The organism is Kribbella sp. NPDC051770, assembly GCF_040681455.1.
Classification (GTDB): domain Bacteria; phylum Actinomycetota; class Actinomycetes; order Propionibacteriales; family Kribbellaceae; genus Kribbella.
This window is the reverse complement of record NZ_JBFAYT010000012.1, coordinates 164,958-205,583: the sequence shown is the minus strand read 5'-3', so window position 1 is coordinate 205,583 and position 40,626 is coordinate 164,958. Positions and strand designations below refer to the sequence as shown.

Here is a 40,626-nt window from a genome sequence, read left to right as displayed (position 1 = left end):
CCCGGGGCGGCCGCGGTTGGAGGGCCCGGGCGGTGTACGCCGTGGGGGGGGGGCCCCGGGCCTGGCGGGGGGGGGGGGGGGGGGGCCCGCCGGGGCGCCCCCCCCACGACGTACGGCTCAAGCGGCTCCTGCGACAGTGCCTGTCGCTGGCCTCCTAAGGCGCCCTGCGCCCCGGCGCGCCCAGGCCCTCGTGGTCGACGTCACCGGCGCCCCACAGGCCGTGGTCGCGGTCGTCGTCCGGGATGACCATCAGCTCCTGGCGGCGCGGCGCGCGGACCTGCTCCTCGAGACGGCGCAGGTCGGCCGTGCAGCGGGCGACGTCGTCCATCAGGCGCAGGACGTCGAGGTGCGGGCCGAGCCGGCTGCGCAGCCCGGCCACCGCCTGGTCGAGGGCCTGCAACGCCTGCCGGGTCCGGTCGAGTTCGTCGTGAATGCTCATCGCAGCTCCCCTGAATTCGCGGTTGTCACCCCGTGCCTAGTGACAAGAATACGGGATACTGCATACAGTCGTCCCAACAAGTTTCTGCTGGGTGTCGAGGCCTGGACAACGGGTTCGGCGGTGCGATATGACTACGACTACACCATACGGTATGCAATCTACCGAACCATATGAATCCCAGGCAGTGTGGCCCCGTCCCAGCGGGCACAGCCCAGCCGGGCAGAGACCGGACCCTTCCACGAGGAGATGACTGCACAGATGGCCCAAACAGTGTCCGAATCGAACGCGGTCGCGAACCCGACCGACCCGGAGCCGAAGACCGCCACGATCTCGGGCGGGCACCTGGTGGCCAAGGCCCTCAAGGCCGAGGGGATCGACGTGATCTTCACCCTCTGCGGCGGTCACATCATCGACATCTACGACGGCTGCGTGGACGAGGGCATCGCCGTCGTCGACGTCCGGCACGAGCAGGTCGCCGCGCACGCGGCCGACGGCTACGCCCGGATGACCGGCAAGCCCGGCTGCGCCGTGGTCACCGCCGGCCCCGGTACGACGGACGCCGTCACCGGTGTCGCGAACGCGTTCCGCGCGGAGAGCCCGATGCTGCTGATCGGCGGCCAGGGCGCGCTGAACCAGCACAAGATGGGGTCCCTGCAGGACCTGCCGCACGTCGACATGATGACCCCGATCACCAAGTTCGCCGCGACGGTGCCGCACACCGCCCGGGTGGCCGACATGGTGTCGATGGCCTTCCGCGAGTGCTACAACGGCGCCCCCGGCCCGTCGTTCCTGGAGATCCCCCGCGACATCCTGGACAACTCGGTACCGGTGGAGTCGGCGACCGTCCCCGAGGCCGGTCGCTACCGCGGCTCCACGAAGTCCATCGGCGACCCGGCCGCCGTCGAGGCGCTGGCAGACCTGCTGGCCCGGGCCGAGAAGCCGGTCGTGCTGCTCGGTACCCAGGTCTGGACCTCGCGCGGCAGCGACGCGGCGATCGAGTTCGTCCGCAAGAACAACGTGCCGGCCTTCATGAACGGCTCGGCCCGCGGCACCCTGCCCCCGGGCGACCCGCACCACTTCCACCTGTCGCGCCGCTACGGCTTCAACAACGCCGACCTGATCCTGATCGTCGGGACGCCGTTCGACTTCCGGATGGGTTACGGCCGCCGGCTGCCCAAGGGCGCGACCGTGGTCCAGATCGACATGGACTACCGCACCGTCGGCAAGAACCGCGACATCGACCTCGGTCTGGTCGGCGACCCGGGCGCGATCCTGGCCGCCGTCACCCAGGCCGCGTCGGGCCGGGTGCAGAAGGCCGGTGACCGCAAGGCGTGGTTCAGCGAGCTGCGCGCCGAGGAGGACGCGGCGTACCAGAAGCGGCTGCCCAAGCAGCTGTCGGACGCGAACCCGATCCACCCGCTGCGGCTGGCCCACGAGATCAACGAGTTCCTCACCGAGGACTCGATCTACATCGGCGACGGCGGCGACATCGTCACCTTCTCCGGCGGCGTCGTCCAGCCGAAGTCGCCCGGCCACTGGATGGACCCGGGCCCGCTCGGCACCATCGGCGTCGGCATCCCGTTCGTGATGGCCGCGAAGTACGCCCGCCCGGACAAGGAGGTCGTCGCGCTGTTCGGTGACGGTGCCTTCTCGCTGACCGGCTGGGACTTCGAGACGCTGGTCCGGTTCAAGCTCCCGTTCGTCGGGGTGGTCGGCAACAACTCCTCGATGAACCAGATCCGCTACGGCCAGGAGGCCAAGTACGGCCACGACCGCGGCCGGATCGGCAACACCCTCGGCGACGTGAAGTACGACGAGTTCGCCAAGATGCTCGGCGGCTACGGCGAGGAGGTCCGTGACCCCAAGGACATCGGGCCGGCCATGCAGCGGGCCCGCGAGTCGGGGCTGCCGTCGCTGATCAACGTGTGGGTCGACCCGGACGCGTACGCGCCCGGAACCATGAACCAGACCATGTACAAGTAGCGATCCCCGGGCGGCGGTCCGTTCCCTGGCGGACCGCCGCCCCAGTACTGGAGGACCACTATGGGTAAGGCCCTTGAAGGTGTCCGCGTACTCGACATGACCCACGTGCAGTCCGGACCGTCCTGCACACAGCTTCTCGCCTGGCTCGGCGCCGACGTGGTCAAGCTCGAAGCGCCGACCGGTGACATCACCCGCCAGCAGCTGCGCGACCTGCCGGACGTCGACAGCCTCTACTTCACGATGCTGAACTGCAACAAGCGCAGCATCACCCTGAACATGAAGTCCGAGCGGGGCAAGGAGATCTTCACCGACCTGGTGAAGAACTCCGACGTCCTGGTCGAGAACTTCGCCCCCGGCGCGATCGACCGGATGGGTTTCACCTGGGACCGGCTGCAGCTGATCAACCCCGCCCTGGTCTACGCCTCGATCAAGGGCTTCGGCCCCGGCCGCTACGAGGACTTCAAGGCCTACGAGGTGGTCGCCCAGGCGATGGGCGGCGCGATGAGCACGACCGGGTACGAGGACGGCCCGCCGACCGCCACCGGAGCCCAGATCGGTGACTCCGGCACCGGGATCCACCTGGTCGCCGGCATCCTGGCCGCGCTGTACCAGCGCACCAACACCGGCAAGGGCCAGCGGGTCAGCGTGGCGATGCAGGAGGCCGTGCTGAACCTGACCCGGGTGAAGCTGCGCGACCAGCAGCGGCTGGCCCACGGCCCGCTGCGCGAGTACCCGAACGACAACTTCGGCGACGAGGTGCCGCGCTCGGGCAACGCCTCCGGCGGCGGCCAGCCCGGCTGGGCGGTCAAGACCGCGCCCGGCGGCCCGAACGACTACATCTACGTGATCGTCCAGCCGCCCGGCTGGGCCCCGATCGCGAACCTGATCGGCAAGCCGGAACTGGCCGACGACCCGGACTGGGCGACGCCCGCGGCCCGGCTCGACAAGCTCGACAAGATGTTCGCGCTGATCGAGCAGTGGACCGAGCAGCACACCAAGTTCGAGGTGATGGACAAGCTGAACGCGCTGAACGTGCCGTGCGGCCCGATCCTGTCCACCAAGGAGCTGATCGAGGACGAGACGCTGGCCGAGCTCGGCGCCGTCGTCGAGGTCAAGCACCCGACCCGCGGCAGCTTCAAGACCGTCGGCTGCCCGATCAAGCTGTCCGACTCGCCGGTCCAGGTGGAGACCTCACCCGGTCTCGGTGAGCACAACTCCGTGATCTACGGCGGACTCGGCATCGACACCGCCGAGCTGGAAGAGCTCAAGGCCGCCGGCGTCGTCTGAGAGTACGACCCCACCACCCCGCTTCTGAGGAGCTTCAGGCAATGACATATGACAAGGCAGCTGTCCAGTCCATCCTCGACCAGGCTCTGGCGGAAGGCCGCACCTCGCTGAGCGCACCCGAGGCCAAACTGGTCGCGGACGCGTACGGCATCCCGACCCCGGGAGAGGGCCTGGCCACGACTGCCGAGGGGGCCGCGGGTCTCGCGGCCGAGATCGGGTTCCCGGTCGTCCTGAAGATCGTCTCGCCCGACATCCTGCACAAGACCGAGGCGGGCGGCGTGGTGGTCGGCGTCGACAGCGCCGAGGCCGCCAAGGCGGCGTACGACAAGATCGTCGCCAACGCCAAGGCCTACGACGCCAGCGCGTCGATCACCGGTGTGCAGGTGCAGAAGATGCTGGTCACCGGCGGTGACGTGCAGGAGGTCATCGTCGGTGCGGTCACCGACCAGACCTTCGGCAAGATCGTCGCCTTCGGCCTCGGCGGTGTCCTGGTCGAGGTGCTCAAGGACGTCACCTTCCGGCTGGCGCCGACCTCGCCCGACGAGGCCCGCTCGATGATCGAGGGGATCGGCGCGCACGAGATGCTGAACGGCGTCCGCGGCTCCAAGCCGGTGGACAAGGAGGCGATCGCGCAGATCATCACCCGATTGTCCGACCTGGTCGAGGACTTCCCGCAGTTCGCCGAGGTGGACCTGAACCCGGTGCTGGCCGGGCCGGACGGGGCCACCGCGGTGGACTTCCGGATCATCGTCGACGCCGAGGCCGGCAAGCCGGTCGAGCGCTACACCCAGGAACAGATCCAGACCGCGATGACCCGGATCATGAAGCCCCGGGCCGTTGCCGTGATCGGCGCCTCGAACGAGGACGGCAAGATCGGCAACTCGGTGATGAAGAACCTGGTCAACGGTGGCTACCAGGGCGAGATCTACCCGATCAACCCCAAGGGCGGCGAGGTGCTCGGGCTGAAGGCGTTCCCGAGCATCACCGACGTCCCCGGTGACGTCGACGTCGCGGTCTTCGCGGTGCCGGCCAAGTTCGTCGGCGGCGCGCTCGAGCAGTGCGGCCAGAAGGGCGTCGCGGGCGCGATCCTGATCCCGTCCGGGTTCGCCGAGACCGGCGAGCAGGAGCTCCAGGACGAGGTCGTGGCGATCGCCAAGAAGCACAACGTGCGGATCCTCGGGCCGAACATCTACGGCTACTACTACCTGCCGGAGAACCTCTGCGCGACGTTCTGCACGCCGTACGACGTGAAGGGCAGTGTGGCGCTGTCGTCGCAGTCCGGCGGCATCGGGATGGCGATCCTCGGCTTCAGCCGGTCCAGCCGGATGGGTGTCTCGGCGATCGTCGGGGTCGGCAACAAGGCCGACATCGACGAGGACGACCTGCTCACCTTCTTCGAGTCCGACGACAACACCAACCTGATCGCCATGCACCTGGAGGACCTCAAGGACGGTCGGGCCTTCGCCGAGACCGCCGCCCGGGTCTCCAAGAAGAAGCCGGTGGTAGTGCTCAAGGCCGGCCGCACCGACATGGGCGCCCGGGCCGCGAGCTCGCACACCGGCGCGCTGGCCGGTAACGACAAGGTGTACGACGACATCCTGCGGCAGAGCGGTGTGGTCCGCGCGCCGGGCCTGAACGAGATGCTCCAGTACGCCCGGGGCATCCCGCTGCTGCCGACGCCGAAGGGCGAGAACGTCGTCATCATCACCGGGGCCGGCGGCTCGGGTGTGCTGCTGTCCGACGCCTGCGTCGACAACGGGCTGCAGCTGATGACGATGCCCGAGGACCTGGACGCGGCGTTCAAGAAGTTCATCCCGCCGTTCGGGGCCTCCGGCAACCCGGTGGACATCACCGGTGGCGAGCCGCCGTCGACGTACCGCAACACGGTCGCGCTGGGGCTCCAGGACGAGCGGATCCACGCCCTGATCCTGGGCTACTGGCACACCATCGTCACCCCGCCGATGGTCTTCGCCAAGCTGGTCGCCGAGGTCGTCGAGGAGTACCGGGCCAAGGGCATCGACAAGCCGGTCGTCGCCTCGCTGTCCGGTGACGTCGAGGTCGAGGAAGCCAGCCAGTACCTGTTCGAGCACGGTGTGGTCGCCTACCCCTACACCACCGAGACGCCGGTCCAGGTGCTCGGTGCCAAGTACCGGTGGGCCCGGAACGCGGGTCCGCTGGGTTCCTGAGGAGTCAAGTTCACACGGAGTAGAAAGCCGGTGATGCGTCTGGGCCGGGGGGCAGTGCACGGGGGAGCGTAAAGTCTCGTCAAGCTGGCGTCGATATAAGGAGTCCGCCTTGGACGTCACAAGCAAGACCTCAGAAGTACCCGAAGAGCCGGCCGCGTCATCGGCCACCGAGCGGGTCTGGCGCGCGGGCAGGCTCGAACCGATGCCGATCCGGCCGTTGCCGGAGGCACCGCCTTCCCTGCACATCCTCGGTCCGACCGTCTTCCTGGTCGCGCTGGGCGTCGGCATGGGTGAGTCCTACATGTGGCCCCGGCTCGTCCTGGTGTTCGGTCCGGACATCCGGTGGCTGTTCCTGGTGGGTGTCACCCTGCAGGCGTTCGTGCTGCTGGAGATGGCCCGGTACGCGATGGCGACCGGTGAGTCGATCTTCTTCGGCGCGGCCCGGATCTTCAAACCGATGATGTGGTTCTTCTACGTCGCGGCGATCCTGATCTACATGTGGCCCGGCCACCTGTCGGCCGGAGCGTCGGCGTTCGAGGAAGTGAGCGGCGTACCCTGGCAAGTGACAGCGTGTATAGCGCTGGTCTTCGTGGGTGTGCTGTTCAGCCTGCTGTCGGTGATCTACAACTTCCTGGAGAAGCTGCTCGGCTTCCTGATCGGCCTGCTGGTGGTCGGGACGTCGGTGATCGCGGCGATCGTCGGCCAGTGGAGCGATCTGGCCAACACCATCCAGGGCATGTTCGCCTTCGGCTACTTCCCCGACAAGGCCCTCTCGGCGGCCTGGTTCCCGATCGTGGTCGGCTCGATCGCCTTCGCCGGGCCGTCCGGTATGCAGCAGATGTGGTACACGCTGCAGCTGCGCGACTCCGGTGCCGCGATGGGGTCGCACATCCCGAAGATCCGTGGTCTGCGCGCCTCCGGTGAGGCCGAGGCGATGCCGTCGCGGGGCTTCATGTTCGACACCGAGGACCCCGAGGAGATGAAGAAGTGGAAGGGGTGGCGCAAGTGGGTCACCTTCGACGCTCTGCTGCTCTTCTGGGGCATCACGATGCTGGTCACGATCTCGTTCACCGTGCTCGCGCTGTCGGCGGCCCGGGAGAACCCGAACGTGGCGAGCCTGATCGAGGGCGGCGACCGGGAGGCCGCGCTGAAGGCGATGTCGGACGCGTTCGCGTCGGCCGGCAGCCCGTTCCTGGGCTCGCTGTTCTTCGGCTTCATCGCGCTGATCGGCCTGAACGCGACCCTGGGTCTGTTCGACTCGTTCAGCCGCGGTCAGGCGGACATGACGTACTACTTCATCCCCGGTGCCAAGCGGTTCTCGATGTCGAGGATCTACTTCGGGTTCCTGTGGGGCGTCATCGTCTTCGGCATCCTGATCCTGCTCTTCGGGCCGGCCGACGGACCCGCCGGGATCCTCGACGTGCTGGCGTTCCTGTCCACCTTCGCGATGGGTGCCTACTGCATCGTGTTGCTCCTGGTGAACAACAAGTTGCTGCCCAAACCGATCCGGCCCGGGCCGCTGCGCAACGCCATCATCGGGTTCGGTGCGGTCTTCTACCTCGGCATGCTGTTCTACAGCCTGATCCGCTTCGGCGTGGTGCTGGACTGACATGAACACCGAGACGAAGGTCCATCAACTCGTGGAGTTCACGTTCCCGGCCTCCGTGGTCGGGATCGCGGCCGGCCTGATCGCTGCGCTGCTCGGCGGCTTCGCCGGTCAGCCGTTCGGATGGGCCGTCGTCACCGGTCTCGGCCTGGGGATCCCGCTCGTCGTTCTCGGCATCGGGTACTCCGCACTGGTCGCGCTCGGCAAGGCGCCGGCCGGGGTGTTCGCCCCGGCCGCCGCCTACTGGGCGATCGGGTTCCCGCTGGCGCTGATGGCGCACGCCATCACGACCGAGTGGGTGGTCACCGGTGCGCCGGGGCTGCCCGACCAGCCGCTGCAGTTCCTGGCCTTCCGGGCACTGCTCAGCATGGGGTTCGCGATCGGTTTCCTCTGGATGCACGAACAGGTCGGCCGGCACTGGTGGCCGCGGATCATGGAGCACAACGTGTACGCCCAGCGGACGGTGGAGCAGTACGTCCACCTGGCCGAGTCCATGGAGGCCCGCAAGCAGGCCGCGGCCCGGAACCGCAAGAAGAGAAAGGCCCGTACCGCCTAGCACCACCGTCCCACCCTGTTCCCGCATCACAACGCCGCCCGCGACTGCCCTGCCAGCCGCGGGCGGCGGCGTACCCGGCCCTGCCCGCCGGGTGTGCTCGAGCACCGTGGAGGAGTGTTTGTCATGAACGTTTCGCTGTCGGCGTGGATCATCACGATCGCCGCCCTGCTGGCCCTGCTGGTGCTGGACTTCCTGATCGTGGCCAGGAAGCCGCACGAACCGTCCCTGCGCGAGGCGACCCTGTGGGTGTCCTTCTACGTCGGCATCGCGCTGCTGTTCGGTGTCGGCCTGACGATCGCCGCCGGCGGTGAGTCCGGTGGGGAGTTCTTCGCCGGGTGGCTCACCGAGTACTCGCTGTCGGTCGACAACCTGTTCGTCTTCATCATCATCATGGGCAAGTTCGCGGTGCCCCGGCAGTACCAGCAGAAGGTGCTGCTGGTCGGGGTCGCGCTGGCGCTGGTGATGCGCGGCATCTTCATCGCCGTCGGCGCGGAGGCGATCTCGCACTTCAACTGGGTCTTCTACATCTTCGGCGCGTTCCTGCTCTACACCGCGTGGAAGCTGGCGACGTCGCACGACGACGAGGACGAGTTCAAGGAGAACGTCGTCCTGACCAAGGTCCGCAAGGTGATGCCGACCACCGAGGAGTACCACCAGGCGAAGCTGACCACCCGGATCGACGGGAAGCGGTTCGCGACGCCGATGCTGATCGTGATGATCGCGATCGGGACCACCGACCTGCTGTTCGCGCTGGACTCGATCCCGGCGATCTTCGGGCTGACGCAGGAGCCGTACCTGGTCTTCACCGCCAACGCGTTCGCGTTGATGGGGCTGCGGCAGCTGTTCTTCCTGATCGGCGGGCTGCTCGACCGGCTGGTCTACCTGTCGTACGGGTTGTCGGTGGTGCTCGGGTTCATCGGCGTGAAGCTGATTCTCGAGGCGCTGCACCACAGTGGGGTGCACTGGGCGCCGGAGATCCCGATCGTGGTGTCGCTGTCGATCATCCTCGGCACGCTGGTGGTGACGGCGGTGCTGTCGCTGGTCAAGTCGTCGCGGGACGAGAAGGCGAAGGCGGCGGAGGAGAAGACAGAGGAAGAAGTTGCTGCGGTCGACTGACAGCAAGAACCCCGGTGGAGCGTTGCTCCACCGGGGTTCTGGTGTTCCTTCAGTCCGTCGTACGGCGTCTGCGGGTGGCCGGCTTCTTCTCCGGGGCGGGCTGGATCGGGGCGCCGCCGCCGGACTGGAGCTCGTGGTACGCCGTCCGGGTGTGCTCGGTGTGCTCACGCATGATCTGGGCGGCCTTGTCCTCGTCGGCCTCGCTGATCGCCTTGACCAGGCGGGCGTGCTCGCGCCAGGAGGCGGCGCCACGGACCGGGGCGACCGGCGTGTAGTACCAGCGGACCCGGCGGTCGACCTGGCCGGCGAAGTCGACCAGGAAGCGGTTGCCGGACATCTCGGTGATCATCGAGTGCAGCTCGCCGTTGGTGCGGACCGCGCCGTCGATGTCACCGGACTCCTGGAACGCCGTACCGACCTTGCAGAGCTCCTTGAGCTGCGCGACGGCCTCCTTGGTGGCGTGCCGGGCCGCGAGCCGCGCGGACTCCGACTCCAGCGCCGCGCGGGCGGCCAGCAGCTGGTCGACCTCGTCCTCGGCGGGGACGTGCACCATCGCGCCGAACCCGGGCCGCAGGTCCACCCAGCCCTCGTTGTTCAGCCGCTGCAGGGCCTCCCGGACCGGCTGGCGGGACACGCCGAGCATGCCGGCCAGCTCGACCTCGACGAGGTGCCGGCCGCGCTCCAGGGTGCCGTCGATGATCATCTCGGTGAGGGCCTCGTAGACCGACTCGCGCAGCGGGGTCGGCCGCTTCACGTGCCGTACGCCGGGGGAGTCGGCCGAGGAGTCCGGGCCCGCGCTGATTGTGGTCATGAGGTCCTTCCCGAAAAACGTAATGGCACTTGGTAGACAGTCTACCAAGTGCCAGGTCTGTTGCCGATGCTCTTCGTTGAGCAATCAGTCTTTTCTCTTCTCGGGCCGGACCTTCGTCCTGCTCCCGGTGCTCCGGATCCATGGATCGCGTCCCGCGGGGAGTCCGCCGCCGCGGTCGGTGTCCAGGTGCCGGCCAGTGCCGGTCATCCGTGTCCGGAGCACCGTGTCGGGTGTTGGTTCAGGCCGCGGTGGTCTCGCGCACAGGCTGCTTGCGCTCGTCGTCGCGCCGGGTCTCGCCGGCCCGGTGAAGCTCGACGTCGAGGTTCAGTTCCTGCTGCAGCTCCGGGGAGTCCGGAAACTGCCGGCGGGCCGCCAGAGCGCCGAACCTACGGGTGAAGATCATTTCTTCCTCTCCAGTCGTTGTGCTTAATACTGCCTACTGCATACATTCAACCAGGCGTACCAGGCGGTTATGCCCACGTCTCACGTGATCCCGGTAACAGGTCCGGTACCCACGCGGGAACCAGAGCTGTCACGGGGCGTGACGTCGGTCACGACTGGCTGGAAACGCTTCCGTTCCGTAGCGTCACGACTTCGCGGAGTAGGAGTGCGCGCCCGTTCCGGCCAGCCGGCCGCCGTCGACGATCAGGTACTCGTCGCGGATCGGCGTCTGCGCGAACCACGACTCGAGGATCTCGCGGGTGCCGGCGGCGTACCGGGTCTGCGCCGACAGCGACGAGCCGGAGATGTGCGGCGTCATCCCGTGGTGCGGCATCGTCCGCCACGGGTGGTCGGCCGGCGCCGGCTGCGGGTACCAGACGTCACCGGCGTACCCGGCGAGCTGTCCGCTCTCCAGGGCTCGCACGATCGCGTCCGGGTCGGTGATCCGGGCGCGGGCGGTGTTCACCAGGTACGCGCCGCGCTTCATGGTGGCCAGCAGCTTGTCGTCGAACAGGCCCTCGGTCTCCGGGTGCAGCGGTGCGTTGATGGTGACCACGTCGCAGTGCGGGACCATGCTCTGCGTGTCGGGGTGGAAGGTCAGGTTCAGCTCGCGCTCGACCGACTCCGGCAGGCGGTGCCGGTCGGTGTAGTGCAACTTCATGTCGAACGGCGCGAGCCGGCGCAGTACGGCCAGCCCGATCCGGCCGGCGGCGACGGTGCCGACGTGCATGCCCTCGACGTCGTACGAGCGGGAGACGCAGTCGGCGATGTTCCAGCCGCCGTCCACGACCACCTGGTACGACGGGATGTAGTTGCGGACCAGGCCCAGGATCATCATCACCACGTGCTCGGCGACGCTGATGCTGTTGGAGTAGGTGACCTCGGCAACGGTGACGCCGTGCTCGATGGCCGCGTCCAGGTCGACGTGGTCGGAACCGATGCCGGCGGTGATCGCCAGCTTCAGCTTCGGCGCCTTCGCGATCCGCTCCGCGGTCAGGTACGCAGGCCAGAACGGCTGCGAGATGACGATGTCGGTGTCCGGCAGCTCCCGGTCCAGGACCGAGTCGTCGCCCTCCTTGGAGGAGGTGACGACGAGCGTGTGGCCCTGGCTCTCCAGGAAGTGCCGCAGCCCGAGCTCCCCGGACACGCTGCCGAGCAGCGCGCCGGGCTGGAAGTCGATCGCCTTCGGGTTCGGCGCGGTCTGACCGCCGGGGTAGGACGCGATGACCGGTACGTCGTCGCGCGCGTACGCCGTCGGGTAGCCGCCGGTCGGGTCGTCGTACAGCACGCAGAGGACCTTCGCCATGGTGAGCAACTCCTTGTTCTGAAGGGGTTTTCGTCCCCTTCAGCCTGGTGGCCGGAGTGCCGCCAGGTCCAAGACTTGCTCGCTATCGGTGGATAGCGGGCGGCTATCCGGCCAGCTCCGGCGAATAGCCGGAACCCATCAGGTGAACGTCCAGCAGCTCGTCCAGGGCGGTGTGTACGCCGGCCTGCCGCGCGACGTCGAGCAGGGCCCGGGCGAGCACCGGCTCGGGGCTGCGGGCGGCGATCACCAGGCCGACGCGCGGCCCGTGCGCGGGGCTCTTCAGCGGCACCACGCGCATCCCGTCCGGTACGCCGAACATGTGCAGCCAGGCGTGCGAGATGACCGTCGACCAGTGGTTGCCGTGCAGGTGGCTGTACAGGCCCGACACGGTGTCGCTCTCGATCGCCGGCTCGGCGCTGACGCCGTCGTCGGTGAAGTAGCCGTTCATGATCCGGCGGTTGCGCATCTGCGGCGACAGCAGGCACAGCGGCTGCTCGGCGACCTGCGCCCAGGTGGCCACCGGAAGGTTGGCCAGGTCGCTGTCCTGCGGCGTGAGCAGCAGGTAGCGCTCCTCGTACAGGGGTGTCTTGCGGACGCTGCCGAGGGTGTCGTCGTCGAGGTAGGTCATCGCGACGTCGAGCTCGAAACCGGCCAGCTTCTGGGTGATGTCGCGCGACGACAGCGACTCCAGCGTCACCCGGGCCTGGTCGTGACGTTCGCAGAACGGCGTGGTCAGCAGCGACACGACCGGCATCGCGGTCGGGATCGCGCCGAGCCGCAGCGTGCCGGTCAGGCCGCCGCGCATCACCGACAGCTCGTGGCGCAGGGCGTCGCGCTCGGCGAGGATGCGCTGGGCCCAGAGCAGCACCCGTTCGCCTTCGGGGGTGAGGCCCTCGAAGCGCCGGCCGCGGCGCACGATCGGGACGTCGAGCTCCTGCTCGAGCTTGCGGATCGCGGCCGACAGCGACGGCTGGGAGACGTAGCAGGCGTCGGCGGCGCGGGCGAAGTGCCGTTCCCGGGCGAGGGCGACGAGGTACTCGAGCTGGCGGAGCAACATGGGATCAGCCTCGTTCCGGCCGGACTGAATACCGATTGCTTGTATACATAATCCAGTATTACACGCCGCGCTCTTCGGCTGGAAGGGTTCGTCACCCCAGGTCGGCGGCGTCGCATCTGTTGTGATCTGGATCACGTTTTCGGGTGTCTGTGAAGCCGTCGGTCGTTCGACGCAGAGGTAGTCGAACGAAAGGCAGGCTCATGGACAAGGTCATCTCCGCCGACGGCACCGAGATCGCGTACGACGCGGTCGGCTCGGGCCCGGGGCTCGTGCTGGTCGCCGGTGCGCTCACCGCGCGCTCGTACTACGGGCCGCGGGCCGAGGCCCTCGCTGAGTGGTTCACGGTGATCAGCTACGACCGGCGCGGCCGCGGGGACTCCGACGACCAGGCGGCGTACGCCGTGGAGCGGGAGGTTGAGGATCTGGAGGCGGTCCGGGCTGCCACGCGGGCGTCGTACGGGTACGCGGACTCGTCAGGGGTGATGGTGCTGCTGCGGGCGGCTGCTGCTGGGTCGGCGTTCGACAAGCTGGCGATCATGGAGCCGCCGTTCCGGGTGGAGGGTGCGCCGGCGCCGCCGGAGCGGTACCTGGAACGGCTGCAGGAGTACGTCGCGGCCGGTGACCCGGGTGGTGCGCTGGAGCTGTTCATGGTGGAGGCGGTCGGGCAGCCGAAGGACCAGGTCGACGGGATGAAGGCGTCGCCGTACTGGCCGGCGCTGGAAGCAATCGCGCCGACGCTGGTGTACGACGGGCTGCAGCTGGGGGACAGCACGGTGCCGGTCGAGCTGCTGGGTGTTGTGGAGCAGCCGACGCTGGCGCTGCACAGTACGGCGAGCCCGGAGTGGCTGCAGCGGGCGGTGGGCGTTGCTGCGGCTGCTATGCCGGACAGCCGGGTGGAGGCGCTGGAGGGCAGCTTCCACGAGGTGCCGCCGCAGGTGCTCGCTCCGGCGCTCGTGAAGCACTTCCTGGGCTAGCTAGCGGTCGTCGTACGCGTCGCGGGCTGCCAGGACCTCGGGGATGTGCTGCTCGGCCCAGCGGACCAGGACGCTGACCGGCTCGATCAGCGTGCGGCCGAGCGGGGTCAGCTCGTACTCGACCCGCGGCGGGATCTCGGCGTACGCCGTACGGGTGAGCATGCCGTCGCGCTCGAGGTCGCGCAGCGTCTCGGTCAGGACCTTGCCGCTGATCCCCTCGAGCACGGTGCGCAGGTCGCCGAAGCGCTGCGGGCCGTCGGCGAGCACGGTCACGACCATCGCGGTCCACTTGTTGGCGATCCGGGCCAGCGAGCTGCGGGAGGGGCAGGTTTTCGACAGCACGCTCCAGTCGCGACCGGGCGGCGGTTCGTACTTCGTGGTCATGATCCCCATTGGTTACGTTGAGGTTATTGGTCACTAATCGTAAGTATTGGAGGCGACCGCAGCAACCCAGCAGAAGGAGAGCACGATGAGCGACGCCGTGAAGGTCGTCCAGGAGTACTTCGACGCACTGGCCGCCAAGGACTTCGCGAAGGTCGGCGGCTACCTGGCCGACGGGATCGTCTGGCACCAGCCGGGCGCCAACCAGCTGTCCGGCGACAAGCGCGGCGCCGACGCGGTGAACGCGATGATCGGCGCGATGATGGAGATCAGCCAGGGCAGCTTCGAGCTGGCCCTGACCGCGCCGCCGATGGGCAACGGCGACCTGGTGGCGGCGAAGATCCACTTCAGCGCGCAGCGCAAGGGCGCCGTACTCGACCAGGACGGCGTCGACCTGCTGAAGGTCGCGGACGGACAGATCGTCGAGGCGTGGCTGTTCTCCGCGGACCAACCGGCCGAGGACACCTTCTGGGGCTGACCACCCCTCGAGCACCACTGCAAATACCAGCGCGAGCCAAGGCTCCCGTCCCCTCCTCCGATCCGGGCAGCCAAGGCTCGCGCCCCGCACCACGCCGCGCGAGTCACCCGTCTGCGAAAATCGTCCGAACTTTCCCCCGACGCAGCGCGTCCAACGGCCACCGACCCGTTCGCGCCCACCAGGGAGGTCCCCGGATGCGACCCGAGCGCTTCCGTGCTGTCGGATCGCCACCGGACCCGGGCCAGGCCGGCACCCTCGCGGAGCTGGTCGAGGCGTTGCGGGCGCTCAAGGTGTGGGCCGGCGACCCGTCGTACGAGGTGATCACGACGCGGATCAACGCGGCCTGGCAGGCCGCGGGGAAGCCGGCCGGGGAGCTGGCCCGGCGGACGACGGTCGCCGACTGCTTCCGTGAGGGACGCCGCCGGGTGAACACCGAGCTGGTCGCCGCGATCGTCCGCGCGCTGCACCCGGATCCCGGTGCGATGGCGCACTGGCGGCAGGCGCTGCGGGTGATCAGTGGTGAGGTGGAGGCCGCGGCGCAGGTCCGGGTGCAGGACGAGCTGCCGGGGCAGCTGGTCGAGTTCACCGGCCGTACGGCGGAGCTGGAGCAGCTGGCGAAGCTGCTGACCAGTCCAGGGCCGGTGGCGATCGTTGGGATGGCCGGCGTCGGCAAGAGCCAGCTGGCGACGCAGGCCGGGCACCTGCTGCGCGGGACGGTCGAGCGGGTGCTGTTCGTGAACCTGCGCGGTTTCCACGAGGGGCAACCGCCTGCTGAGCCGGGCGCTGTGCTCGACGGCTTTCTGCGGCTGCTCGGCGTACCGGGTCATAAGGTGCCGCACGGGCTCGCTGACCGAGCCGCGCTCTACCGGGAGCGGCTGCAGGACCGCAGCACACTGGTGATCCTCGACAACGCGGCTGACCCGCTGCAGGTCGAGGACCTGCTCTCCAGCAGCCCGACGCTGGTGACCAGCAGGCTCGACCTGGACTTCGAGCGGACGCTGAGAGTCGACAGCTTCAGCACGGCGGAAGCAGCGGAGTACCTGGCGGTGGCTGTGCCCGGTGTCGAGGTGGGGTCGGCAGCGGACGCAGCTGAGCGGATCGCTCGTCGCTGCGGGCACCTGCCGCTGGCGCTCGGACTGGTCGCTGGACACATGCGGACGATGACCGGCTGGACGCTGACTGATCACGCGGACCGGCTGGACGAGCGGCACGGCGAGCGGCGGCTCGACCCAGAGGTGGTGCTTGCGATCGACCTGTCGTACCAGCGGCTGCCGGAGGCGCTGCAGCGATTGCTGCGGTTGCTGGCGCTGCACCCGGGGGCGTCGTTCGACGTGAACGAGGCTGCGGCGCTGGGGGATTTGGACGCGGCTTCAGCGCAGGTAGCGCTGGGGGAGTTGCGGCGACATCACCTGGTCGAGGGGCGGTATCGCCTGCACAGCCTGGTGCTGGCGTACGCGCAGCTCCGAGCCGATGACCTGGACCCGCCGCGGCTGCGGAGGGCGGCGCTGGACCGGCTCTCGGCCGCCCTACAGGGTCTGTAGATCAGCCCTGGCCCGTACGGCGGGAGCGAACGGACTCCACAGGAACCAGGTCGGCAGAGCGCGCAGGAGCCGAGGCGGCCCGGTCAGGACGACGCTGCCCTCGGCGGTCGCCTGCGCCAGCGTGACGATGCCGGAGAAGACGCGCATCAGGGCCACCGGCTCGGTGGTGACGACGACATCGGAGCTGAAGCCGGGGTGCTCGGTGCAGACCGACGCCTCGCGCTGGTCGAGGACCAGCCAGATCCGGGTCGGGTCGTCGCCGCGGTAGTCGAACTCGATGTTCACCCGCTGACCCGGCAGCTCGTGCTCGTCGATCCGGCGCGACATCCACCAGGTCAGCGTGACCGGATCGACCTCGCGCGGCTCCGGCTCGGTGAACATCCAGCGCACGGCCCACTCGCCGATCGCCATGATCACCGTCTCCAGGTCGCGGCCGGCCGGCGTGAGCTGGTACTCGTGACCACGGGCGACCGGGACGCGGTCGAGCACGCCCTTGCGTTCCAGATGTTCGAGGCGCTGCTTGAGCAACGTCCGGGAGATCCCGGGCAGGCCGCGGTCGATGTCGTTGAACCGGCGGCTGCCGAGGACGAGCTCGCGCACGATCAGTGGCATCCACCGGTCGGCGAGCACAGCGCTGGCCAGTGCCACCGGGCAGTACTGGGCGTACTCGCGCATGCCTCATTGTGCTCTCGGTCCAGCCTTTGTACCACCGAGGTCCAGAACCTGTACTAGGAGCGGCGGACCGTTGCTGATGGGCTGGAAGCCTCATCCAGCAAGGGGGACATCATGACCGTCGCATTCGACCCGGACGTGTTCAAGCGGACCACGCGGGCCCAGTGGGAGGACGCCGCCGAGGCGTGGCACCGGTGGGGGCCGGCCATCGAGGACTGGCTCGGCGCGGCCACCACGACCATGCTGCAGGCGGCCGGCATCGGCGAGGGGGACCAGGTGCTCGACGTCGCGGCCGGCGCGGGCGGGCAGACCCTGGCCGCGGCGCGGCTCATCGGCGCTGATGGCCGAGTCCTGGCGACCGACATCTCGCCGGCGATTCTCTCGTACGCCGCTGTGGTGGCGGCCGAGGCCGGCGTACGGGTGGAGACGCTCGAGGCGGACGGCGAGGACCTGTCGGCGCTCGCTGAAGGCAGTTTCGACGCGGCGATCTCGCGGGTCGGGCTGATCTACTTCCCGGACCAGCAGGCGGCGCTGCGCGGCATCCACCGGGCGCTGCGCCCCGGCGGGCGGCTGTCCGCGATCGTCTACTCCACGCCGGACCACAACGGCTTCTTCTCGATCCCGGTCGGCATCATCCGCCGCCGGGCCGAACTCCCGTCGCCGTTGCCCGGGCAGCCCGGACCGTTCAGCCTCGGCGGGCCAGGTGCCGCCGAGCAGGCGTTCACCCAGGCAGGATTCCGCGACGTCACGGTCGCGACGGTCGACTCCCCGGTCCGGATGGCCACGGCCGCGGACTGCGTGCGCTTCGAGCGCGAGTCGTTCGGGGCGCTGCACCAGATGCTGTCCCGGCTCGACGAGACCGGACGGGACGCCGCGTGGCAGGAGATCACCGAGCAGCTCGCGCAGTTCGAGACCGCGGGTGGGTTCGTCGGCCCGTGCGAGATGCTCGTGGTCACCGGGACCCGCTGACGCCGGCCTTCGCGCGAAGGCCGGCGAGCAGGTTCAGAGTGTGTGCAGCTTGTCGAACGGGGCCATCACCCGCATGAGCTTGCCGCCACCGAGGTCGACGATCACCGCGTGGGTGCCCTCGACCGCACTGATGCGGCCCAGCCCTTCCTTGTCGTGGGACACCCGATCGCCTTCCTCGAAGGTCTTGATCGGCTTCGGTTCCCGGGGCTTGAACGGACTCGTGGGCAGGTGACGACGCGTCGTCGCGCGAGAAGGCTCCATCAGACCTTCAGTATGCGCCCAATCCCCGGCCCGCGTCTCGGGCGGGCGTGGGAACGCTGTGGTCGCGGACGGAGCCCGGCGGGGGAACGGCCGGTGCGCCCGGGTTGTCAAGGTTTTCAGCGTTGTGCGAATCGTCGGAGAACGACTCTCCCCGCTGCCTACAGTCTCCCGACCCAGACCCGAACCCGTGGGAGCAAGAGATGCGAAAACTCAGACCGGCGATCGCACTGCTGGCCGTTCTCGGTGCGTCGTTGATCGCGTTGCCGGGCAGCGTGCTGCCCGCCGGCGCGGACCGCGATCACCTCAGGTGCGGCAACCTGCTGCCGCCCACGTCCGTCGAGACCAGCTACCGCTTCAGCATTACCGAAGGCGGCAACAACCCACCGAAGTACCTCGGCGGCGTCGCGCCGGTCACCGAGCTCGTCACCCAGACCCAGACCTTCACCGAAACGACCCAGGTCACCGTCGACGGCGGGCTCTCGGCGGCGAAGTTCGTCGAGGTGTCGGGGAGCTTCAACAAGAACGTGTCGATGTCCGAGACGCGCACGTTCTCCGACACCGTCACCTCGCCGGCCAACGGCCATGTTTTCGTCGGCGGCGTGGTGGTCTGGCGGCACGCCACGATCAAGACGGTCTGGTACGGCGTACAGCCCGACCAGAGCCTCGAGCGGTGCATCGAGCAGGACACGCAGGGCATGCAGCCGTGGGCGTCGGGGATCTGCACCTACACGAACTCGGTCCGGGAGTGCCCGATCGGCAAGGGATCCGGCGGAGCTTCGGGTCCGCCCGGCGGGGGTGTGAGTCCACCGACCGGGCCGCAGCCGGTGACCTCGGTGCACGGTCTGGCCGACGGCACCGTGCTGTCGACGACCGACACCAAGCGGATCTACAAGATGGTCGGCGGCGCGCCGATCTGGCAGTCCACCTGTGACGGCGGGATCTGCCAGCCGCAACCGCGCCCGACCACCCAGGCGGTCATCAACGCCGGCCCGGCCACCCCACGCAACGCTTCCACCGCGGTGGACCAGGTCGGGTCGAAGTACATCTTCGTCGGCGGAGCCCCGATCAAGCAGGACTCCTGCGCCGCGCCGGTGAACTGCGGCAACCCGGTGAAGATCTCGACCTGGTCGATCGAGGCCCGGGACCACATGAATCGCAAACCGGCCGACATGAACCTCGTGCAGGCCCGGTCCAACGGCACCGACCTGCCGGTCTCGATGACGGTCGGCGGCGCGCTGATCCCGTTGTCGAGTCCGCAGGAGGCGATCGACGCAGGTTTCGGCACCGACTGGGCGAGCAAGGTCGTGATCATCAGCGGCCTCAGTTACCACCTGATCGGCTTCGAGCCGCGGGACGGAACGCTCGTCCAGGGCAGCAACGGCAGTACGCCGGTCGCCGCGCTGGCTGGTAACGCGGTGATTCCGTTCGCGAACCCGCAGGAGGTCGTCGACGCCGGACACGGCACCGACTGGCCGGGCAAGGTCCGCTCGATCCCGGCGCGCGCGTTCAACCTGTTCCCGAAGACCCCGGTCAGCAGCACGCTGATCCAGGGCTCCAACGGCAGCACTCCGGTCGCCACCATGGTCGGTGACGCGCGGATCAACTTCGCGAACCCGCAGGAGCTGATCGACGCCGGGTACGGCACCGACTGGGCGAGCAAGGTCAACAGCATCCCGGCCCGGGCCTTCAACGCCATCACCGCCGACGTACCGGCTGACGGGACCCTGATCCAGGGCACCAACGGCAGCAGCCCGGTCGCCGTCATGGTCGGCGGCGCGCGGGTCCCGTTCGCGAACCCGCAGGAGCTGATCGACAGCGGGTACGGCGCCAAGTGGTCCGAGCACGTCCGCGCGATCCCCGGACGTGCCTTCAACCTGATCCCGACCGTGCCGGCCGACGGTACCCTCGTCGTCGGCCGCAGTGGCGGCCAGGCGACACCGGTCTCGCAGATGGTCGGCGGCGCCCCGGTCCCGTTCTGGAGCCCGCAGGCGGTCGTCGACTCCGGGTTCGGCGCCGACTGGGACCGGCAGGTCAGGTCCATGCCGACGCGGGAGTACAACCTGCTGCCAAAGGTTCCCCGGGACGGCACGGTCGTGCTCAGTGACAACGGCATCGCCTACAAGGTCGTCGGCGGTGGCGTCGAGGTCCTGGCCGGCTGTCCCGAGTGGACCGGCTGCGCATCGGGCACGCTCGCCCGGGTACCGCAGAGCTCCATGGCCGACCTGATGGAGTACAAGCCGACGGGCCTGGCCTGGACTGATTTCACCGGCGACGGCAAGGCCGACTACTGCCGCCGCGTCGGTGAGGTCAACCAGCAGAGCAGCCGGTTGTCCTGTACGCCGTCCACCGGCACGGGGTACGGCACCAGCGTGGTGTCGAACGTCGTCGACTGGGGGTACCCCACCGGGCGCCAGTGGGTCGACTTCAACGGGGACAAGAAGGCCGACTACTGCCGGATCGGTGGCACCGACAACCGGAAGAACGCCCGCGCCTTCTGCACCCTGTCCACCGGAGACGGGTTCAGCGGACAACCTATGTCGGGGGTCATCGACGCCGGCGAGCCGGTCGGCCGGACCTGGGTCGACGTCACCGGCGACGGCAAGGCCGACTACTGCCGGGTCCGCGGCGACACCAACCACACGAACGCGTTCGTCTCCTGCGCACCCTCGACCGGGGCCGGCTTCGGCGCCGACGTCAATTCGGGCAACCTCGACTGGGGATTCCACGCCGGACGGGCGTTCACCGACTTCGACGGCGACGGCAAGGCCGACTACTGCCGGATCGTCGGGACGGCGAACCACACGGCGGCGTACGCGTCCTGCACGGTCTCGACCGGCACCGGCTTCGGTACGACGTACCGCTCCGCCCCGCTGGACTGGGGCTTCGGCGCCGATCGGGTGTGGGCCGACGTGAACGGCGACCAGAAGTCCGACTTCTGCCGCCGGGTCGGCTCGCCCACCAACAGCCACGTCTCGTGCACGTTGTCCACCGGCACCGGCTTCGGCGCGACCATCTCGGCACCGGTCGACTGGGGCAAGACCGGCACCCGCGCCTGGGTCGACGCCACCGGCGACGGCAAGGCGGACTTCTGCCGGATCGTCGGCACCGCGAACCACACCGACGCCCGGATCACCTGCACCCCGTCCACCGGCACCGGCTTCGGTGCCGCCATCAGCTCCGGCAACACCGACTGGGGCACCCCCTCCGGACGCGCCTGGGCCGACTTCAACGCCGACGGAAAGGCGGACTTCTGCCGCCGCGTCGGCTCCGACAAGCTCTACTGCACCACCTCGACCGGCCAGTCCTTCACCGGTAACCACCTGTCGGCGGCCGTCGACTGGGGGCACCTGAACTAGCCCTCCGGGCGCGCCGCTGGTCACCGGCATCGGTGGCGCGCCCGGCAGGATGTCGGGTGGACGCGGGTTCAGCGTCGGCGTAGGCGTATCCGGTCCTGGAACGTTGGGATCAAGCGGTTGGGGCCGGGGAGGTCCAGCGGCTCGGTCATGGTGATCGGGGCCATGAACCATGGCTGCTCGTCGCCGAGCAGCGGCGAGTACACCGGCACGAATCCTTGGTCGCGCAGGTGGACCACGAAGTCGGTCGAGATGTGGCCGCGGGGGTCGACAGCGGCTGTGCCCTGCCAGGGTGGTACCGCGGAGCCGCCGAGTCCGGCGAATCCGCACCGCTCCGGCACCGAGGTGCTCAGGGTGAGCCGGACGCGTGGCCAGAACATCTGGTCGTACCCGAGGTCGTGATCGGCGCGGGTGACCGCGACGTACCGCAGTGCGGCGTCCCAGGCGGCCCGCAGGACCGCTCGGCGGGCTTGCGCCACGTCTGGTGGTACGGCGCTGCCGACGTTGTAGAGGTCCGCGTGGATGATGGCGTCCCAGTCGTCGGTTCCGGTGCCGGTGGGCGTCGGCACCGAGTGGACCAGTGACCGGAAGATTTCCGGCAGGGCGAGTCCCGGCGGATGCGGTCCGGCCGGATCGAGGTCGGACGACCGGACGAGCGCTCCGGCGGGGTCCACGGTGACGTCGAGGTCACGGTAGGCATCAGCCAGTTTCGTGTGGTGTGCGGCGAGAACTTCGGACCGGGACCGGACGGCGTCGTGGCCGAGCTGCTCGGCCGCGGCCTCGTCGATGTCTCGCAGCTCGATCTCCTCGGCCCCGACGAGGTCGACGTAGTCGGAGACCTTCCGCAGATACTCGGCGGTGGCTGTGCGGGACCGGAGCCGGAAGTGGTTGCCGTCGGTGAGGACGGTGATCCGGACGCCGGGCGGGTAGGCGGCTGCCACCGCCGCGGCGAGTTCGCGGAACCGTACGAGCAGACCGAGTTCGGCGAGGTCGGGCAGGGTGCCGAGAGCCTTCAGGCGGCTGTCCGCTTGCTTGATGGGAAAGGCCGGAAGCACCATCTGGATCGGCTCACCGCGTTCGATGTACGGCAGCATGTCCCGCGCGGCGACCTCCGGTGGGTACGCCGCCCGCGTGCCGCGGCGGAACTGCTTGCGGGTCAGGATGTGGTGGACGAGCCGTAGCGCCGGGGCGTCCGGCAGCTGTCGCCGGGTGCGTTCAGCGGTCTCCGCCGCGTTGGCCAGCGCGTTGGTCACCAGGCGATCCACCAGTGCGGTGGACGCGGCCTGGTCGAGGCGGACGGCGTGCTCGGCGAGGAGGGGCCGGGCTCTCAGCTCGCCGAGCGGTAGGTGCGCGATCGATGTGGCGTGGGACAGGGCCGGTGAATGCGTCGGGTGCGGTATCCGTTCGAACGTGTGGATCGTGTCCAGGCGTTCCAGGTCGCTGCCAGGTACGTACCCCGGTGGGGTGACCGCGACGAGGTGCGCCTGTGGCAGTGCCTGCGCCAGTGCCTGGAGGTTGTCGGCGAGGTCGTCGAAGACGGCTACGACGTCAACGTCGGACACCTTGGCGGCGTGCAAGGCCTTCAGCTCGGCCACTGGCCGGGTGCGGTCGTCGGGCATCATCAGCAGCCTTGGCCGCAGCAGGCCGCCACGGGCCAGCGCCGCCTCGGTCTGCGCTCGAACCCGTTCGCGCCGGCCGGTGTTGTAGACCACCGTGCCACCACGGTTCTCCACGTCGCGAACGAACCGCACCACACCTTCGGCCAGGTCGTCCCAGGTCAGGTTCGACCAGGGCCGATGGAATGCCTGGAAGAACTGCTCTCGCAGCGTTTCGAAGTCGACCGCCGGATATGCCTGCCGTAGCCCGTTCAGGTCGAGGAACCGCGCCCAGTCGGGTGGATGGGGGTTGGGCAGCACCCTCAGCAGTTCCGGATTGGTGAACTCGGGGATGCCGTGGGGTGCCCCAGGCCGGACGCCGCAGACCTGTCGGGCCGCGTGCCGGATGCGGCGCCGTGGGTCCAGGACGACGAAATCGAGGTCCAGCATCACCGCCGGCCGCGGCAGCGTTGGATCCGACCTGCGCCGCCGGGCCTTCTTCTCGACGCTGTCGAGCACCTGCCGCAGGACATCGTCCTGTGCCGATGCGACCGAGTGGATGTGATCGGCGAGTGGGTGGTCGCCGCGGAGGAGGCCGGCCGTGGCGGGGCGCAGGAAGCGCAGCTCGGCCCGGGCGAGCCGCCACACGTCGAGGTGCGAATCGCCGGTGGCGGCCGGCGAACCTGCGACGAGATCCAGGCAGCCGGCGAGTCGGCGGGCCGCTTCGTCCACGTCTGTCGCGGTCCGGTTGGAGAACACGACGCGCCCGGTCGCGCGGCCTCGGCGGGAGACCTCCACCGCGACGCTCCGTGGGTCGGTCTCGAGGACCACGCCGTACCGATCGAGTGCCACCCGGAAGGCGGTCACCAAGGGCCGCACCACGGACTCGACCAGTCGCGGACCGGCCACACCGGCAAAGGTGTCGAGCGGCACCGTCAAGGTGCCTTCCGGATAGGACGGATGGGTCGGCCATGGCCCGTTCGGGCCGGCGACCGCCGCGTACAAGCGCAACAGGGGGTCACTCGACACCGCGGCAGGCAGTTCACCGTCAAGGTCCAGCACAGCCGCAGTAAAGACGCCCAGGGGTGTCACGCAGGTGGCAATTGCGTTGCCGTTGAATAGTGGGGCCGATGGAACCGGTGGGTGGTTACATGACGCCGGTGTACACGGGATGTGCTGTGACAGACGGCGCGAAGCTCTACTACGAGACGCACGGTGACGGCCCGGATCTGCTGTTGATCGCCGGCGCCGGTGGCACCGCGGCGAGCTTCGCCGCGATCGTCCCCGCGTTGGCCGAGGAGTTCCGGGTGATCGCCTACGACCGGCGCGGGCTGAACCGCAGCACCGGTCAGGGTTCGCGCGACGGTGGGATGGAGCAGCAGGCCGCGGATGTGTCGGCCGTGCTGGAAGCGGCCGGGGCCGACCGCCCGGTCGTCTTCGGCACCTGCGGTGGTGCCTCGATCGCGTTCGAGTACTGCGCGCGCCATCCGGATCGGGTCGAAGCGCTGCTCGCCCACGAGCCGATCACCGTGCGGGTGCTGGACGACGCAGCCGAGCAGCTCGCCTTCTTCCAGGACATGTACGAGCTCAACCGTGTCGATGGTCCGGTCGCCGCGATGCGGGCCTGGATGGAGTACATGGGCCGCGACTTCGCCCTGAAGATCCGGCCGACGTTCCTGGAACGCACGCTGGCCGACGGCGACTTCGTCTTCCGCAACGACCTGATGGCGATGGTCTCGTACCTTCCCGACTTCGATGCCCTGCGCAACCGGGTGCGGATCAGGCTCGCCCTCGGCGACGGCAGCCGGGCGGGTGGGTACAACTACGCCCGGACGGTCCCGCCGCTGGCCGAGCTGCTCGACTGCGAGGTCGTGAGCATCCCGGGGCACCACACCTCCTACATCTACCGCCCGGAGATCTTCGGTCCGGCGCTGGCCGCGCAGGCGCGGGCACTGACCACGCGGCTCTCCTCGGGCAGGTGACGATGCATCCAGACCTGGTGACCGCCGTCCGGCACAGCGTTGCGAAGTACGGCGACGAGCGCTGGCTGGCCTACGTCCGGCCGGTCGACGGCGAACTGGTCGAGGAGCGACTCTCCTTCGCCGATCTCGACGCACGGGCCCGCGCGGTCGCGGCCTGGCTGGCTGACAACTCGTCGCCGGGCCGGACCGCGCTGCTGATCTATCCGGCCGGCCTGGACTTCGTGGCTGCTTTCGTCGGCTGCCTCTACGCCGGGGTGATCGCGGTGCCCGCGCCGTTGCCGTCCGAAGATCCGCGCGGACTGGACCGGTGCCGCGCCATCGTCCGGGATGCCGAGGTGAGCCTGGTCCTCACGGATGCCGCCACGCGAGAGGTGCTGATCCGGGAGCTGGCGGCAATCGACCTGCCGCCGATCACCTGTGTGGCGACCGACACGATGACCGCTTCGGAGAGTGCGGGCTGGTCCTCTCCAGGCATCGGCCCCGACACCATCGCGTTCCTGCAGTACACCTCGGGATCGACCAGCGAGCCCAAGGGCGTCGTACTGCGGCACGCGAGCCTGGTCCACAACGAACACGCGATCTGGACGCACCTGGGCCGGCCACGCAACGGCACGATCGTCGGCTGGCTGCCGCACTACCACGACATGGGACTGATCGGCATGCTGCTCCAGCCCCTGTACGCCGGACTGAACGTCGCTTTCACCGCACCCGCCACCTTCGTCAAGCGACCGGTCAGCTGGCTGGAAATGGTCAGCCGCTATCGCGCCGACATCATCGTGGCGCCCAACTTCGGGTACGACTGGTGTCTGCGAAGGGTCACCGAGACTCAGCTGGCCGGTCTCGACCTCAGTTCGGTGCGGGTCGCGATGAACGGTGCGGAGCCGGTCCGGCCGGGCACCATCCGCCAGGTGGCCGAGCGGCTCGGTCCGCTGGGATTCCGGCCGGACGCATGGATGCCCGTCTACGGCATGGCCGAGGCGACGCTCATCGTGACCGGAGCCGACCGGGATCGCGGGGCGGTGATCCGCGCCTTCGACGCCGAGGCCCTGCGCAAGGGTTACGCCGTACCGGCCGCCGATGGGACGGAGCTGGTCGCTTGTGGCGGGGCTCTCGACGCCGACCTACGGATCGTCGATCCGCAGTCGCTGGCCGAGCTGCCCACTTCGCGGGTCGGAGAGATCTGGCTGCGCAGTGGGAGTGTGGCCTCCGGCTATTGGCAGCAGGAGTCGAATGCGGTGTTCCAGGCCCGTACCGCGACCGGCGACGGTCCGTTTCTCCGCACCGGCGACCTCGGCTTCCTGATGGACGGCCACCTGTTCTGCACCGGGCGCCTCAAGGACCTCATCATCCTCAATGGGCGCAACATCTATCCGGAGGACTTGGAGGACGTCGCCCGCGCGGACCCCGCGCTCGGCGTCGGTGCCGCGTTCGCTCGCGATGCGGACGACCGGCAGCTGGTGCTCGTCCAAGAGGTGCGCGAGCCCGCGACCGTCGCTCTGCCGGCCCTCGCCGCGCGGATCCAGGCGGCGGTCGTGCACTCGGCCGGTGTGCCGGCGCCCACCGTCGTACTGGTCGACCGGGGTTCTGTCGCGCGGACGACGAGCGGCAAGATCCGTCGGGGTCACATGCGGGACCTGTACGTCGGCGGCCTGCTCGAGCCGCTGCACACGTTGCCGGGCGCATGACCACCGCTGCGTCGTACGACCCGTTCGGCCCGGCCCGGGACCTGGACCGGTACCTGGGCGACCCGACCGATCCGGCCGTCGCGTTCTCCTACGCGAACTCGCTGGGGCTCGACGAGCGGGAGGAGTTTCCCGAGGCGAGCTGCGCGGCCCTGACCTCGTGGGGGCTGAACGAGTACTTCGTCCCGGCAGAGCACGGTGGGCGGCTGCAGTCCTACGAGCAGCTCCTGCACTTGATCCGCCTCGTCGCCCGACGGGACCTGACGGTGGCGGTCGGATACGGCAAGACGTTCCTCGGTGCGGTTTCGGCCTGGGTGGCGGGGACGCCGCGGCAACGCGCGGACCTGGCCGCCCGGATTCTGGACGGCACGCAGGTCGCGTGGGCCCTGACCGAAAGCGAACACGGCAGTGACCTGCTCGCCAGTGAGCTGGCCGCGACACCGGGAGCCGGCGGTTTCCAGCTCACCGGCGAGAAATGGCTGATCAACAACGCTACCCGCGGCCGGCTCGTGGCCGTGCTGGCCCGTACCGACCCGGCGGGTGGGCCGCGGGGCTTCGGTGTGCTCCTGGTGGACAAGGACCAGCTCGAACCCGGCACCTGGCGGTGCCTGCCGAAGGTGCGTACTCACGGTATCCGCGGGGCGGACATCAGCGGCATCGCATTCACCGACGCGCGGCTGCCCGCAGCCGCCCATCTCGGGGCACCTGGTTCTGGCCTCGAGATCGTGCTCAAAGGCCTGCAGCTGACCCGGACGATGTGTGCCAGCCTCGCCCTCGGGGTCGGCGAGAACGCTCTGCGGATCGCCGCTGCCTGGGCCCGCTCGCGGCGACTGTACGGCCGCCACCTGGCCGACTTGCCGGCCGCGCGGCGGGTCCTGCTGGACGCCTACACCGACCATCTCTGCGCGGAGGCGGTCGCCGTCGTCAGCAGCCGCATGATCCACTGGCGACCGGAGGAGTTGAGCCTGGCCAGCGCAGCCGTCAAGTACCTCCTCCCGGTCCAGGCTGAGGCAAGCGTGGCCGCGCTCGGCCGTCTGCTCGGTGCTCGCTCGATCTTCGCGGACGCGGACTTTCAGAAAGTCGCGCGGGACGCCCGCATCGTCTCGCTCTTCGACGGCAGCACCGTCGTCAACCTGCACGCCGTGGTCAATCAGTTTCCCGTCCTGACGCGCGCCTACCGCCGGCAGCAGCCATGGTCGGAGTTGGACGAAGTTGTGGACGTGACCCGACCGGTGCCCCGCCACGACCCCGAGCGGCTCCGGCTGATCTGCCCGAACGGCCTCCACCTGCTCACCTCCCTGGCCGACGCGTCCCGTGCCTTCACCGACCTGGCCGTACGGCGGCCAGGTCTGGTCGGTGTCGCCGCACTCGCGGGCATGCTCGTTCAGCGGACCGATCGCCTCCACGACACCATCGCGGGCCTGCCGCTGGCCAGGGGTGGGGCGCCTGTTGAACACCTGGAGGCAGCGCGCCACCTCACGCTTTGCTACGCCGGCGCGGCGGCGATCGCCCTCTGGCTCGCCAACGTCGGCACCCAGCAGGGCTGGTACGACGGCTACTGGCTCACCGCGGTCCTCGGCCGGATCCTGGTCGCTCTCGGCGAGTCCGTACCCGCCCAGCCCGAGGCCGACCAGGCGCTGTGGGAGCTGCTGACGGCGCAAGCGGACGACGGTCGGCTCTTCTCCTTGTTTGGTGGGCTTGATGGCTGACGATCTCGAGTCTCTCCTCGGCGATGCCCGCGACACCGCCAACCCGGTCGGCACGTGGCAGGTCCTGCGCGCCGACGAGCGCGGCGAGCTCCTCGCGGCGGGCGAGGAGCTGCTGACCCGCTCGGGCTTCAACGCCGAGTTCGTGCCTGCCCAGCTCGGCGGGCGGCTGACAACCGTGGACCGCTTGGTGCAGGCCGTCCGGCCGGTGTTCCGGCGGGACACCAGCCTGGGACTCGGGTACGGGATCACCTCACTGATGGCGGCCGTCAATGTCTGGTGCGCCGGCACGCCGGCCCAGCAGAGGCACGTCGGCGGCCTGCTGATGTCCGGCGAGCGTCTGTCCGTGGCGTACCACGAGCTGGAGCACGGCAATGACTTCAGCCGCAACGAGTTCGTCGCCAGGCCGGACGCCGGCCAGCTCCGGCTCACCGGCGAGAAACAGGTGATCAGCAACATCTCGCGGGCAGCGGCGTTCGTCCTTTTCGCGCGCACCGGTGACGGTGGGGGTCCTCGCGCGTACTCGCTTCTGCTCATCGAGCGGGATCAGGTCGACGGCTCCGGGTTGGCTTATCTGCCACGCACCCGGACAAGCGGCGTACGAGGAGTCCAGCTCGGCGGTGTGCGCGCCGTGGACCACCCGGTGCCGGCCACCACGCTGCTCGGTGCGGCCGGCGCGGGCGTGGAGACCGCCCTTCGGTCGTTTCAGGTCACCCGTGCCGTTCTCCCCGGTCTCGCCGTCGGAGCAGTGGACACGGCTCTGCGCACTGTTCTGCGCTTCGCGGCGTCACGACACCTGTACGGCGGTACCGTCCTCGACCTGCCGCACGCGCGACAGGTCCTCGCCGGCGCCTTCACCGACCTGCTGATCGTCGATGCGCTCGCCGCAGCCGCATGCCGTGGCCTGCACGTGCTCCCGGCACAGTCGTCCGTCCACTCCGCCGCCGCGAAGTACCTCAGTGCGCATCTGCTCACCAAGGCGATGGACGACCTCGCGGTCGTGCTCGGCGCCCGTTACTACCTGAGAGAAGGCGACCACGCCATCTTCGGCAAGCACCTGCGTGACCTCCCGGTGGTCAGTATCGGTCACGCCAGCGAGGCGACCTGCCTGCTCACCATCGTCTCGCAGCTGCCCGCGCTCGGCCGGCACGCGTGGCAGGATCCGGCGCCGCCGCCACCGTCGCTCTTCGACACCGGGCAAAGCCTGCCTCCGCTCGATCTCGGCCGCCTCGCCCTCAGCGCCGGCGGACACGACGACCTGGCCGGGCTCCTGGTCACGGGGCAGACCCAGGACGACCAGCTCGACAGTCTTCGCGGCCAGCTGCAGACTCTCGCGACGGACTCGGCGGCCATCCCCCCGCGAGAACGGGGCCCGCTGGCTGGTCCACAGACCTTCTCCCTGGCTAGGCGGTACACCCTGCTTCTGGCCGCGGCAGCTGGGCTCGGCTCCTGGCGGGCCGCTCAGGCCAGGGGGAATCCGTTCGCCGGCGACCCGCGGTGGCTCGCCGCCGTCCTGGCGCGGCTCCGTGGGCACCTGGGCGGCCACCCTGCAGCCCTGCCCACCGGCGTCACCGACTGGCTGCTTCGCGAGCTGATCCGCCGGGAACGGGACGGCATTTCCTTCGACCTGAACGAAACGACAGTGCTCACCTGACCATCGCCTCTGGAGGACGCATGACATCGATCGACCGGGACACGGTGATCGCCTGGCTCACCGAGCGGATCGCCTTCTACGTCGAGCGGGACCCCGCCGAGATCGAGCCGGACAAGAACCTGATGACCTACGGCATCGACTCGGTCTACGCCTTGGGGATCGCCGGCGACGTCGAGGAGGAGTTCGGTACACCGGTGGACGCCACCCTCGTGTGGGACAACCCCACGATCGAGGCGATCGCGACGGAAGTGACGGCAGCCGCCACGACCTAGCCGACCGCCGCGACCCGCTCGCCTATCCCGTGCAGATCGGCAACGAGCTGAATCCCTTCAGGGTCAAGCTGTTGCGACGTTGACCAGGGCCGGCCGCAGCCAGTGCCGGAAAGCGGCGGACGAGCGCGGGCAGCGCGATCTGCGCCTCCAGGCGGGCCAGCGGCGCGCCGAGGCAGTAGTGAAGGCCGCCGCCGAACGACAGCGGTGAGTTGTCCGGCCGATCCAGCTGCAGCCGGTCCGGGTCAGCGAACCGCTCGGGGTCACGGTTGCCCGCACCGAGATAGGCGAGCACCCGTTCGCCTTCCTCGACAGTGATGCCGGCGATCTCGACCCGTTCGGTCACCACTCGACTACTGATCTGGACCGGACTGTCGAATCGGAGCAGCTCCTCGACGGCTGCCCCGGCGATCTCGGGGCGGTCGGCGAGAAGCTTCAACTGGTCGGGGTGCGCGAGGAGCGCGGCCAAGCCGTTGGACAGCAAGTTCGTGGTGGTCTCGAAGCCCGCGGCGAACAGGAAGGCCGCATTGCTCAGAACTTCCTCGTCGGTCAGCCGGTCATCGGCCGCCTGCGCCTGGACCAGCGCACTGATCAGGTCGTCGGCAGGCCTCCGGCGGCGCTCCTCGACGAGGCCGGCGAGATAGTCCCGGATGGTGGCGGCGGCCGGATCCGCTCGGCTCACCACCTCAGGGGAGATCACCTCGAGCACCTGCGCCCAGTCGCCCACCAGCGACTGGAACTGGCCGCGATCCTGCACCGGTACGCCGAGGAGCTCACCGATGACGTTGACCGGCAACGGGAACGCGAAGGAGTCGACGAAGTCGACCTCGCCGCTCAACTGGTCGAGCAAGCCGTCGACCATCTGCTCGATCGCCGGCCGCAGCCCCTGCACCCGTCGTGCGGTGAACGCGGAACCCACGAGCCGGCGCAGCCGGGTGTGGTCGGGTGGGTTGAGGGTGATCATGCTGGTGAAGAGATGCAGCAGCGCCGGATGGTCGCGCCAGTCCGGGAATCCGACGAAGGCCAGCAGGTTGTCCGGTGGCATGTGCGCGAACCGCTCGTCGCGGACCACCCGCGCGCAGTCCGCGTAGCCGGTCACGGCCAACGCGCCGTCCTGAGCCCGCACGATCGGCGAGATCTCTCGCAGCCGCGCATACCGCGGGTACGGGTCCGCCCGACCCTCCATCGCCGTCAGCTCGCCGAGCAGAAACAAGGCTTCTGGACTCTGCACTACCTCGGGCATCGCGCCAGCATAGATCGGAACCCAGGTCAGAGGGGCGCGCCCGGCAGGATTCGAACCTGCGACCAACGGATTAGAAGCGGGATGGACCGCGCAATCACGCCTCAACTCACGAATCTCTGGCCTACTTCGCTCCGCTTGGCGACAACTCCGGCCCCACTTCTCTAGCCGCCAGTTCAGTCCCCGAACCAGTCCCATGGGTTAGCTCACAGGCTTCGCCGCCGCCCCGGCAGCGCCACCAACCGCTCGCCAACTCGTCGATCCCTCATGGCGCGCAGCCGGCGATGACGGCTACTTCGGACTGTAGCTTGCCGGTTACGTGTCAACGGTGGCAAGACCGTCGGATCCCGAGAGCTGCCGCCTGAGGTCCGGACGGTAAGCGCAGCGTTGGCTCGGCTGGGCGAGCAGAGGCTTCGAGTGCAACGAGGCGAAGGTTGGCGCCGGCGGTCCGGCCTAGTAGCTACTCCGTAAGTAGTTCTGGTCATGTTGACGCGATCCGTCACGACGTCATGTGTCTGTTGTGCTCACTGGCCTGAGGAACGGCGACGCCGTCACCTGACCTGATCTCGGAAGACGGATGCTGCGCACTTGCGCGAAGGTGGCGCAACTACTATAGGTTCCGCCGCCCCTCGAAACAGCACAGTGACTGCCGTCACTTCTTCACCTCAGTCCAGGTCAAGACGAGCCCGCCGGACTCTGTCGCGTCTGCGCTGGGGTCTGGATGGAGCTCCTCGACCGTGTGGTCGTCGTCGAGGCTTCTTAGGACCCCTACGCATCGAGAACCTATCTGTCGCCGGGACTCTCCTGTGCTACGAACTACTGCGAACCGGATGCGCTATCTGCACTCGCGCCAGCTGACGCAGGCGATGGTCAAGCACTACCAGCCCGGCAGGCTGATGAGTTGGCGCCTCGATAAGGCCCCGATCATGTGGCGGCTGGGGCTGCACCTCACTTGTCGCTGGTGTCATGCAGAGATCGGTGCAAGAGTCTGGCGGACCTAGATTTGAAGGCTTCGTCGACGCGTTCAGTTATGCGCAGTCGATGAAGTCGGCGACGGAGCAGTGGGCGGATCCAGAAGTAGCGACGCCAGCCCGTTCTGTACTGGATTACCGAGGCGAAGAGCTGCACCGCCAACCACTCCGCAGGTGCGATCCCCGAGGGCTCCTCGTCGGTCTGAGGGCTGCCGGCGATGTTCATGGCTGCGCCAGTTGCGGCGGGGGTCGCTGCCCAAGCCAGTCGAGCGTGAATGGTCACCTCAGCGCGCAGCATCTGAACCAGTCGGTCGTAGATCAGGCCATGTTCAGCGCTTTCGGCCGACACCCAAGCCGTTGCGTAGGCGAGGGATGCTTGGATCTCTGACCCTAGAGTTTCGAGACGGACGAGAGTCGCGGGCTCGTCATCCACTCTTCGGCGTATCCGCAACGGGAACTGTCCCCAAGCGTTGAGCGCCTTGGTTGCGTCGGCGTATCCGTCGCGGATTGTCTCATTGCGGGAGACTGACCGGTCGAGCACTTTGCCGAGGACCGTCCCAATGACCGACGACCCAAGAGCCACGGGGATGACCGTCAACCATGAGGCGGCATCAGGTGTGGGCGGCATTTGTCTCCTAGGCGGTCGGACGGGCTACGGCACGAGACTGACTACTTCGTGAGCATCTCGCACCGCAGCTCAACGTGATCTGATGAACCTGCAGGTGGAAGGTGCACCTGAGGCGAGGATGACACTACTGTGATGACGTGCGGACGATCGATCAGTTCATGTGGGGCTATCAGCCGCACTTCCGGATGTCCTTCGAAGGCGCGGCAGAGCGGGCGCTCGAACGCATAGGTGTGGCTCTGGATCCAACAGCCATGCTGGTAGGGTTCCGCGCCACGGAAGATTCGAACCGTTTGCCCATTTGCGTGGAGCCAGAGACGGGAGGCATCAAGCCGTCGGATCTGTCGGGGGTTCGTGAGGATGGCCAGGCTCGTTACGGAGCGAGCAGTGATGCGCGGATGTTTCATTCCGACCCGGGGCTGAACGCGTCCAGCCATGCACGATACAGGGATCGTCATCGGGCGGACGCCTTGGCGGCCGCGCTGGCGGCCGCGCCCGGCGGGTCCGGGCGTGTGTTCTTTGTCGGATATTCGCAGAGGGTCGAGGAACACGAAGTCCACCCTGTGATCTCTGTGGATTCAGACGCTATCAGCAGCCTTCCTCGGCTCAGCACGACAAAGCACACCAACATGCATATGACTGTCTCGCTTCCTATCGGCGTTATTGAGCAACTCCTGACGATCGCGACGAAATCGATGGCGTTCCGCGAGGCGCCATCGCATCTGACGATGCTTAGTGAGCGGCCGGCTGAGGATGCAGTACGCGCGGCCGCTGAGGCGTTGGTGTATTCGGTCGCGACTATGACCGGGAATTTCCTCGCGCATAGTTTCTATGAGGGTATGAGTGAGCTCGTCACCATGCCTTACGAGGGCCGGGCGGGAGCTGGAGCTCTTTGCCTGGCTAAGAAGGATCACCCCAACGTACGTGTCGCTATTCGCCTCCTGAATCCGGTCGATGTGACGGCCGGCCGCGAATTTCGCAAGGTGCTCGAATTAACGAGGCCTGGATTAGATCTACTTTGTGATGGCGATAGCATTTATGGCCTTGGGGAAGTCTCAGATGCGTACGATGGTGCAACTGAGGATGTATTCAGGTGCTCTGTTGTGGCGCGCGGCACCTGGGAATTGGAGCACTGTGGAACTCCTCTGATGAGAGTCGTGCATAGCAATCCAGTCGTTCCCCGCCCTCCTATCTCCGAGAGGCGCTTTCTGGACACTATCAAGCGCGTGTTTACGGCCATAGATGACGCTGAAGCAGGTCACCTCTGGCAGATTGCGCTCGTCGCCTCGCAGGCTCCGCATGGGACGATGTTGGTGATCAGTGATGCCGCGGCCGAGGAGACGACGCGCCTGGCTCCGCAAGCGATAGCTATTGAGCCGCAGCAGATTCCTGCCGATATGTTTCAGTCGTTTACCAGCATTGATGGATCGCTGCTCTTGGCGCCTGATGGGACCTGTCATGCTGTCGGTGTTATTCTTGATGGAAGCGCGGCGGGAGTTGGTGACGCGGGGAGGGGGGCGCGTTACAACTCGGCGATTCGATACGTGCAGACCACGCGCGTCCCGTGCGTGGTTCTCATCGTTTCGGAAGACGGCATGATTGACATATATCCGGAATTGGCACCTCGTGTGGCGGCTTCGCAGGTCGAGGATGCTGTGCGTAGCTTGGAGGTCGCTGCAGCGGCCGAACCGCCAAATTTTGAGATGATCTACAAATGTCGGAAGGAAGTCGAGCGGCTGGCTTTCTACCTAAATGAAGATCAAGTCGAGAGATCAAATGCCGCAACACAGAAGGCGGAGGATAATCGCGAACGCCTATCGCAGATGCGGGTCTACCTCGCGCCATTTGAGATCGATCCCCGAATGGATAGCGAATTTTTCACAGACCTTGAGGCGGAGACCTGAGGGATCAGTACTCCGGATTGGTCTGCGTCCCGGCGATGATGGGGCGACGCCTACTCTAGGTCGGTGCACGCCTTCGGATTGAACTGCGGTGGATCAAGTCCACGCCTCCCGCGTCGGCGGCGAGGGCTCATGCGGGAGGCGTGCGACCTCACGTGACGAGTCCTGCTGGAGTCGCCTCACCCCGAGGTCCTGTCCAAGGGGGCGACGCCGCAGAGTGGAGGCTCGGGAGTTATCCACAGGCGCCCCGCCGATGCGGCGACGACCAGTCTGTAGTCAGGCGCGTCGAGAACCCTGCCGGCTGGTTCGAGCCACACTGCGTGGCATCTTCTGTGGCATCAACACACGGATACAGATGAAGAATCTCGGCCCGCTAGGCGGGAGTCGCAAAGCCCAAGACGCCTGATGAGAGCGGATGCGACACTGTCGTTCCCCCTTGTAATGAGAAGGCCGCCCGTTCGACCCCGCTCGGCGGAGTTGAGCGCGCATCTGTCACTAGGGCGAGTCGCTCAGTCTGGTGGCGACGGTGGGGTGGTCCCGGCCGTAGGTGGTTCGGCGATGTGGAGGGTGCGTTCGAGCAGGGGCCGTGCGGCGGCCGGGTCGCCGAGGTCTTCCAGAACCACGGCGAGGTTGTTCAGGGTGGCGGCGACGGTGGGGTGGTCAGGCCCGTAGGTGGTTTCGTAGATGTGGAGGGCGCGTTCGAGCAGGGGCCGTGCGGTGGCTGAGTCGCCGAGGTCTCGCAGCACCATGGCGAGGTTGTTCAGGTCGGTGGCGACTTCGGGGTGGTCGGGGCCGTGGGTGGTTTCGTAGATGTGGAGGGTGCGTTCGAGCAGGGGCCGTGCGGTGGCCGGGTCGCCGAGGTCGTGCAGCGCGAGGGCGAGGTTGTTCAGGTCGGTGGCGACTTCGGGGTGGTCGGGGCCGTGGGTGGTTTCGTCGATGTGGAGGGTGCGTTCGAGCAGGGGCCGTGCGCCGGCTGGGTCGCCGAGGTCTTGGAGCACCATGGCGAGGTTGTTCAGTTTGGTGGCGACTTCGGGGTGGTCGGGGCCGTGGGTGGTTTCGTCGATTCGCTGGGCGCGTTCGAGAAGGGGCCGTGCGGCGGCCGGGTCGCCGAGGTCTTGCAGCACCAGGGCGAGGTTGCTCAGGCCGGTGGCGACGCTGGGGTGGTCGGGGCCATAGATGGTTTCGTCGATTCGCAGGGCGCGTTCGAACAGCGGTTTGGCTTTCTGCAGGCGCCCATGTTCGTGAAGGTAGGTTGCTGCTCCGTCGAGGAGCCACGATGTCTGCACTGCGACATCTCTGGAGTTCGGCTCGGTGTCCGTGATGGCGAGGCTGGTGGCTGTGAGGACGTGGGGTAGGAGGACCGCCCATCGTGGCCAGCTCGACGGATTCGATGTGATCGAGCCCGGAGCATCAGACCGCAGGAGGGCGACGGCCTCTCCAAGGGGCGAGCGGATTGGGCCTCCGGTCGGAACGGTCATGGTGCGTCGTCGGGGGTCGTGGGGGTTGGAAGCGTGCGATCGAGGTGCATCGCTCGCAGCGCAGCCTGGATCAGCCGATGGATCTGGAGCCCCGAAGGTGTTCGTTTGGCGAGCGAGTAGTCGACAACCGCCCCAAGGACGTCGGTGAATCGCAAGGTGTCTGCGACAACATCGGACAGGGGCGCTGGTAGGAGGTCAGGGTGATCGGTGAAGAGGTCGAGGGGGATGGACTCGGGGGCGAAGTAGGCGCAAATGTCGAGCAGTTGTCTGGCTGCGAGGTTCTCGTTCTGCAGCCGGTCGAGGCTGAGCGTCCATACCGTTGCCACGGTGTTCCTGCTGCTCGCAATTTGCCCCTTCTCGAGCATCTCGGCGGTACGGGCACGAAGGAGTTCCAGGTAGTCGGCGGCCAGCATGCCAGTATGGTCCATGTACGCGGCGGCCTGCTCCAGGCCGAGAGGTAGGTACCCGAGCTCTTCAGCAATCGTTGCCCCGACTTTCGGATCGAGACCGGGGACTCGCGTTCTCATCAAATCGAGGGCCTCAGGGGGGTCAAGAGTGTCGACCTCGATCACCTGGCCGAGCGCGCGAAAGCTGCCACGCCGAGTTGTCGCGATGGCGTGGCCAGATCTCCCCGCCGGCATCGGAGCGGTCGGCAGCCAAGGGCGAATGGACTCCGCAGTATCGGCGTTGTCGAAGACCAACAGCCAACTGCCGGTCTTGCTGAGGGCCTGCCCAACGTAGGCTTGCAAGACGTCGGGCTCGGGCGGAATGTCCAGGCCGAGCTCAGCTGCCAGCGCGGCGAACTGATCCGGGATCGTGGTTGGCTCCTCGACGTCCATCCACCAAACGACGTCGTAGCGCGAAGCCTTCTGATGCGCGTACTCGGTCGCCAATTGAGTCTTGCCGACACCGCCCATGCCATGGAGCGACTTCACCGTGACGACCGGTGAGCTGTTTGTGAGGCTCTCCTCCAATTCGTTGAGGAGCGTGGTCCGACCGGTGAAGTTTGGGTGCCGCGCAGGGACTTTCAGAACGCTTGGCAGGTCTCCGGGAAATTTAGCTCTACTGGGTATCGCTCGACTGTGACCGGGGAACGGAGGATCCTCGACCGGCTTCCGTCTTCCCTTGATCGCCGCGGCGGTCATCTCAAGGAGACGCGCTCTGGCCTTCTCCTTCTCTAGACCGAACAGATCAAATCCTACGACATTACTCAGCAGGCCAGGGCGTGGACAATCGCTAACCCGGATAGCGAGCAGTTTGCGTTGCTCGCCGAGTGGATCCTGAGCCCAAGCTGCCAACCACTCCGCTTTGCCGTATACCGAAGCCAGGTAGGCCTCAGACAGAACCGCGATCGTTCGATCCGCTCCGGCCACACCCTCATCCATGCTGTGTGTCCAGTTGCTACCTGGGACGAAGTCCCAGGCCTGGACGCGGACGCGATAACTGTTCTCCTCAAGGATCCAGGCGATCCACTCTGCCCACGCGCGATCTGCCTGGGTGTAGGAAACAAAGAAGTCCCACCCCGTACCCTCCGTCACCATCCCGGAAAGATCTCACGTTCCAGAGGAATGGTCCACATATCGTCTGAACGTTGTGACGCATCAAGCCGCCAATTGCTGCTAGTCATGCGGCGAGGCGAGCTGGCACCTGGTCCTGAGACCCGGAGGCTTAGGGGCTCGTGATCGGTGCGGACCGACGGTGTGAGGGTGAGCGGGAGGACGGCGGCGGTCGCAGAATCGCCCGAACGGGTTACGTCGCGGGTTGCCCCGGGCGCCGATGAGATCGAGCTTCACCTTCACCCAGGATCTCTGACTCACTCCACTTCACCTGAGTTCGCCCCATGAATGGCCCCACGACAACGATAGTCGAGGACGAGTTCCCGAGCAGGAGCTGCGGTCTGACCTGCGGTTCTAGCTGGCGCGCCCGGCAGGATTCGAACCTGCGACCAACGGATTAGAAGTCCGACGCTCTATCCAGCTGAGCTACGGGCGCCTGTGCCTGAGGCACGGGGAGAAGTGTCTCAGATCGAGGGCCGACCACGCTCGTGGGTTCCCTGGTGCGGCGTCACGCGGTGTACGCCGTACCGGGACCGACGGTGCGGAAGTACAGCCTTGTCGTTCCATCCCGGTAACGCCCAGTGGCCGGTTCTGCCGTGCCGACTGCTCTCCAACTAGGCTGCGGGCATGAGTCACCCCTCACCAGGCTCCGCCGACGCGTCGCAACCGGCGGCGACGGGCGCGGCCGGCGCGCCGTACCCGCAGCCGAACACGCTCGGACCGCACCCGGTCCCGGGTCAGCGGCGGAACCGGGGGCTGCTGATCGGCATCGTGATCGCGGTCGTCTTCGCGATCGCCGGGCTGCTGATCTTCGGCATCGTCGCCAAGTCGGTCGGCTCGACCGGCTTCGCCTGGGGGATGGGACTCGCGTTCGTCCCGATCGTCATCATCATCCCGCTCTACCTGTGGCTGGACCGCTACGAGCCCGAACCGCTGAAGTACCTGGTGTTCGCGCTCTGCTGGGGCGCCTTCATCGCGACCCTGGCCGCGATCTTCATCAACACCCGCGCCGCCGACCTGCTGCACGAGACGACCAGCGGCGGCAACCGGGCCGCGGTCTTCGTCGCCCCGCCGGTCGAGGAGTTCGCCAAGGGCTCGGTGATCCTGCTGCTGGCGCTGGTCCGGAAGAAGGAGTTCGACGGGATCATCGACGGACTGGTCTATGCCGGGATGGTCGGGATCGGCTTCGCCTTCACCGAGAACATCCTGTACTTCGGCCGGATCTTCGACCAGCTCTCCGAGGAGGGCGGCAACGCGGCCGGCGTCAAGGGCGTGCTCGGGCTGTTCTTCCTGCGTGGCGTGATCACGCCGTTCGCGCATCCACTCTTCACCTCCTGTACGGCGATCGGCATCGGCATCGCCGTCCGGCACCGGAGTACGGCGGTCCGCTTCCTCGCGCCCGTCGTCGGGTACCTGACCGCGGTGCTGCTGCACGGGCTGTGGAACGGCGGCGCGAGCTGGGCGGGCGGCAGCGGCTTCCTGACCGTCTACTTGTTCTTGATGGCGCCGCTGTTCGTCGCGATGGTCGTGTTCGCGCTGGTGATGCGGTCCCGCGAGGGACAGATGATCGCGTCGCGGCTGTACGACTACGTGCGCTTCGGCTGGATGAACGGGCAAGACGTACCGCTGATCGCGACGCTGCGCGGGCGCAAAGCGCTCCGGCAGAACGCGAAGCGCTACGGCCCGCAGGCCGAGGCCGCGGCGAAGGCCTTCCAGCACACGGCGACCGAGTTGGCGTACCTGCGGGACAAGATCGTCCGGCAGGTGATCGGTGCTGACGCTCTGGACACCGAGAAGAAGCTGCTGGACGAGCTGAGGGCCCGGAGGCCTTCGGTGCCGTTCCCGCCGATGCCTGCCTTCGCCACTGCCGTGCCGCAGTTCGCGCCGGCTGGGCCGGGGGTGCCGCTGTACGGCGGACCGGAGGCGGGGTACGGGCCACAGCCGGGTGGGCCTGGGTACGGGGGGCCTGGTGCGCCGGGTGGTCCTGGTGCGCCCGGTGGGCAGCCTGGGTACGGGCCGCAGCCGGGAGGCGCGGTGTACGGCGGGGGGCAGGGCGGCTCGGCGCACCCGGGTTCGCCGCAGCAGCCGACGTACCCTGGGGGACCGCAGCAACCGACGTACCCGGGGGCTCCGCAGCAGCAGGGCGGGGCGCCGGAACAGGGTGGTGGGCCCGGACAGAGTGGTGGTCCGAGACCGCAGCCGGGTGGTTACCCGGACGGTCAGACGGGGTATCCGTCGGGGCAACCCGGCTACCCAGCGGGCCGGGCCGGTTACCCACCGGGACCCACTGGAACCCCGGGACCGCAGGGAGGATACGGTCCCTATCCACCGTCGCAGTGACTTGCCCCCCGTCCACGCCGCCACACGGGATGAAGATGACTTTGCTTCTGCGCTGTCCGACCGGGCACTCTGTGCTCGTGGACGGACACCGTGGCTGACATCAGGTCAGCAGCTGGTGAGGGTTCGGAGCGCTCGGGAGAGCCGCAGCCTCCGGCCCAGACGGAGCCTGCCCCGATGACCTCCCACACCGATGCCAAGGGCAAAGGCTTC

General features: G+C 68.1%; 32 protein-coding genes and 1 tRNA gene (1 of these 33 cut by a window edge). 19 read left to right on the top strand and 14 right to left on the bottom strand.

Features of this window, described 5'->3' with window-relative positions; genetic code table 11:
• Positions 1–154 precede the first annotated feature (154 nt).
• Positions 155–439 carry a hypothetical protein gene (locus tag AB0M01_RS32585; RefSeq protein ID WP_363676317.1) on the bottom strand — a complete coding sequence of 95 codons (285 nt, stop codon included), beginning with the start codon at positions 437–439 and terminating at the stop codon, positions 155–157.
• Between the two features lie 258 nt (positions 440–697).
• Here AB0M01_RS32585 and AB0M01_RS32580 point away from each other — a divergent pair, with 258 nt between their 5' ends.
• The 6 genes from AB0M01_RS32580 (at position 698) to AB0M01_RS32555 (ending at position 9,173) form a co-directional block, all read left to right on the top strand.
• Positions 698–2,422, top strand: coding sequence for a thiamine pyrophosphate-binding protein (locus AB0M01_RS32580; protein WP_363676316.1), 1,725 nt, complete (start codon positions 698–700; stop codon positions 2,420–2,422).
• Between the two features lie 60 nt (positions 2,423–2,482).
• On the top strand, positions 2,483–3,709 hold the full coding sequence (gene frc, locus AB0M01_RS32575) for a formyl-CoA transferase (RefSeq protein ID WP_363676315.1): 1,227 nt from the start codon (positions 2,483–2,485) through the stop codon (positions 3,707–3,709).
• Between the two features lie 41 nt (positions 3,710–3,750).
• Positions 3,751–5,895 carry an acetate--CoA ligase family protein gene (locus AB0M01_RS32570; protein ID WP_363676314.1) on the top strand — a complete coding sequence of 715 codons (2,145 nt, stop codon included), beginning with the start codon at positions 3,751–3,753 and terminating at the stop codon, positions 5,893–5,895.
• A gap of 109 nt (positions 5,896–6,004) precedes the next feature.
• On the top strand, positions 6,005–7,504 hold the full coding sequence (locus AB0M01_RS32565) for an Nramp family divalent metal transporter (RefSeq protein ID WP_363676313.1): 1,500 nt from the start codon (positions 6,005–6,007) through the stop codon (positions 7,502–7,504).
• 1 nt (position 7,505) lies between these two features.
• Positions 7,506–8,057 (top strand): hypothetical protein, encoded by a 552-nt coding sequence (locus AB0M01_RS32560; protein WP_363676312.1) that lies wholly within the window; start codon positions 7,506–7,508, stop codon positions 8,055–8,057.
• Between the two features lie 123 nt (positions 8,058–8,180).
• A complete protein-coding gene (locus AB0M01_RS32555; RefSeq protein WP_363676311.1) occupies positions 8,181–9,173 on the top strand; it encodes a TerC family protein in 993 nt (330 codons plus the stop codon).
• A 49-nt stretch (positions 9,174–9,222) separates the two neighbouring features.
• Here the strand turns inward: AB0M01_RS32555 and AB0M01_RS32550 are convergent, their stop codons facing one another.
• The 4 genes from AB0M01_RS32550 to AB0M01_RS32535 form a co-directional block, all read right to left on the bottom strand.
• A complete protein-coding gene (locus AB0M01_RS32550) occupies positions 9,223–9,984 on the bottom strand; it encodes a GntR family transcriptional regulator (protein WP_363676310.1) in 762 nt (253 codons plus the stop codon).
• A gap of 238 nt (positions 9,985–10,222) precedes the next feature.
• A complete protein-coding gene (locus tag AB0M01_RS32545; RefSeq protein ID WP_363676309.1) occupies positions 10,223–10,387 on the bottom strand; it encodes a hypothetical protein in 165 nt (54 codons plus the stop codon).
• 183 nt (positions 10,388–10,570) lie between these two features.
• On the bottom strand, positions 10,571–11,731 hold the full coding sequence (locus AB0M01_RS32540) for an NAD-dependent formate dehydrogenase (protein ID WP_363676308.1): 1,161 nt from the start codon (positions 11,729–11,731) through the stop codon (positions 10,571–10,573).
• Positions 11,732–11,834: 103 nt separating this feature from the next.
• The gene (locus AB0M01_RS32535) at positions 11,835–12,923 is read right to left on the bottom strand and encodes a LysR family transcriptional regulator (RefSeq protein ID WP_363676307.1); all 1,089 of its coding nucleotides are present in this window, start codon (positions 12,921–12,923) and stop codon (positions 11,835–11,837) included.
• A 65-nt stretch (positions 12,924–12,988) separates the two neighbouring features.
• Here AB0M01_RS32535 and AB0M01_RS32530 point away from each other — a divergent pair, with 65 nt between their 5' ends.
• Positions 12,989–13,762, top strand: coding sequence for an alpha/beta hydrolase (locus tag AB0M01_RS32530; RefSeq protein ID WP_363676306.1), 774 nt, complete (start codon positions 12,989–12,991; stop codon positions 13,760–13,762).
• Here AB0M01_RS32530 and AB0M01_RS32525 read toward each other — a convergent pair whose 3' ends face one another.
• Entirely contained in the window at positions 13,763–14,146 is a 384-nt protein-coding gene (locus tag AB0M01_RS32525) for a helix-turn-helix domain-containing protein (RefSeq protein WP_363676305.1), read from the bottom strand. It abuts the gene before it with no gap.
• Positions 14,147–14,231: 85 nt separating this feature from the next.
• On the opposite strand from AB0M01_RS32525, the gene AB0M01_RS32520 reads away from it, so the two are divergent.
• Together AB0M01_RS32520 and AB0M01_RS32515 are read left to right on the top strand one after the other, a co-directional pair.
• Positions 14,232–14,621 carry a nuclear transport factor 2 family protein gene (locus tag AB0M01_RS32520; RefSeq protein ID WP_363676304.1) on the top strand — a complete coding sequence of 130 codons (390 nt, stop codon included), beginning with the start codon at positions 14,232–14,234 and terminating at the stop codon, positions 14,619–14,621.
• 194 nt (positions 14,622–14,815) lie between these two features.
• On the top strand, positions 14,816–16,162 hold the full coding sequence (locus AB0M01_RS32515; RefSeq protein ID WP_363676303.1) for a hypothetical protein: 1,347 nt from the start codon (positions 14,816–14,818) through the stop codon (positions 16,160–16,162).
• Here AB0M01_RS32515 and AB0M01_RS32510 read toward each other — a convergent pair.
• Complete coding sequence (locus AB0M01_RS32510; RefSeq protein ID WP_363676302.1) at positions 16,148–16,837, bottom strand: helix-turn-helix domain-containing protein; 690 nt, start codon at positions 16,835–16,837, stop codon at positions 16,148–16,150. The genes AB0M01_RS32515 and AB0M01_RS32510 overlap by 15 nt on opposite strands.
• A 111-nt stretch (positions 16,838–16,948) precedes the next feature.
• Here AB0M01_RS32510 and AB0M01_RS32505 point away from each other — a divergent pair, with 111 nt between their 5' ends.
• Positions 16,949–17,803 carry a class I SAM-dependent methyltransferase gene (locus tag AB0M01_RS32505; protein WP_363676301.1) on the top strand — a complete coding sequence of 285 codons (855 nt, stop codon included), beginning with the start codon at positions 16,949–16,951 and terminating at the stop codon, positions 17,801–17,803.
• Positions 17,804–17,836: 33 nt separating this feature from the next.
• On the opposite strand, the gene AB0M01_RS32500 is transcribed toward AB0M01_RS32505, so the two are convergent.
• Positions 17,837–18,064: a hypothetical protein gene (locus AB0M01_RS32500; RefSeq protein WP_363676300.1), complete on the bottom strand. Its 228-nt coding sequence runs from the start codon at positions 18,062–18,064 to the stop codon at positions 17,837–17,839.
• A 200-nt stretch (positions 18,065–18,264) separates the two neighbouring features.
• On the opposite strand from AB0M01_RS32500, the gene AB0M01_RS32495 reads away from it, so the two are divergent.
• Positions 18,265–21,420 (top strand): hypothetical protein, encoded by a 3,156-nt coding sequence (locus tag AB0M01_RS32495; RefSeq protein ID WP_363676299.1) that lies wholly within the window; start codon positions 18,265–18,267, stop codon positions 21,418–21,420.
• A gap of 68 nt (positions 21,421–21,488) precedes the next feature.
• On the opposite strand, the gene AB0M01_RS32490 is transcribed toward AB0M01_RS32495, so the two are convergent.
• Complete coding sequence (locus AB0M01_RS32490) at positions 21,489–23,921, bottom strand: L-tyrosine/L-tryptophan isonitrile synthase family protein (protein ID WP_363676298.1); 2,433 nt, start codon at positions 23,919–23,921, stop codon at positions 21,489–21,491.
• A gap of 269 nt (positions 23,922–24,190) precedes the next feature.
• Here AB0M01_RS32490 and AB0M01_RS32485 point away from each other — a divergent pair, with 269 nt between their 5' ends.
• The 5 genes from AB0M01_RS32485 to AB0M01_RS32465 are packed head-to-tail and all read left to right on the top strand — an operon-like array spanning position 24,191 to position 30,308.
• Positions 24,191–24,994 carry an alpha/beta hydrolase gene (locus AB0M01_RS32485; RefSeq protein ID WP_363676297.1) on the top strand — a complete coding sequence of 268 codons (804 nt, stop codon included), beginning with the start codon at positions 24,191–24,193 and terminating at the stop codon, positions 24,992–24,994.
• 2 nt (positions 24,995–24,996) lie between these two features.
• The gene (locus AB0M01_RS32480; RefSeq protein ID WP_363676320.1) at positions 24,997–26,679 is read left to right on the top strand and encodes a fatty acyl-AMP ligase; all 1,683 of its coding nucleotides are present in this window, start codon (positions 24,997–24,999) and stop codon (positions 26,677–26,679) included.
• Positions 26,676–28,385 carry an acyl-CoA dehydrogenase gene (locus AB0M01_RS32475; protein WP_363676296.1) on the top strand — a complete coding sequence of 570 codons (1,710 nt, stop codon included), beginning with the start codon at positions 26,676–26,678 and terminating at the stop codon, positions 28,383–28,385. Before AB0M01_RS32480 ends, AB0M01_RS32475 begins: the two co-directional genes overlap by 4 nt.
• Positions 28,378–30,036 (top strand): acyl-CoA dehydrogenase, encoded by a 1,659-nt coding sequence (locus AB0M01_RS32470; RefSeq protein ID WP_363676295.1) that lies wholly within the window; start codon positions 28,378–28,380, stop codon positions 30,034–30,036. The genes AB0M01_RS32475 and AB0M01_RS32470 overlap by 8 nt, the downstream gene beginning before the upstream one ends.
• Positions 30,037–30,056: 20 nt before the next feature.
• Positions 30,057–30,308 (top strand): acyl carrier protein, encoded by a 252-nt coding sequence (locus tag AB0M01_RS32465; RefSeq protein WP_363676294.1) that lies wholly within the window; start codon positions 30,057–30,059, stop codon positions 30,306–30,308.
• Positions 30,309–30,330: 22 nt separating this feature from the next.
• On the opposite strand, the gene AB0M01_RS32460 is transcribed toward AB0M01_RS32465, so the two are convergent.
• Positions 30,331–31,653: a cytochrome P450 gene (locus AB0M01_RS32460; protein ID WP_363676293.1), complete on the bottom strand. Its 1,323-nt coding sequence runs from the start codon at positions 31,651–31,653 to the stop codon at positions 30,331–30,333.
• Positions 31,654–32,493: 840 nt separating this feature from the next.
• Positions 32,494–33,144 (bottom strand): hypothetical protein, encoded by a 651-nt coding sequence (locus AB0M01_RS32455; protein ID WP_363676292.1) that lies wholly within the window; start codon positions 33,142–33,144, stop codon positions 32,494–32,496.
• Positions 33,145–33,281: 137 nt separating this feature from the next.
• Here AB0M01_RS32455 and AB0M01_RS32450 point away from each other — a divergent pair, with 137 nt between their 5' ends.
• Positions 33,282–35,045: a diadenylate cyclase gene (locus AB0M01_RS32450; RefSeq protein WP_363676291.1), complete on the top strand. Its 1,764-nt coding sequence runs from the start codon at positions 33,282–33,284 to the stop codon at positions 35,043–35,045.
• 506 nt (positions 35,046–35,551) lie between these two features.
• Here AB0M01_RS32450 and AB0M01_RS32445 read toward each other — a convergent pair.
• The 3 genes from AB0M01_RS32445 to AB0M01_RS32435 all read right to left on the bottom strand — a co-directional run bounded on the left by AB0M01_RS32445 (position 35,552) and on the right by AB0M01_RS32435 (position 38,512).
• Positions 35,552–36,328: a tetratricopeptide repeat-containing protein gene (locus AB0M01_RS32445; RefSeq protein ID WP_363676290.1), complete on the bottom strand. Its 777-nt coding sequence runs from the start codon at positions 36,326–36,328 to the stop codon at positions 35,552–35,554.
• 188 nt (positions 36,329–36,516) lie between these two features.
• On the bottom strand, positions 36,517–38,061 hold the full coding sequence (gene fxsT / locus AB0M01_RS32440; RefSeq protein WP_363676289.1) for an FxSxx-COOH system tetratricopeptide repeat protein: 1,545 nt from the start codon (positions 38,059–38,061) through the stop codon (positions 36,517–36,519).
• 374 nt (positions 38,062–38,435) lie between these two features.
• Positions 38,436–38,512, bottom strand: a tRNA-Arg gene (locus tag AB0M01_RS32435).
• 191 nt (positions 38,513–38,703) lie between these two features.
• Between AB0M01_RS32435 and AB0M01_RS32430 the strand changes: the two genes are divergently transcribed.
• Positions 38,704–40,416, top strand: coding sequence for a PrsW family intramembrane metalloprotease (locus AB0M01_RS32430; RefSeq protein WP_363676288.1), 1,713 nt, complete (start codon positions 38,704–38,706; stop codon positions 40,414–40,416).
• Positions 40,417–40,590: 174 nt separating this feature from the next.
• Positions 40,591–40,626 carry the 5' end (the start) of an AAA family ATPase gene (locus AB0M01_RS32425; protein WP_363676287.1) on the top strand. 3,357 nt of this gene lie beyond the right edge of the window, so the window shows 36 of its 3,393 coding nt (coding positions 1–36); it begins with the start codon at positions 40,591–40,593; the stop codon falls past the right edge of the window.

Bases quoted from the DNA above. Each gene is read 5' to 3' on its own strand.
- AB0M01_RS32550 (WP_363676310.1), bottom strand. From the start codon at position 9,984: ATGACCACAATCAGCGCGGGCCCGGACTCCTCGGCCGACTCCCCCGGC.
- AB0M01_RS32495 (WP_363676299.1), top strand. From the start codon at position 18,265: ATGCGAAAACTCAGACCGGCGATCGCACTGCTGGCCGTTCTCGGTGCG.
- AB0M01_RS32530 (WP_363676306.1), top strand. From the start codon at position 12,989: ATGGACAAGGTCATCTCCGCCGACGGCACCGAGATCGCGTACGACGCG.
- AB0M01_RS32510 (WP_363676302.1), bottom strand. From the start codon at position 16,837: ATGCGCGAGTACGCCCAGTACTGCCCGGTGGCACTGGCCAGCGCTGTG.
- AB0M01_RS32455 (WP_363676292.1), bottom strand. From the start codon at position 33,144: ATGCCGCCCACACCTGATGCCGCCTCATGGTTGACGGTCATCCCCGTG.
- AB0M01_RS32465 (WP_363676294.1), top strand. From the start codon at position 30,057: ATGACATCGATCGACCGGGACACGGTGATCGCCTGGCTCACCGAGCGG.
- AB0M01_RS32480 (WP_363676320.1), top strand. From the start codon at position 24,997: ATGCATCCAGACCTGGTGACCGCCGTCCGGCACAGCGTTGCGAAGTAC.
- fxsT (WP_363676289.1), bottom strand. From the start codon at position 38,061: ATGGTGACGGAGGGTACGGGGTGGGACTTCTTTGTTTCCTACACCCAG.
- AB0M01_RS32555 (WP_363676311.1), top strand. From the start codon at position 8,181: ATGAACGTTTCGCTGTCGGCGTGGATCATCACGATCGCCGCCCTGCTG.
- AB0M01_RS32520 (WP_363676304.1), top strand. From the start codon at position 14,232: ATGAGCGACGCCGTGAAGGTCGTCCAGGAGTACTTCGACGCACTGGCC.
- AB0M01_RS32500 (WP_363676300.1), bottom strand. From the start codon at position 18,064: ATGGAGCCTTCTCGCGCGACGACGCGTCGTCACCTGCCCACGAGTCCG.
- AB0M01_RS32545 (WP_363676309.1), bottom strand. From the start codon at position 10,387: ATGATCTTCACCCGTAGGTTCGGCGCTCTGGCGGCCCGCCGGCAGTTT.
- AB0M01_RS32475 (WP_363676296.1), top strand. From the start codon at position 26,676: ATGACCACCGCTGCGTCGTACGACCCGTTCGGCCCGGCCCGGGACCTG.
- AB0M01_RS32505 (WP_363676301.1), top strand. From the start codon at position 16,949: ATGACCGTCGCATTCGACCCGGACGTGTTCAAGCGGACCACGCGGGCC.
- AB0M01_RS32540 (WP_363676308.1), bottom strand. From the start codon at position 11,731: ATGGCGAAGGTCCTCTGCGTGCTGTACGACGACCCGACCGGCGGCTAC.
- AB0M01_RS32570 (WP_363676314.1), top strand. From the start codon at position 3,751: ATGACATATGACAAGGCAGCTGTCCAGTCCATCCTCGACCAGGCTCTG.
- AB0M01_RS32515 (WP_363676303.1), top strand. From the start codon at position 14,816: ATGCGACCCGAGCGCTTCCGTGCTGTCGGATCGCCACCGGACCCGGGC.
- frc (WP_363676315.1), top strand. From the start codon at position 2,483: ATGGGTAAGGCCCTTGAAGGTGTCCGCGTACTCGACATGACCCACGTG.
- AB0M01_RS32585 (WP_363676317.1), bottom strand. From the start codon at position 439: ATGAGCATTCACGACGAACTCGACCGGACCCGGCAGGCGTTGCAGGCC.
- AB0M01_RS32430 (WP_363676288.1), top strand. From the start codon at position 38,704: ATGAGTCACCCCTCACCAGGCTCCGCCGACGCGTCGCAACCGGCGGCG.
- AB0M01_RS32560 (WP_363676312.1), top strand. From the start codon at position 7,506: ATGAACACCGAGACGAAGGTCCATCAACTCGTGGAGTTCACGTTCCCG.
- AB0M01_RS32580 (WP_363676316.1), top strand. From the start codon at position 698: ATGGCCCAAACAGTGTCCGAATCGAACGCGGTCGCGAACCCGACCGAC.
- AB0M01_RS32470 (WP_363676295.1), top strand. From the start codon at position 28,378: ATGGCTGACGATCTCGAGTCTCTCCTCGGCGATGCCCGCGACACCGCC.
- AB0M01_RS32525 (WP_363676305.1), bottom strand. From the start codon at position 14,146: ATGACCACGAAGTACGAACCGCCGCCCGGTCGCGACTGGAGCGTGCTG.